The following is a 55637-nucleotide window of genomic DNA, read 5'->3' on the forward strand; positions in this document are numbered from 1 at the left end:
GCTGGTCTACGACACCGAGCCGGCCTGTCGGGCGCTGGTCGTGGCACGCCACCTCGCGCCGCGGCGGGTGGCGCGCCTCGCGCGGCTGATCCAGCGGGCCTTCTATGTGGAGGGCCGCGACGTCACCCGTGCGCGCGTTCTGCTGGAGCTGGCCGAGGCCGCTGGATTCACCCGCTGCTGCTTCGCCGAAGCCTTCGACAGTGCCGAGCAGCAGGCCGCCACCCGTGCCGATTTCGCCTGGGCCGAGCGGCTCGGCATCGCCGGCTTTCCGACCCTGCTGGCCGAGCGCAACGGCATGCTCGCCCTGCTGACCAATGGCCACCAGCCGCTGGAGCGCCTGGCGCCCCTGCTGGAGCGTTGGCTGGAGCGCGTCGCCCATGCCTGAGCCCGTCGACCGCCTGAGCTGGGCGGAGATCCGCCGGCTCGCCCTGCGCCACCGCAAGGCCCTGCTGCTGGCCAACGGTGTCGCCGTGCTGGCGGCCCTGGCCAGCGTGCCGATTCCGCTGCTGCTGCCGCTGCTGGTCGACGAGGTGCTGCTCAAGCAGGGCGATGCGGCGCTGCGACTGATGGACCGCCTGCTGCCCGGCGCCTGGCAGAACGCGGTCGGCTACATCGGCCTGATGCTGCTGGTGAGTCTGCTGCTGCGCGGCGCCGCGCTGCTGTTCAACGTGGTGCAGGCGAAGCTGTTCGCCGGATTGTCGAAGGACGTCGTCTACCGCCTGCGCGTGCGCCTGATCGAACGGCTCAAGCGCATTTCCCTCGGCGAATACGAAAGCCTCGGCAGCGGCACCGTGACCGCCCATCTGGTCACCGACCTGGACACCCTGGACACCTTCATCGGCGACACCCTGAGCCGCTTTCTGGTCGCGATCCTGACCCTGGCCGGCACCTCGGCGATCCTGATCTGGATGCACTGGCAGCTGGCCCTGCTGATCCTGCTGTTCAACCCGTTGGTGATCTACGCCACGGTGCTGCTCGGCAAGCGCGTCAAGCACCTGAAGAAGCTCGAGAACGACAGCACCGCGCGCTTCACCCAGGCGCTCGGCGAAACCCTCGAGGCGATCCAGGAAGTGCGCGCCGGCAACCGCCAGGGCTTCTTCCTCGCCCGCCTCGGCCAGCGCGCCCGGGAGGTGCGCGACCGCGCCGTCGCCTCGCAGTGGAAGACCGATGCCTCGAGCCGCGCCAGCGGCCTGCTGTTCCAGTTCGGCATCGACGTGTTCCGCGCCGCGGCGATGCTCACCGTGCTGTTCTCCGACCTGTCGATCGGCCAGATGCTCGCGGTGTTCAGCTACCTGTGGTTCATGATCGCCCCGGTGGAGCAACTGCTCGGCCTGCAGTACGCCTTCTACGCCGCCGGTGGCGCCCTGACGCGGATCAACGAGCTGCTCGCCCGCGCCGACGAGCCGCAGTACCCCGGCAGCGTCGATCCGTTCAAGGGGCGCACCACGGTCGGCATCGAGGTGCATGATCTGCACTTCGCCTACCGCGACGAGCCGGTGCTGGACGGTCTCGACCTGTCCATCGCGCCGGGCGAGAAGGTCGCCGTGGTCGGCGCCTCGGGCGGCGGCAAGAGCACCCTGGTGCAGCTGCTGCTCGGCCTCTACAGCCCGCAGTCGGGGAGCATCCGCTTCGGCGGCTCGACCCTCCAGGAGATCGGCCTGGAGCGGGTGCGCGAACACGTCGCGGTGGTCCTCCAGCAGCCGGCGCTGTTCAACGACTCGGTGCGCGCCAACCTGACCCTGGGCCGCGAGCGCAGCGACCAGGACTGCTGGCAGGCGCTGGAGATCGCCCAGCTGGCGGCGACCGTGCGCGCCCTGCCGCAGGGGCTGGACAGCGTGGTCGGCCGCTCCGGGGTGCGCCTCTCCGGCGGTCAGCGGCAGCGCCTGGCGATCGCCCGCATGGTGCTCGCCGACCCGCAGGTGGTGATCCTCGACGAGGCCACCTCGGCCCTCGACGCGGCCACCGAATACGCCCTGCACCAGGCACTGGCGCGTTTCCTCCAGGGCCGCACCACCCTGATCATCGCCCACCGCCTGTCGGCGGTGAAGCAGGCCGACCGGGTGCTGGTGTTCGACGGCGGGCGCATCGCCGAGGAGGGCGACCACCACCAGCTGATCGCCGAGGGCGGCCTGTACGCCAGGCTCTACGGGCATCTGCAGCACTGAGCCGGCAACCGGGGAAAGTGCCCGGCGAAGGTCGGGCAAGGTGAAAATGCAGCGCGGCATCAGCGAGTCCGGGCCTTTGCCTACCAGTTGCAGGCCTCCGGCGGACGGGCGAACCATTTCCCCGGCGCGCCTTCGTGGAGCGTCACCGGCTCCCACCACTGGCCGGCGTGGCCGAGGTCCTCGCGGTCGCCGCTGGAAAGGACCCGGCTGCGCAGCCAGCCGCCGGGCACCGCCCGTCCGCCGAACAGGTGCGCGCTGGGCGAGGCGGTGACGACCGCGCAGGTCGCCGCGGGGACGTCCGGGTCCTCCACCAGCACCGTGCGGATCGCCTCGCTGCGCTTGCCGCGCCGGTTGGTGGTGGTGTAGAGGCAGCGATAGCGGCCGGCACGGCGGTTGTCGACCGTGCAGTCGACACCGACCGCCAACTCGCCGTCCCCGGCATCGCTGGCGCGGGCGCCGGGGTCGACGAACGGCTCGCCGAGTGCCAGGCGCAGCGGATTGGGGCCCTCGATGGCTACCCGCGGGTGGTCGTCCGCGGTTGTGCCGTTGCGCGGATGGCGGGCGAAGAAGTTCCAGAGGATGTCCGGATGGCTGGGGCCCTGGCGCAGCGCGTAGGGGCCGTCGCGACCGTGCTCGCCGCCGATCCAGTAGTGGCCGCGGTCGGTGTCGTCCGCGGCCGGGGTTTCCAGCGGTCCCCGGTAGAACAGGGTCTCCACCAGCGAGCGGCTGGCGCTGTTGCCGTCGGCGCTGAAGATCTCGTGGCGGCAGGCGTAATCGTCGCCGCCGAATACCGGGATGCAGCGCCGCTGCGCCGCCAGGGTGGTGGCCGGGCTGTCGAACGGCGCCATACCGAACACCTTGAGGTGGGCGTCGCGCAGGCGGCGTCCGGCGCTCTGCACCACGGTGCAGTCGTTGTCGTTCTGGATCACCAGCAGCGGAATGGGGTAGGGATCGTCGAGTTCGGCGCGCATGTCGTCGGCCACCTGCTCGACGCCGTGCAGGCTGGCGCCGCTCAGCGGGCAGGTGGCCGAGGACACCGCCCGCGCCTCCTCGCCGTAGGGCAGGCCGGCCACGCTGGCCGCCGCGGCCCAGTACTCGTTGTGGGCGATCGCCGCCACCACGCTCATCGCCCCGCCCGACGAGAGCCCGGCGATGTAGCGGCGCGCCGGATCGGTGCGGTGGCGGGCTTCCACCGCCTGGGCGATGCGCAGCAGGTCCTCCGCCTCGCCGCGGCCCTCGTGGCGCTGCCCGTCGATCCAGAAGCCCCAGCAGTTGGGGTTGCGCGGCTCGTCGTAGCCGGTGACGAAGGGCGCAACCAGGATAAAGCCGTGACGGTCGGCGGCGGCGGTGAGACCCCAGTCGCGCAGCACGTCGTCGTTATCCATGCGGCAGCCGTGCAGCACCATCACCAGGGGCGGCGCTTCGGGGCGCACGTCCGGCAGGTAGACCTTGTACTGACGCTCGCGCGAACCGGGATGGCCGGCGGCGGGCAGGCTGAGGGGTTCGAGGGTGCCGCCCCAGGCGAGGGCCGGCAGGAGCAGCAGGGGAAGGACAAACAGGCGGGGAGTCCATGTCCGGGGCATCGCGGCATTTCCTTGTCGAAGCAGAACGGCATCGCTTCGCTGCAGGGTAGATCGCCCCTGCAGCGCTGGCCAGTGCAGGCTGGATGGGCGCACTCGGAGGCGGGGCCGAATCCCGCCCGACGGACGGCCAGCGGCGGATTTCTGGTCGATACTTCCTCCATTGTCTGTGCTGAAGCGGTGAGCGCCATGAACCTCTCCCGGCCCCTTCGCGGCTGTACCTTCGGCATCGCCCTGCTGGCCGCCGGGAAGGGCCTGGCCGGGCCGGCTGCGCCCTTCCAGGCGCGGATGGACGCCGACGGCGTGCAGCGGGTGAGCCTGGTGGGCGGCAGCCATTTCTTTCGCCCCGAGCATATTCTCGCCCGCGCCGGCTTGCCGCTGGAGTTCACCCTGAGCCGGGAGCCGGGCATCGTCCCGCACCGTTTCGTGCTGGAGGCGCCGGATGGCTCTACGCTGGCCGATGTCGAACTCGACGAGACGCCACAGCGGCTGCGTCTGACCCTGACGGCCGGCGACTATGTTTTCTACTGCCCGAACCGACTGCTGTTCTTCAAGAGCCACCGCGAGCAGGGCATGTCCGGCCGGCTCGAAATCAGGGAATAGCGCATGCTATGGGCACTGTTCGTCTTCGCCCTGCTCGGTGAAACCATGAACGACCCACTGGCCGAGGCGGAAAGCCGCTTCCAGGCGCTGACCAGCTATCGGGTCACGGTGCGCCTGAGCGCCGAAGGCAGCGAGCAGCATGTGCTGCGCTACTTCTACCGCAAGCCGGGCTGGATACGCATTGAGTTCATCCGGCCGCATCCGGGACTGGTGTTGATCTACAACCCCGATACCCGCCGGGTACGGGTGTGGCCGTTCGGCCTGAATCACCTGCCGCGGCTCAATCTGGCCCCGGACAATCCACTGGTCCGCGGTCCGCACGGCATCCGGGTCGACCAGTCGGATGTCGGCGTGCTGCTGGAGAGCCTGCGCGAGCGGCAGGCGCGTGGCAGCCTGGCGCCGCTCGGCAGGGGGGAGATCGCCGCGCGGCCGGTCGCCGGCTTCGAGATCCGCGGCGGAACGGGAGGGAACCCGCCCGGCACCCACTACTATCGGGTATGGCTGGCGCAGGACAGCCGGTTCCCGCTGCGGGTCGAGCGCTTCGGAACCGGCGGGCGCCTGCTCGAGACCGTCGACATGGCCGACGTGGAGATCGATATGCCCTTTCCCGAGCGGTTTTTCACCCCCTGAACCGAGCCATGGGTACGGCCAATCGCTACCACCTGACCACCCTCTGGCAACTCGATGCGCCGCTCGGCGTGGTCTGGGACGCCATCGTCGAGCCCGAAGCCTGGCCCGGCTGGTGGCGGGGCGTCGAGCAGGTCGTCACCCTGGAGACGGGGCGCGAAGGCGGCGGTCTGGGAACCCGCCAGCGCTTCACCTGGAAGGGGGCCTTGCCCTACCGGCTGTCCTTCGTCGCCTGCGTGACCCGCTTGGAGCCGCAGCGCCTGCTCGAGGGGCGGGTCGAGGGAGAACTCGAGGGCGTCGGCCGCTGGCGCTTCGGCGCCGATGCCGGGCGGACCTGGGTGCGCTTCGACTGGCGGGTGCGTACCACCCCCGCCTGGATGAACCTGCTGACCCCGCTGGCGCGGCCGCTGTTCCGCTGGAATCACCGCGTGCTGATGCACGCCGGCGGCATCGGTCTGGCCCGGCGGCTCGGTACGCGCCTGGCCTTCCAGGCCACCTGGTCGTCCTGAGCGCATGCCATCGGGGCACGCAGGCCGTCAGTGACGATCCTCCATCCGCTGCTGCTGCGTGTCATGGGCCTGATAGTCGGCGCTTTCCTCGGCGCTGGAGGTCATGGGCGACAGCCGGACCGCCAGATCGGTGCCATCCACCCGGGCAACGCCGTGCACCGCGCGGGCCAGCTGCAGGGCCTGGTTGCGCTGTCGGTGGCTGTCGACCAGGCCGCTCAGGAACACCTCGCCGGCGTGGGTCTTGACGTGGATATCCTGGCCGCGGGTTTCCCTGGCCAGCGCCAGGGAGGATTTCACGTTGGCGGTGATCCAGACATCGTGAACGGTGGCGCCGAGGCGCTGGGACGTTTGGCCGGACAATGGGATTTTCATGGCGGCGAACCTCTCGAGGGGAACAGGCACGGGCTCGTTTGCTCAGCGGGCCTCGCATCGATCGTCTCCAGCCGGGAAACATCGGTGACGACCAGAAAGTATAGATTTCGCCGCCGTTGGCGGCCGCTCTCGGCTCCGCGCGGCATTTGTCACTTGCCCGGCGCCGGGTCTTCGCCTGTGCTGAAGGTATCCGTGCATGCTTCGATCGCGAGGAAGTCCCATGAATGCCATACCGGAAAGCACCATCCTCAACCCCATCGGCACCGACGGCTTCGAGTTCGTCGAGTTCACCGCGCCGAGCACCGAGGGCATCGCCCGGCTGCGCGAGCTGTTCATCGCCATGGGTTTCACCGAAACCGCCCGGCACCGCTCCAAGGAAGTCTTCCTGTTCCAGCAGAACGACATCAACTTCGTCCTCAACGGCAGTCCCAGCGGGCCGGTGCGGGCCTTCGCCGAGGAACACGGGCCGAGCGCGTGCGCCATGGCCTTCCGGGTCCGCAACGCCGTCCAGGCCGCCGATTACGTGCAGCGCCAGGGGGCGAGGCTGCTGGGTAGCCACGCCAATTTCGGCGAGCTGAACATCCCCTGTATCGAGGGCATCGGCGGCTCGCTGCTTTACCTGGTGGACCGCTACGGCGAGCACAGCATCTACGATGTCGACTTCGAGTCCATCGAGGGCCGCACGGCCCGGGACCACGCAGTCGGCCTGACCGCCATCGACCACCTGACCCACAACGTCGAGCGCGGGCAAATGGATGTCTGGGCCGGCTTCTACGAGCGCATCGCCGGTTTTCGCGAGACCCGCTACTTCGACATCGAGGGCAGGCATACGGGCCTGCTGTCCCGGGCCATGAGCGCGCCCTGCGGGAAGATCCGCATCCCGATCAACGAGCCGACCGACGACCACTCGCAGATCGCCGAATTCATCCGCGACTACCATGGCGAGGGCATCCAGCACATCGCCCTGGCCACCGACGACATCTACGCCACGGTGAGGGCCCTGCGCGCCAACGGCGTGGCGTTCATGCAGACCCCGGACACCTACTACGAGAAGGTCGACGCCCGCGTGCCCGGCCACGGCGAGCCGCTGGAGCTGCTGCGCGAGCTGAACATCCTGATCGACGGTGGCGTGGGTCGCGAGGGCCTGCTGTTGCAGATCTTCACCCGTCCGCTGATCGGCCCGATCTTCTTCGAGATCATCCAGCGCAAGGGCAATCAGGGCTTCGGCGAGGGCAACTTCCGCGCCCTGTTCGAATCCATCGAGGAGGACCAGATCCGCCGCGGGGTGCTGAAATAGGGTGGGAAACGGCCGCAGGCCTTTCCCACCATGACCATTGCAGCATCATGCAGCGGGATCAGTCCTCTCCGAGACGGGGAGGCGCGCCGGCCGTACCGCCGGCGGCCGGGGAGGGCAGCGTCGCCGGGCTCGCGGTGAGTGGGGCTTGCCAGTACTGCAGTTGACGGGCCCATTCCTCCAGGGGGATTCGCGCGTCCTGATGCCAGATGCGTTGCCACAGTAGCCCGAGATGCTCGAGCCGGCCGCGGTTCATCGGCAACTGCTGCGGTTCGGGCAGGAGCTGCCAGCGGCCGTCGCGCTCCGCGGCCAGGGCGAAGCGGAACGGATGGGTACCGGTCATGCCCAGACGCAGGTCGGTGACCACCAGCTTCCCATCGAGCTCGTCGTAGCGCAGCCAGTCGTCGGTGAACCAGCGCAGCCGCGCATGCTGCGGCGAATCCTGCAGCCGGGCGGCCAGAGCCGTGCCGCGGGGCAGGCGCACCAGCTCCGGCGGGAGTCGGTCGAACCAGCCGACCAGCGCCTCGTGATAGTCCTCGCCCTCGCGCACCAGCACCCGCCAGAGCAGGCTGTTGAACGGGGTCGGCGCGCTGAACAGCGCCTCGGCGCGGATGCCCTGGCGCTCCAGTTCCGCCGTCACGTGGCGCTCGGCCATCTGCTTGCCGGCCAGGGTCAGAGCCAGGTAGAGGCTCGACAGGCCCAGCGCCCAGTGCTGCCAGCGCAGACCCCGACCGCGCAGGCGGTACAGGATGCCGCCCAGCAGCGCACCGAGCAACGGCAGGGTGTACAGCGGGTCGATGATGAACACGCTCGACCAGGCCACCGGCGGCGTAGCCAGGGGCCAGAGCAACTGGGTGCCGTAGCTGGTCAGGCCATCCAGCAGCACATGGGTGGCCAGCACCAGCCAGACGGCGAGGAACAGGCGGCCGCCGCCATACCCGGGATGCGGCCTGAAGCGCCGCAGCAGCCAGGTCAGCAGCAGCGAAAAGCCGGTGAGGACGAACAGGGAATGGCTGAAGCCCCGGTGGTGGGTCATGTTGGCGACCGCATCGCCATAGTCGATCAACACGTCGAGATCGGGCAGGGTGCCGAGCAGGGCGCCATAGAGCAGCGCCTTGCGCCCCTGCCAGCGACCGAGCACCGCACCCTGCACGCTGGCGCCGAGCACGGCCTGGGTGAGCGAATCCATCGGTGAGTCCTGCGAGACGGAGGAAATGGAGAGCAAAGGTAGCCGAGCCGGCGTGGCGAATGGAACTCTGGTTGTGGAGCCGAGCGGGCCATTTTCCGCGTGTGTCCGGCATTCAACCGAAAGTTCGGCTTTCCTTGTAGCGGGCTTGTTGGAGAGAGTCTGGAGTGCGATCTGGGCTCTCTCGAAGAGCGCTGGTCGATAAGTGATGCAAATGTTTATTAACGCGGCAATCAAATTCACGATATAAAGAGGCATGAAAAAGATCGATGCCCGAAAGCTCTCTCGAGAAACTCAGGACCAGATGCGGCGCCTGGCCATGAATCTGCGTGAGCAGCGCGAACTGACTTGGCAAGAGGTTGCCGACGCATTGGGCGTACATCTGAGTACCGTACTAGCCTGGTCCAAACGCTACAGCGAGCAAGGCAGCGAAGGTCTGAAATCCAGGACACGAGGTCGGCGCCAGGCAAGCGGACGGACCTTGACGCTCGCACAGGAGTGGCAGTTGCGCTCGATTCTGGTGGGCCAGACCCCGAACCAGTTGCAACTCGACTTTGCCCTGTGGAACCGCCGGGCCGTCATGCAGTTGATCAAGCACTTGTATGGCATCGAGATGCCGATCCGGACGGTGGGTCAGTACCTTCAGCGCTGGGGATATACCCCACAGCGGCCGACCCGGCAGGCGCTGGAACAGAACCCGGAGGCGGTCGAGCACTGGCTTGAAGAGACCTATCCGGCCATCGTGGCACGCGCCAAGGCCGAAAACGCGACGATCTACTGGGGCGATGAAACGGCCGTAGCTGAAGATGGGCATTGGATTCGAGGCTATGCGCCGGCAGGCGTCACGCCGGTGCTGGTGGCGCCGACTCGGCGTCATGGCCTGAGCATGGTCTCAGCGATCAGCAACCAGGGACTGGTACGGTTCGAGTTCCTGGAGGGGGCCATGAATACTGAGCGGATGATCGGTTTCATGTCGAGGCTGGTGGCGGACAGTGACAGGAAGATCTTTCTGATCCTGGACAACCTGCGTGTCCATCATGCGCGTCTGGTCAGGGAATGGCTCGAAGGGCACCAGGAAGAAATCGAAGCGTTCTACCTGCCACCCTATTCGCCTGAGGAAATCCTGAAAAAGACTTCCCGATTCTGGTGAAATACACCCGCTCCCTTGTCCGAGTTTCCCGATGAAGCAACTGTCCTTCGCCGATGCCGAGTATGCCGGCAAGCGCAAGCAGACCCGCCGCGAGCGCTTCCTGCTCGAGATGGACCAGGTGGTGCCGTGGCAGGGGCTGATCGCCCTGATCGAGCCCTACTATCCCAAGGGCGAAGGCGGTCGGCCCGCCTACCCGCTGGCAGCCATGCTGCGCGTGCACCTGATGCAGAACTGGTTCGGCTACAGCGATCCGGCGATGGAGGAAGCGCTGTACGAAACCACTCTCCTGCGCCAGTTCGCCGGCCTGAGCCTGGAGCGCATCCCGGACGAAACGACCCTCCTCAACTTCCGTCGCCTGCTGGAGAAGCACGAACTGGCCGGGGGAATACTGGAGGTGATCAACGGCTATCTGGGCGAGCGCGGACTGTCGCTGCGCCAGGGCACCATTGTCGACGCCACCCTGATCCATGCGCCGAGCTCGACGAAGAACAAGGACGGCAAGCGCGACCCGGAAATGCACTCGACGAAGAAGGGCAACCAGTACTACTTCGGCGCAAAAGCTCACATTGGTGCCGACGCTGAGTCGGGTCTGGTGCACAGCGTGGTGGTCACGGCAGCCAACGTGGCAGATGTCACCCAAGTCGACCAACTGCTGCATGGCGAGGAAAACGTAGTGAGTGCCGATGCGGGCTATACCGGCGTAGAGAAGCGCCCCGAGCATGAAGGTCGGCAGGTCATCTGGCAGGTCGCGGCCCGGCGCAGTACCTACAAGAAGCATGGCAAGCGTAGCGCCTTATACAAAGCGATCCGCAAGATCGAGAAGGCCAAGGCCCAGGTACGAGCCAAGGTCGAACATCCGTTCCGCGTGATCAAGCGCCAGTTTGGCTACACCAAGGTGCGCTTCCGGGGATTGGCCAAAAACACGTCACAGTTGGTGACGCTGTTCGCCTTGTCGAATCTGTGGATGGCGCGCCGATATTTACTGGCGAATGCAGGAGAGGTGCGCCTGTAATGCGGGAAACGGTTGCTGCGACGTGCTCGCGGCAGCTAAAAAACGCAGAAACGAGCGGGTGATCTGATCGTTTTTGATCGATTCTCCGCTTTCAAAGTCGGCGGGGGGCTGAAGTCAGCCAGAAATACATGACTACTTCAGACCATCCCTGAGTGTAATCCGGACGAGTATTTGAACCGCGACCTCAAGACACGCTTGCGCACCAGTGACCGGGCGCGAAACAAGTCGGAATTGCTGGAGAAGGCCGAGGCATTCATGAGCTGGTTGGCCAAAACCCCGGAGCGGGTAGTTGCCTATTTCCAGCATGCGTCGGTGCGTTATGCCACTTAGATTGGGTATTTGATTGCCGGGTTAATATATAAATGCGTTTGCGGTCGATATTATGGTCAGTCACCATCTTATCGATCATATGCTTGATCGACAGGGCCTCGCCTCGATCTCTCTGGATGTCGCCAAGCTCGAACCAGTTGAAACACTTGGCTGGGTTGTTAGGTAGCTCCTGCTGTGGCAACAGCAAAGCAAATTTCCCCATATCGGCATATTTGACCCAGCCGGTTTCGTCATCATAGCCAGAGGCGGATTGAAAGCAGCCATGCAGAGCGACGACCAAGGGCGAGTTGGGGGGTAGCTCTTGGGGAATATGTTTGAATGCGCGGAGTTGACCGGGATTCGTTCCGAAGTTGGTCATCTCTGTTAGAGGTTGCGCCGCTGCATCGCTTGGCAGTGCTTGCCATAACATTGCTGCTCCGATTGCCGCAATAGTCGTCTTTCCGAGTTTCATGGTGCTATCTCCGCCTCTGTGTCTGTGTAGCAGGGAATGCTCTCCATGCGTTACTCATATTCCAAGTGAGGCTATTTAAATAACCTCTGTGATATTCAGTGGTTGTTGGTTTGTCAATGCGGTCTGTAGACGAAGCGTTTGGATAATCGGCACGCTACCGCAAGGCGCCGTTGCGGATTGAGATGACAGGTTGCAGGGTTGTGCATAATTTTGTTATGCGCAAGCCCTGCGATTCCGCTTTTTAAGCGAAATGGCTTTTGGTAAGTGGCTAAATCCCCTCCTGAAAGGGTGCCACATGTTTTTGCAAAAGACGTGAGATTGTCTTTTGTCAGGATGTTATTAACCCGGCAATCAAATACCCAATCTAAGTGGCATAACGCACCGACGCATGCTGGAAATAGGCAACTACCCGCTCCGGGGTTTTGGCCAACCAGCTCATGAATGCCTCGGCCTTCTCCAGCAATTCCGACTTGTTTCGCGCCCGGTCACTGGTGCGCAAGCGTGTCTTGAGGTCGCGGTTCAAATACTCGTCCGGATTACACTCAGGCGAATAGGGTGGCAGGTAGAACGCTTCGATTTCTTCCTGGTGCCCTTCGAGCCATTCCCTGACCAGACGCGCATGATGGACACGCAGGTTGTCCAGGATCAGAAAGATCTTCCTGTCACTGTCCGCCACCAGCCTCGACATGAAACCGATCATCCGCTCAGTATTCATGGCCCCCTCCAGGAACTCGAACCGTACCAGTCCCTGGTTGCTGATCGCTGAGACCATGCTCAGGCCATGACGCCGAGTCGGCGCCACCAGCACCGGCGTGACGCCTGCCGGCGCATAGCCTCGAATCCAATGCCCATCTTCAGCTACGGCCGTTTCATCGCCCCAGTAGATCGTCGCGTTTTCGGCCTTGGCGCGTGCCACGATGGCCGGATAGGTCTCTTCAAGCCAGTGCTCGACCGCCTCCGGGTTCTGTTCCAGCGCCTGCCGGGTCGGCCGCTGTGGGGTATATCCCCAGCGCTGAAGGTACTGACCCACCGTCCGGATCGGCATCTCGATGCCATACAAGTGCTTGATCAACTGCATGACGGCCCGGCGGTTCCACAGGGCAAAGTCGAGTTGCAACTGGTTCGGGGTCTGGCCCACCAGAATCGAGCGCAACTGCCACTCCTGTGCGAGCGTCAAGGTCCGTCCGCTTGCCTGGCGCCGACCTCGTGTCCTGGATTTCAGACCTTCGCTGCCTTGCTCGCTGTAGCGTTTGGACCAGGCTAGTACGGTACTCAGATGTACGCCCAATGCGTCGGCAACCTCTTGCCAAGTCAGTTCGCGCTGCTCACGCAGATTCATGGCCAGGCGCCGCATCTGGTCCTGAGTTTCTCGAGAGAGCTTTCGGGCATCGATCTTTTTCATGCCTCTTTATATCGTGAATTTGATTGCCGCGTTAATAGTTTGGATGTTTGAGCGTGCAATTCCTGTGTCGCTTCTTCAGATCTGTTTCCGACCAGTGGTCGAGTATTGGCGGAGTAGCAAGAGGATAAGTGTGGTTTCGCTTAATTAACTAAACGGCGTTGCTGTATGTTTGCCAGTGGTGCCTTTCTGCTGCGAATCGTTTGGTTGGCCTGCTGCAAGCTTTAATATTAGCTATTGGTCTGGGCTGGGATCTAAGCTGGGGCAATGAATAAAGTATGGGTGGATGGGGCGTCTGAAAGATATCCTGCATGGCGTACCTGTGCTTCCTTCGTGCTGATAATTTGCTGGGGTATTTTTAGTTCTGAGTTCTGGCATATTTATAATGAAGCCAGCTTTGGAGGGTTTAATCGGTGTAGTGCCGGAAGCAGAGCCGCATGGATGCTTTTTATAATATGGAAATGACTGTTTTTCATATGTGGCTCGCTGGTCTCGCCGTGTCGAGCATGGCTTTGCAAGCGTTCGAGCAAGCAGAGCGAATATGCAGGCGCAAATGATCAAGGCAATTCGAGAATATCCGCCGTGACTGCGCTTTTCCCCGACTTGCGATCGTCCGCGGCCGTGTCGTACACGATCAGCAGAGAGTTCTGCGGGCCTCCATCCGGGGAGAAGAGGGCCATGCCTTCGGCATGATCCACGCCCTCGCCATGGGGCACTTCCAGGATGTGCTGCAAGGCATCGGCCGGAACCACCGCCTCGTCGGCGGGGGCGCAGCCGTCCGGCCAGCGGAAGACACTGACCGGGCCATCGAGGTCCATGGTCGGGCCGGCGAGGATCAGCAGGTCGGCGCGCTGCACGCACAGGTCGCGGATTCCCAGGCCGCCGAGCTGGAGGAAATGCTTGCGGTAGAGGCAGCCCTGCGGCCCGATGGGCTGCAGCCTCAGGATACAGGCCGTGGCGTCGGCGACGACCGCCACTTCCAGGATGACCGCCCAGCCGTGCAGCACCGGGCCGCGCAGGCCGAGGAAGATCCGCTCGCCGGCCACGGCCAGGCCTTCGATGTCGAAGCCGTTGTCCTTTCCGGGGATGCCGAGGAAGGGGCCCAGATGCATGTCGTTCTGCAGGGCTTCGGTCAGTTCGTCGCCCTTGTCGTCGCCCTTCAGGCGGGCGGCGAACAGTTCCTGTCCGTTCTGTCGGGTGCGTTTCGCCAGCTCGCAGGTGCCGTCACCCTCCACCAGCGGAACGCGGGCCAGCAGGTAGCGGTTGCCGTCGCTGCGGACCTTGACCAACTGCCTGCGGGCCTTGTCGGCGCCGTCCTTGAGCTTCGGGTTCTTGCGTTTCAGGCTGTGCGAGCCCACCAGCCAGAGGTAGCCGTCGGCGCAGGCAAGGCCTTCGATATCCGCTTCTTGCAGATCGGCCGGGTCGTCGCCAGGGGGAACCGGCAGGGCGAGGTAGTCGTTCAGCGGGAACTGCCGGTGCCGGCCGTAGCGGCAGGCGCCCTGGTCGTCATCCGGCAGGCGGGTGAGCCGTTCCAGAGTGAGCGTCTCGTCGTTCGCCACCCAGAGCGTGTCGCCGATCTGCACCGCGACCGACAGCCCGTCGCGCAGCGCCTTGCCCTTGCCCAGGGCATGGCGTGCCGGATCGAACTCCAGCGTTGCCAGCCGGCTTGTGCCCATGGGGAGAGTCCTCTGTCGGTCCTGCTGGCTTCTTCAACCGTAGCGGGGCGCCGTGCCAGGACGTGCCCGTGCGCCGGCGAGCGGCGGCCCGGGCTGGCGAGCGACCCGGGCACGCCCGTTGCCGGCCGGCTCGCTCAGGCGTTGCTGTCCCTTCCCGGTGCCGGCTCAGGTGCCGGTTCCGAGGGCGCTGCCGACGCGGCGGGGGCCGGAGGCACTGCCGGCAACGAAGGCTCAGGGGCGACTATCGGCAGCGATGCGGAGGTCTCGGATTCCATTGCCGTTCTGGTGCCCAGGTTTTCCAGGGTCCTTTGCAGCCAGGCGTTGTAGGCCGACTGGATCTCGCTGAGCGTCGAGGCCTGTTCGCTGACGTCGGCCTGGTATTGCCTGATGATGTTGAGGCTGGCTTCCAGGTAGGAGGCCAGGACCTGCTGCGGAGTGGTAGCTCCCTGCATGGCCTCGGCCACCTGCTTGCCGGCTCCCAGGGTGGTCGTCAGGAAGCGGATGTAGCAGTCGCTCTCCCTTTCCTGGGCGGCCAGCTGGATCTCGGTCAGTTCCTGGTAGGCGGAGAACAGGGCAGAGGGCTTCATCCAGGGCATGCCGATGGGCATCCAGTTGGTGTGCTGCATGGACTCCATGACCTGCCGGGCGATCTGCAGGCTGTCCTTGACCGGTGTCATGGCCTCGAAAAGGACCCGTGCGTTCTGGCCGCTTTCGTTGGCGTAATTGTTCCAGTGTTTGATCGCCTCGAACAGCTTCGGATCGATCGTGGCATTCGCGTTGACGGCATCCATGGTGGTTCTCCCTTGTGCAGTGGGCTTGGCTCAGGATCGGGGCTCGGCAAGGCGGGTGATCATCTTGTGGATGGCACGCAACTGGGGAGCGTTGCGGGTGAAGTAGTCCGGGTTCGGGTTGCCCGGCGAGGAATAGCCCCAGAAATCCCAGCAGCCGTCGGGATTCAGCGGCGAGGCGTTGGATGGCTGCACCTGAGGGTAGAGCACGATGAGATCGTTGGCCTCGGCCATCTGGTTGTAGCCGGTATGGGCGTAGTACTTGTCGCCGATGACTTGTGCACCCTGCTTGCAGCCGTGGAACACCACATGAACGGGGCAGCTCTTGTCGGTCTGACAGGCCGCCGGAACATAGGCATAGGCCGTGTCGCTCATGCTGGTGTAGGGCGAGTCGATGAACTCCTTCTGGTCGAAGACGATCAGGTTGTCGCCCAGGTGCTGGGCGGGCGGCTTCAGGGCCGGGTAGATCCGGTCGAGTATGACGTTGGCCTGTGCGAAGTCGCAGTCGTTGATATAGGGCGGCCGGGTCAGGGCGCAGGCGGTATCGGTACTGTTGTCGGTCACGAAGGCATGGCCGGCAGCGATGCTCTTGTCGTATTGGATGGAGGCTTCCGGGACGCCGATGGACTTGAAGAACTCCTGGGTCTGGTTCACGACCGTGGTCGTGACGGTTTCGTCCTTCGTTCCACTAAAGATATAGATACGATCATCCGCGAGATTCTTCAGCGGAGCTATATAGCCATATTCGGCCAGCAGGGTTGCATATCTGACCAGGACCGGCGTATTGGGGCCGGTGCTGGCCGTCAGGGGATTCATGCAGGTGGTGGTGGCATTTTCCACCAGGGTATTGCCCACCCAGGACTTCGCGCACAGATAGGGACCGCCGGCGACAATGCCGGCGCCCACCATGATGTCGGAAAACACCATGTAAAGTTGGGAAGTCATGAAGGCGCCGGACGACAATCCCGATACCGAGGTCTTGTACAAGTCCGCGCCGTAGGCTGGCAATTTAAGGGTCTGGGCATCGGCCGTGGCGACGAGCAGCATCGCCATGGCAAGTCCTGTGCTGATACGAGTTCCTGGTATCCGATTCATCGTTCCTTGCGAGAGACTCCCGCCGTTCCGGGGCGGGGGGGGATGGCCTGGCCGCCTGGGCGCCCCTGTACTCGCTGCCTCCTTTCTGGGTAGGTGCTGTCTGGCCTCAACGTGGTTTCGCCCTAGTTCGGCGAAAGCCATTCGAGTATGGACAAAAGGTTCGACAGCGCAAGGCTGCCCGGGAGAGCCGATCGGAGCGTGCAACTGCTCTCGATGATGCCCTCTCCGTATCCATCATCCGCTGGACAAGCTGTTGCCATGCCGTGTTCTTTCCGCCGATGCCCGACATTTCCTGTTCATGCGAAGACTGGTTGGCCAAGTGTGCGCGGCAGGACGGAAGACGCTGGTTTATCGCAGGAAAATACGGAGTAATTCCGGGTGTCGTTGCCGTTCGAAGCGGAAAGTTGCGAAAGTCGCCGGTTCGAATTGCCTGCGGGTAGGCCCCGAGGCGATCCGCGTTTCAGGACGGAACAATTTCAGCAAACCCGCTCCGCTGTCGAAGCAGGCCGGTTGTCAGGCAGTCGAATGTAAGGGCGAGTATCCGGGTTTTATCGGCAACAGGATGGGCCTGGCTGAAAGCCCTTGTCGCGGGGCCGACCGGCTGCTTTCCGACCGGCGGTACAGCTGCCGCGGCATGGCACCGGCACATTGCGGCTCGTCTCGATACGTGCAGGGCGATGCTGCAATGGCCGGTCGCCGGGACTGGCGGTTATCCTGCCGGCCACTTTCCCGATCGAGCGCGCCATGCTGGAAATCTCCAATGCCGTCCACCTGCCCGACGACGAGATCGAGCTGAGCGCGATCCGCGCCCAGGGGGCCGGCGGGCAGAACGTCAACAAGGTGTCCAGCGCGGTGCATCTGCGCTTCGACATCCGCACCTCGTCCCTGCCGGACTTTTACAAGGAGCGCTTGCTGGCCCTGCGCGATCAGCGCATCAGCGGCGAAGGCGTCATCGTGATCAAGGCGCAGCAGTACCGCACCCAGGAGCAGAATCGTGCCGATGCCCTGGAGCGCCTGGCCGCGCTGATCCGCAGCGTGGCCAAGGTGGAGAAGAAGCGCCGGCCGACCCAGCCGACCTACGGCTCGAAGCAGCGCCGGCTGGAGGGAAAGGCCAAACGCGGGGCGGTCAAGGCCGGACGGGGGCGGGTGGATTACTGATAGCTGTCATGCCGACCCGGATAGCGAGGCGGCCCCTTCATCGCCGATAAATCCGCTCCTGCGGAGCAGGCGCGGATTTGTCGGCACTGTCAGGCGATGGCGCGGATGTCCGTCCGGGGTTCATCCAGCGCGCCGAGGAAGTCGTCGCCCCAGCGGCGGATGTCGTTGAACGCGACGATGTCGAACAGCTCGCGCAGCCGCGCCCGCGCCTCGTTTTTGGGCATGTTCAGCGCCAGGTAGCACTGGTGTGCCAGGTCGGCATTGTCATGGGGATTGGTCAGCAGGGCGCCCTTGAGTTCGGCGGCGGCGCCGGCGAACTCGGAGAGCACCAGCACGCCGCTGCCGTCCTGCAGGCCCTGGGTGGCGACGAATTCCTTGGCCACCAGGTTGAGGCCGTCGCGCAGCGGGGTGATCCACATGACGTCGGCCATGGCGTACCAAGCCACCACCTCCTCGAACGGCAGGCTGCGGAAGAAGAACTGCACCGGCGTCCAGCCGACCCGGGCGAAGCGGCCGTTGATCCGTCCCACGGCTTGTTCGATCTGTCCCTGCAGCTCGTCGTAGATGGTCATCTCCCGCGCCGCCGGGACGCAGATGCTGGCCAGGGTGATTCTGCCCTGCAGCTCGGGGTTGTCCGCCAGCAGCCGTTCGAAGGCCCTGAGCTTTTCCAGCACGCCCTTGGTGTAGTCCAGGCGCTCGACGGCGAGGATCAGGCGCACGCCGTTCAACTCCCGGCGCAATTGCTCCATCTGTTTCTGCACGGATTCGCGTGCCAGGGCGTTGCGCACCCGGTCGAGGTCGAGCCCGACCGGGTGGGCGCCAAGGCGGACCTGGCGCATGCCGGTGTCGATCGCGGTGGTCACGCGCTCCAGGCCGACCGCGCAGCCGTAGGTGACGAAGCGCGGCGCGCAGTTCTGCCGGCCGAGGACCTTCAGGGGAGCCACGCCGCGGGCGACGTCGACGAAGTTCTCCACCTGGCGCGGGATGTGGAAGCCGATGTAGTCGCACTGCAGCAGGCTGCCGACGATCTGCCGGCGCCAGGGCACCACGTTGAAGACGTCCGCCGAAGGAAAGTGGGTGTGGTGGAAGAAGGCCAGCTTGAGGTCCGGGCGCAGTTCGCGCAGGTAGGCCGGAACCATCCACAGGTTGTAGTCGTGCAGCCAGACGGTGGCGCCCTCGGCGGCCTCCAGCGCGGTGCGCTCGGCGAAGGCGCGGTTGACCCGTAGGAACACCTGCCAGTCGTCCTCGTTGAACACGGCGCGCTCCCAGAAGGTGTGCAGGGTCGGCCAGAAGGCTTCCTTGGAGAAGCGCTTGTAGAAGGTGTCGATGTCCTGCTTGTTCAGCGGCACGCGGGCGGCAGTCAGGCGCGGATAGCGCTCGGCGTCCACCGTGGTGTGGCTCTCGAAGGCGCCCTGGCCTTCCTCGTGCTCGGCCCAGGCGACCCAGGAGCCCTTGCGGCCGTCGGCGAAGAAGCTGAGCAGGGTGGGGATGATGCCGTTGGGCGAGCTCGGCCGGCGGCGCTGCACCTGGCCGTGCTCGCGGTATTCCTCGTAGGGCAGGCGGTGATAGACGATCACCAGCTCGGCCTGCCCCGGTTCGCTGGCCTTGCGCGTCTCGGCGGCGAAGCCGTGCACGCCGAGGAAGCCGAAGTGGGAGAAGGCCTGGATGATGCCGCCGCAGCCCGGGCTGTCGGCGTGCAGGACGCGGGTGCAGTTGAGGGTGTGGGCGAGCAGGCTTTCTTCCGACTGCCCGACGCAGACGCCCTTGAGGCCGCAGGTGAGCATGCTGAGGTCGTTCAGGGTGTCGCCGGCGACCAGTACCTGTTCGGGATCGAGGCCGAGGTGCTCGACCAGCTTGAGCAGGCTGCTGCCCTTGTTCACCCCGCGCGGCAGGAAGTCCAGGTAGCGCCCCGCCGAGTACAGCAGGTCGCAGCCGAGGCGTTCGGCGATGGCCTTGAGGGCCGGGTCGGCGGCGCGCTCCGGCGTGCAGAAGTAGGAGCAGCGGCGCGCCTGGGGTACGTCCTGGCGCTGCAGGTCGGGAAGGTCGGCGAGGGCGCCGGCGATCTGGCTCTCGCCGGGCCAGCGGGCGTCGATGGCGTGCTGCAGCGGCTGGATCGGCTGCAGGGTTTCGCCGTGATAGAGGCTGGCGCCGACGTCGGCGATGATGTAGTCCGGCTGCGGCAGGGTGGGATCGGCCAGCAGCGGCAGCACGGCCTCCAGGCTGCGGCCGGTGACGTAGGCCAGCTGGATGCCGGGGTGGGCGGTGATGGTCTGATAGAGACTCAGGCGATCCTGCGGATCGCCGGCGAGAAAGGTTCCATCGAGATCGGTGGCAAGTAGCATGCGCTGTCTTCTCTCCAGATGTGGGGCAAGTTGACGCGCCGACCTGGGCCGACGAGCAGTGGTGTCCGGGGCCTCCATGGCACCGGATTCAGGTACAGGTTTCCTCCTGGGTGGTGTTCGACTCCGCGGCGGCGGAGTCGGCAGTGGCATCGGCCGCGCTTTCCGGGGCTTCGGGCATCAGTTCGAGCACGGTATGGCTGGTGCGCAGCATGGGGGTGAACCGGGCGTGCGGCTCGCTGAGCAGATCGCTCACCCGGCGCAGGCGATGGAGGGTGTAGAGCGCCAGCAGGCCGAGCACCGCCGCACAGTAGAGCGGCAGCCCGCGCGGGCCGAGCAGGTGCATGGCCAGCCCGGCGAGCAGCGGGCCGCAGGCCGAGCCCAGGCCGTTGACCAGCAGGAGGCCGCTGGACCCGGAAAGGATCTCGTCGGGGTGCAGTTGGTCGACCATCCGCGCCACGGCGATGGAATAGATGGAGAAGGCCAGTCCGCCCCAGAAGAAGAAGGCGCCGAGCATCAGCTTGCCGGTGGGCAGCAGGCTGATCGCCAGCGCCACGAGCGCGGCCAGCACCACCACGCCGAGCATCACCTTCGAGCGGTCGTGGCTATCCGAATAGCGCCCGATGGGCCACTGCAGCACGGCGCCGCCGAGGATGGTCACACCCATCAGCAGGCCCACCCCGGCGGCGTCGAAGCCACTCTGGCTGGCGTACACCGGCGCCAGCCCCCAGAAGGCGCCGAGGGCGAGGCCGGACAGCCCCGAGGCGGTCACCGACAGCGGGGCGATGCGCGCCAGCTGGCGCAATTGGGTGTGCGGGGTGTCGGGCAGGGTCGGCTGGGCCTGGCGGGTCAGGGTGACGGGCAGCAGCGCGGCGCAGATGAGGATGCCGGCGAGGGCGAAGAGCAGGAATTCCAGCGGGCTGGCGAGGTTCAGCAATTGCTGGGCGAGGGCCAGGGCGCCGAGGTTGACCGCCATGTAGACGGCGAACACCCGGCCGCGGCTGTCGCCGCTGATCCGGGCGTTGAGCCAGCTCTCGATGACCATGTACAGGGTGACCAGGACAATGCCGTAGGCCACCCGCAGCGCCATCCACACCCAGGGGTTGACCAGGATCAGATGGAGCAGCGCGACGATGGCGCCCGAGGCGGCACAACAGGCAAAGGCACGGATATGCCCGATGCGGCGGATCAGCGGTACCGTCAGCCAGGTGCCGAGCAGGTAGCCGACGAAATAGCCGGACATCAGCAGGCCGAGCAGACCGGTGGAGTAGCCTTCGGCAACGCCACGCAGGGTCAGCAGGGTGTTGAGCAGTCCGTTGCCGAGCAGGAGCAGTGCGACCCCGCCGAGCAGCGAACCGATGGGAGCAATCTGGGACAACATGCGTCCCACCCTAGGGAAGTTGCCGACGAATGGCAACCCAAAAGCTCCCTGGGTGGATCGAATGTTGCTTTCAAGTTGTTGTTTTAAAAGGGGATATATTTACCGACGAGCGGTCTTGGCTGTTTCGCGCTGGCGCCGGGGGTCAGCCGCGGCCTTCCGGGCTCTTCGCCAGCTCGTCGGTGCGTGCCGCCATGATGAAGTCGTTGCGGTGCAGGCCGCGGATCTTGTGGCTCCACCAGGTCACGGTGACCCTGCCCCATTCGGTGAGCAGCGCCGGATGGTGCCCTTCGGCTTCGGCGAGCGCGCCGACCGCGTTGGTGAAGGCCAGGGCCTGGGCGAAGTTGCGAAACAGGAAGACCTTTTCCAGCTGCAGGATGCCGTCACGGTTTTCCACGTTCCAGTCGGGGATCTGCCGGATCAGTTCGGCGAGCTCTTCTTCCGAGACTTTCGGCGCATCGGCGCGACAGGCTTCGCAGTGGGCTTGGGAGAGGGCGGTCATGGGTGGGCTCCGGTGCAAGGTCGAGGTTGGGTTCGAGGGTGGAAAACCGCTGCGCGGGTTTTCCACCCTACGTCTGGTCTGCTGTCGGCGTTCAGGCCGCCTTCGGCGGAAACTTCGGCGGGTGCAGACCGAGGCGCATGGCCTCGTGCACCAGCGCCATGATGTCCTCGCGGGCCAGCTCGAACAGCCGGCGCAAATCCGGCAGCACGAAGTAGAGCGGCTGCAGGATGTCGATGCGGTACGGCGTGCGCATTGCTTCGAGCGGATCGAAAGGCAAGTGTTCCGGTGCCGCGGACAGGCAGTAGAGGGTTTCCTTGGGCGAAGAAAGGATGCCGCCGCCGTAGATGCGCCGGCCCGCCGGGGTGTCGACCAGGCCGAACTCCACGGTCATCCAGTATAGCCGTGCCAGGTAGACGCGCTCCTCCCTGCTGGCCGCCAGGCCCAGCCGGCCGTAGGTGTGGGTGAAGGCGGCGAACCAGGGGTTGGTCAGCATCGGGCAGTGGCCGAACAGCTCGTGGAAGATGTCCGGCTCCTGCAGGTAGTCCAGTTCCTCCGGCCGGCGGATGAAGGTGGCCACCGGAAACTGCCGGTCGGCGAGCAGTTCGAAGAAGGTCTGGAAGGGGATCAGCGCCGGCACCCGCGCTACCCGCCAGCCGGTGGCGGACTCGAGCACGCGGTTGATCTCGTCGAGTTGCGGAATGCGCTCCCGCGGCAGGCCGAGCCGCTGGATGCCGTCCAGGTACTCCGCGCAGGCGCGTCCTTCGAGGAGCGCCAGCTGGCGTTCGATCAGCGTCTGCCAGACGGCATGCTCGGCCTCGCTGTAGTGGATGAAGCCCCGCTCGTCCGGTTGCCGGGCCACATAGGGCGTCGCGGTCATTTCGGTGCCTCCTGCGCTGCTGCGCACGGTTTCCCTTTATCAGGCATAGCGCGAATGAGGCGGCTCTGCACGGGATGTGCAGCCTGCCCCGCACGGAGCGTGCCGGTCGTTCGGCCTGAAAGGGTTGTCCGCCTGTCGAAGCCGCGCTTGACGGCGGCCTTGTTTGGTGTGGCAATTTGCCACATATTGCTGACGGGAAGCGTGCTCGTCTGTCGCTCGCCGATCCAGCCCTTCAACAGTCGGGGGTCCGCCATGCGCATCGAGATTCTCTGCCAAAACCGGATCGGCCTGCTGCGCGACATTCTCGACCTGCTGCTCGAGTACGGGGTCGAGGTCGCCCGCAGCGAGGTCGGCGGCGAGCAGGGCAATACCATCTACCTGGCCTGCCCGACCCTGGTCGATCGGCAGCTGCAGGCGCTGACCCCGAGGCTGGAGGGGGTTTCCGGGGTGCTCGGCGTCTCGCGGGTCGAGCTGACGCCCGGCGAGCGTCGCCATCGGGAGTTCGCTGCGCTGCTCGGTGTGCTGGACTTCCCGCTGCTTTCGGTGGACGGCCGTGGCGTCATCGTCGCCGCCAACCAGGCCGCCGCCCGGCTGTTCGACGTGTCCGCCGACACGTTGCCGGGCCGGCCGCTGGCCCATTACCTGGATGGCATCGACCTGGCGTCGCTGCTCGGCACGGAGCCGGTGCGGCTCGATGGGCTGCGGGTGGGGAACGAGTGGTTCCGCGTCGACAGCATGCCGCTGCAGCCCGTCCGGGACGGCGACGGGGCGCAGGCCGGCGTGGTGCTCAGTCTGCGCCGGGAGGAGCCTGCCGCCGAGCGCGTCGGCCGGAGGCACCGGCTTGCGCCGGGGCATGCCGAAGGGCGTAGGCATGGCGGCAAGCAGGGGGCGTCCGCGCTCGGCGATCTTTCCCTCGAGGGCAGCCTCGGCGAGATCGTCGGCCGCTTCGAAAAGGCCGTACTGCAGCGGCTGCTCGGCGAATACCCGAGCAGTCGCCTGCTGGCCCGCCGCCTCGGCGTGTCGCACACCACCATCGCCAACAGGCTGCGCCTGCATGGACTGGTCAGGAAGTAGCGCGGGGAGGCAACACGCGGATCGGCTGCCGCCCGGAAGTCCTTCGGCCGCGAGCCGTGCGGTCTTTACTTCTGAGTACGCTACCGAGGTGAGCGCGCTATCGCCATGCCCGGCGTGCAACCCAGCGGCTCCGCAGGGAGTCATAAAAGCTCCGCCTGCCTGCGCCTTCGCCACGGCTTCGAACAGCCCTGTCCCGAAGGCTGCAGCCACCGGGATGGCGACTGCCTTCGTCTGCGTACAGGGGAGTCGAGCGGTTTTCTTCGCCCAAACCAACAGGAGAGTGGATATGTCCAGTGTCGGTTATCACGAGCCCATCGAAGAGCTTTCCGCCGAAACCCGCGACATGCACCGGGCCATCGTTTCGCTGATGGAGGAACTCGAAGCCATCGACTGGTACAACCAGCGGGTCGATGCCTGCCGGGACCCGGAGCTCAGGGCCATCCTCGCGCACAACCGCGACGAGGAGAAGGAGCACGCGGCCATGGTGCTGGAATGGATCCGCCGCAAGGATCCCAAGTTTTCCGGCGAGTTCAAGGAGTATCTCTTCAGCGAAGGGCCCATCAGCCATGGGGAGGATTGAGCGAGCGGCCCGGGGGCCGGTGCGCGTTCGGCCGGAGTGCGGGGGAAACCGGGCGGGGCGCTGGCCGTGCCCTGCTTCCCGTCGCTGAAGGAAGCTCCGTCCTTTCGGCGCTGCCGAGCGCACGGCGAAAGGACGGAGATGCTGTCTGCAGTATTTCTTCGCCTGCATGACGAGCCGGGGCAGGGCTTGCAACCTGTCGGTTGGAGGCTCGCCTGCTCAGTAGTAGTTGTTCTTCCAGTTGTTCTCGGCCTGTGCCGCCGCCTCTTCCAGATCCAGCAACCGCTGCTCGTAGGCCGCGCATTCGTTGGGAAGCTCTTCGGCGGTGTAGTCGAGGCGCATTTTCCGTACCTCTCTGTAGATCTCCGTGGCTATCTGCGGATCGCTCTGGGTGAGCATATGCACGTTGGCAGCCAGTTCCCGGGCCTTGACGTCGATTTCATCCGGGGTGCAGGCGAAGCTGGGCAGGGAGGCCAGCAGGGCGCTGGCTGCGGTGAATCCGAGCAGGGCTTTCATGGGCTTTCCTCCGTACGACGGGTTTTTCGGTGGATTGCAAAAGCCCCGGGAAAGTTCAGAAGTCGGTGCCGATCAGCGGCGAGACAGACTTCGTCGCTTCGCTCGAACTCGGCTGGAAAGGGCCTGTCACCTAATAGGAAGGACGCAAGTAAGAAGGCTGTTTTTCCGAAATTGCACCACCCCCACTCGGGATCCGGTGGCTTGCAGAGAAATCAAGGTGGATACGACCATGCCCAGACCTACTGAACGCACTCCACGATCCAATGGCCGAAAAGGTTTTCCGGCAGGCAATGTTTTCCAGGAGCCGCCGGAGGAAGCAGTCGATCAAGTGCCCGGTGAAGCCAGGCGGCAGGGCAGGAGCAAGGATCCGCTGGAAACCTACACCCAGACCGCTGCGGACGAACTGGAAAAGATAGCCGAGGGAGCCCGTGCGGCGGCTTGCGAGCTCGAGGACCAGGACGAGCAGAGGCTGTCCAATTATGTGCTGAACGCTGCTGATCGCCTGTTCAAGTTCGCCGATCAACTGCGCGGCAAGAGTGCCGAGCAGCTGTTTCATGACGCCGATCGCCTGGCCAGGGACAACCCCGGGCTGTTTCTTGCCGGCAGCATTGCCCTCGGTTTCGGCCTGACCCGTTTCGCCCGTGCCTCCGGGCGGCGTTCCCTGCAGTCCTCCCGGCAGACGGAGCCCGAGCTGACCCAGCCCGCTCCCGGTTATGCCATCGACCAGGAGGGTGCCGGCCTGGGGCCGACCACCGCGCCGAGCAGCCCGGACCTCACCGGAACCACGGTCACCGCCACGCCGGACGGCACCCTCAGCACCAGCAAGCCCATCGGCAGCGCGATGCCGCCCGGCAATCTCGGCCAGAGCAGTCTGGGGATGAGCGGCACCATCCAGGGCGGCGCCCGTGAGAGCACCACGGAGCCGGCCCGCCAAAGCGAAAAAGGCCCGAACGGAGGAATGAAGCGATGAGCGAATCGACAGGCAATCGGAATTATCCGCCGAACCAGAGCCACTCCGACACGACCCGGCCAGATGCGGCCCGGCCCGATCCGCTCCGGGCCGATGCGGCGCAAACCTCGACGGTACGGCCCGAAACGGTGCGGGCGGAGACCGGACGGCCCAGCGCGACCATCCACCCGCATACCGCCCGTACCGGAGCCGAGGAGGGCGGCTCCAGCATCGTCGGATTGCTCGGCCAACTGGCTCGGGAACTGCCCTCGCTGGTCACCAAGGAGCTGGCCCTGGCCAAGGTCGAGATCAGTGAGTCGATCAATGCCACCAAGACCGGGGTCATGTCCCTGGCCGGCGGCGGTGCGGTGCTGCTGGCCGGTCTCATCATTCTTCTGCAGGCGGCGGTCTACGCCCTGAGTCAGGTGATGGATGCCTGGCTGGCGGCGTTGATCGTCGGTGTGATCGTGGTTGCGATCGGCTATGTCATGGTCCAGGGCGGCAAGAAGAAATTCGTCCCGTCCGCATTCAAGCCGTCGCGCACGCTGCATTCCCTGCAGAAAGACAAAGACGCCATCCGGGAGACTGCCCCATGAGTACACAGAGCAGAATCGATCTCGAAGCGCAGAAGGATCCGGAAACCCTGGAACGGGAAATCGATCAGCAGCGCGCGGAAATCAGCAATATCGTCCATGCCCTGGAAAACAAGCTGTCCCCCGGGGAGTTGCTGGACAAGGCCCTGGGGTACACCAAGGGGCATAGCGGTGAGTTCATGTCCAACCTGACCAACACGGTGGCCGCCAATCCCTTGCCGACCGTGCTGACGTCGATCGGGCTGCTGTGGCTGATGACCAGCCAGAACCGTACCCCGGCCAGCCAGGCCTATGTCGGTGAGGCTTCGATAGCCTCGAGCGGGCCGTCCCTGACCGAGAAGGCCAGGCAGCGGGCTGCCGGCATCCGCGAGAAGGCCGAGCATCTGGGCGAGGGGGTGAGCGAAACCCTGGACTCGGCGCGGCAGCATGTGGGTGAGGGTCTGGGTTCGGCCAAGCAGCATCTGAGCGACTCCAGCCACCATGTTGCCGAATCCCTGCGCCACCGGGCCCATCAGGCGCGAGGCGGCTTCGACACCCTGATGCACGAGCAGCCGCTGGTGCTGGGGGCGCTCGGCATTGCGGTGGGGGCGTTGATCGCCGGCGTGCTGCCGACCACCCGGCAGGAGGACGAACTGCTCGGCGAGGCCAGCGACACCGTGACCGACAAGCTCAAGGTAAAGGCCGAGGAGGGGCGCGAGGCAGCCACCGAACTGGGCATGGAGATGGCCGACCGGCTGCGCGAGAGAATCGCCACGCCGCAGCCGGCCACTGGCAGACACCAGCCAGGTCTGGGCGGGGCTGTCTAGCAAGGGCATTTGCGCCGTGGCAGCGATCGCCTGTTAGACCTTGGTTCAATGCCGGGCCTGGCGAGCTGTCGGGTATAAGAGGGATGTCCTGGATCAGGAGATTCGATCCAAGTGTTTTGTTTGCATTCCTAGTGGAATGATGGGCGGGCGACCTCGGGGTCGCCCTCTTTTTTGCCCCTCTTTCTGCCACACCATCCCGTCTTTTCTTCTTCCCGCGCGTTTTTCGTCCTTGCCATGTCGCTCATATGCCAGCTCCAGGCTTGCGATGTGCAGGGGGACGCGCTTTGATCGTCCGATGCGATTCCGGGTTCGGGCATCGTGCCATTTCCCATAACGAGAAGAAGCGAGAGACATCCATGCAGCCAGCCCCCATCCGTTCTGCCCTGTTCGTTCCGGCAAGCCGTCCCGAGCGCATTCCGAAGGCCTTGGCCAGCGGTACCGATGCCGTCATCGTCGATCTCGAGGACGCGGTCGAGGAGAGCCTCAAGGCCGAGGCTCGCGCCGCTCTGGATGCCTTTCTGACCGACAATCCCCAGGCCCGGCTGCTGGTGCGCATCAATGGCCCGGTCCATCCCCAGCAGGCCGCGGATCTGGAGCTGTGTCGCCGTCAGCCGGGCGTTCTCGGCGTGGTGCTGCCCAAGGTGGAGAGCGCGGTGCAGGTCAGCCTGGTGGCGGCGGCCGGCAAGCCGGTGTGGCCGGCCGTCGAAAGCGCCGTGGGATTGCATGCCCTGCCGGCGATCGCCCGGGTTCCGGGGGTCGAGCGCCTGACCTACGGCGGCCTCGATCTGGGGCTGGATCTGGGGCTGGCTGTCGGCAGCGAAGGGGGCGAGCGGATCATGGACCAGGTTCGTTACGCACTGCTGCTGCAGTCGCGTACCGCCCGTCTCGCCGCGCCGCTGGAAACCATCTTCCCGGCCATCCAGGATCCGGCCGGGCTGGCGCGGCGTGCGCGGCAGGCCTGCGACATGGGCTTCGGCGGCCTGCTGTGCATCCATCCGGGCCAGGTTGCCGTGGTCCACGAGGCCTTCATGCCCGGCGCCGAGGAACTGGCCTGGGCCCGGAGGGTCATGACGGCCGCGGCTTCCGGCGAGGGGGTTTTCGTGGTCGATGGGCAGATGATCGACGCCCCGGTCGTGGGGCGGGCCCGACGCCTACTGGAACGGGCCGGACAGGCGCCGGCCTGAGCATCTGTTCTCCATCTCGCCATCCTCTCGCTCCTAAAGGGGGAGGGGATGGCTGATATTTCATTCCCTTCCGCCTGATCGATGGCACAAAAGGATCACGACAGCTGCTGGGGCATCAGGGGCGACGAAGACTGTTGTCTGTTATTCCGGAAGGGGAGAAGGCCATAAACAGGCTTCGCTCTGCCCGTTCACGGCAGTTCATCGCATGACCTGCGCGGGAAGGCCGAAAGCCCCGATTTTCGGGCGTTCGGAGTGGGACGCTATCCTGTTCCCGATAGCTTCTTTTGGCCAAATTGCGTTAATACCATTGTCGAATTTTGAAGCTACTGTCAAGAGGCTAGAACAGGAGCCTAGAGGCTCCAATCAATAAAAATAATTTTGTTTTTCGCGAGGAAAACCTACTTATGTGCACCGCTTCCCTGTATCCGGTACGTCCTGAAGTTGTTGCCCGATCCTTCACCGACGAGGCCACCTACAAGGCCATGTACCAGCAGTCGGTGATCAATCCCGATGGTTTCTGGCGCGAGCAGGCCAAGCGCTTGGACTGGATCAAGCCGTTCGCCAAGGTCAAGCAGACCTCCTTCGACGACCATCATGTCGATATCAAGTGGTTCGCCGATGGTACCCTCAACGCCTCCTACAACTGTCTGGACCGTCACCTGGAAGCGCGTGGCGATCAGGTGGCCATCATCTGGGAAGGCGACGATCCATCCGAACAGCGCCTGATCACCTACCGCGAACTGCACGAGGAAGTCTGCAAGTTCGCCAACGCTCTGCGCGGTCAGGACGTTCACCGCGGCGACGTGGTGACCATCTACATGCCGATGATCCCGGAGGCCGTGGTAGCCATGCTGGCCTGTGCCCGCATCGGCGCGATCCATTCGGTGGTATTCGGCGGCTTCTCCCCTGACGCATTGGCAGGACGCATCGCCGACTGCAAATCGAAAGTGGTGATCACCACCGATGAAGGTCTGCGTGGCGGCAAGAAGGTTCCCCTGAAGGCCAACGTCGATGAGGCGCTGACCAATCCCGATACGTACAGCGTCAACAAGGTGATCGTCTGCAAGCGCACCGGCGGCGACATCAAGTGGCACTCGCATCGCGACATCTGGTACGAGGACCTGATGAAGGTGGCCGGCAGCGTCTGCGCACCGAAGGAAATGGGCGCCGAGGAGCCGCTGTTCCTCCTCTATACCTCGGGCTCGACCGGCAAGCCGAAGGGCGTGGTGCACACCACCGGGGGATATCTGCTGTATGCCTCGCTGACCCATGAGCGGGTATTCGACTACCGCCCGGGTGAAGTCTACTGGTGCACCGCCGACGTGGGCTGGGTCACCGGCCACAGCTACATCGTCTACGGTCCGCTGGCCAATGGTGCTACCACGCTGCTGTTCGAGGGCATTCCCAGCTACCCGGACATGACCCGCATTTCCAAGGTCGTCGACAAGCACAAGGTGAACATCCTCTACACCGCGCCGACCGCCATCCGCGCCATGATGGCCCAGGGCCGGGCGCCGGTGGAGGGGGCCGACGGCTCCAGCCTGCGCCTGCTCGGTTCGGTAGGCGAGCCGATCAACCCGGAAGCCTGGCACTGGTATTACGAGAACATCGGCCAGGAGCGCTGCCCGATCGTCGATACCTGGTGGCAGACCGAAACCGGCGGCATCCTGATCAGCCCCCTGCCGGGCGCCACCGCGCTCAAGCCGGGTTCGGCGACCCGTCCGTTCTTCGGCGTGCAGCCGGCGCTGGTCGACAACCTGGGCAACCTGCTCGAAGGGCCGGGCGAAGGCAACCTGGTGATCATCGATTCGTGGCCGGGGCAGGCACGCAGCCTGTATGGCGACCATGATCGCTTCGTCGACACCTACTTCAAGACCTTCAAGGGCATGTACTTCACCGGTGACGGTGCCCGCCGCGACGAGGATGGCTATTACTGGATCACCGGCCGCGTCGACGATGTGCTGAACGTTTCCGGCCACCGCATGGGCACCGCCGAGATCGAGAGCGCCATGGTCGCCCACCCGCAGGTCGCCGAAGCCGCGGTGGTCGGCGTCCCGCACGATGTCAAGGGTCAGGGCATCTATGTCTACGTCACCCTGAACGACGGGGTACCGACCTCCGAGGCGCTGCGCCAGGAGCTGAAGGCCTGGATCCGCCGGGAGATCGGCCCGATCGCCACGCCGGACGTGATCCAATGGGCGCCCGGGCTGCCGAAGACCCGTTCGGGCAAGATCATGCGCCGCATCCTGCGCAAGATCTCCGTCGGCGAATACGACGGTCTGGGCGACATCTCCACCCTGGCCGATCCGTCAGTGGTGCAGAAGCTGATCGACATCCATCGCGAGATGCGGGCCGCCTGCGCTTGACCGGGCGCGCCCGGTAGCCGGCAACTGGCCGGCAATGTGCCCCACGAACGCCCCGTCCCGGCTCCCGCTGCGGCGGGGCGTTCGCTTGTCGGGAAGATGTGGGGGGCCGGGGCCACGCGGTCGTTCGTTCCGTCCTGCTAGAATGCCGCTCGTCTTTGCCGGAACCCGTGCTGCCGGCGAGGCTTGTTCAATGCCCGGCACCCGGAAGCTTCGTCGCCTGTCATGACTGTTCATCGAATCGGTTTTCTTCTCTGGCCTGGGACCAGGGCCCTGACCCCGGCCCTGGCCGAGGAGACCCTGCAGCTTGCCGCCCACCTGCAGTCGCAGGCGCGCTACGAGTGGAGTTTCCTGCAGGCCGAGGTGCCGCAGGAGGGAGGATGGTGTCTGCCAGGAGAGCCCTGGGAGGGACGGTTGGGGGGCTTCGACAAGCTGCTGCTGTTGGCCGATACGCCTACCGTGAGCGTGGCGCCGCCGCTGGCGGCTGCACTCAGGCAACTGGCGCGCGAGGGCTGTCAGCTCGGCGGACTGTCCGCCGGGGTCTATCCGCTGGCCCAGCTCGGGCTGCTCGACGGCTATCGGGCGGCAGTACACTGGCGCTGGCAGGAGGATTTCGCCGAGCGCTTTCCGCGGGTGATCGCCACCGGACACCTGTTCGACTGGGATCGCGACCGGCTCACGGCCTGCGGCGGTCTGGCGATACTCGACCTGCTGCTGGCTGTGCTGGCCCAGGACCACGGTTCCGAGCTGGCCTGCGCGGTCAGCGAGGAGCTGGTGGTCGAGCGCATCCGCGAGGGTGGCGAACGCCAGCGGGTGCCGCTGCAGAATCGCCTCGGCTCCAGTCATCCGAAGCTGACCCAGGCGGTGCTGCTGATGGAGGCCAATATCGAGGAGCCGCTGACCACCGACGAGATCGCCCAGCACGTCTGCGTTTCGCGCCGCCAGCTGGAGCGCATCTTCAAGCAGTACCTGAACCGGGTGCCGAGCCAGTACTACCTGGAGCTGCGTCTGAACAAGGCCCGCCAGCTGCTGCTGCAGACCGGCAAGTCGATCATCCAGATCGGCCTGTCCTGCGGCTTCTCCTCGGGGCCGCATTTTTCCAGCGCCTACCGCAGCTTTTTTGGCACCACTCCCCGTGAGGACCGCAACCAGCGTCGCGCCGGTGGTCAGTTCGAGCCGACTTCACCGGTCGAGCCGTGATCGGACGCATCATGGCCTCTGCCGGGGAATTTTTTGCCGCGCCGCTTTTCCCGCGCGATGCAGCGTTTAAACTGCGCCTTCCCGATGCTTCCCGCGCCGTCGCCGGAATGCGGGAGGAATCCTGCGGATGGACGCTGCGGCCCGGTGCCGCTTGTCGAGAATCGTCTCGCAGGGCCGATCCTAGATCCTTCTTCGCTAGCCTACCGTGGCAGGAGTTTCCCGATGTCCGTTGAGCATGCTCAGGTGCAACGCGCCGATTTCGACCAACTGATGGTCCCCAACTATGCCCCTGCCGCCTTCATTCCGGTGCGCGGCCAGGGTTCGCGAGTCTGGGATCAGAACGGTCGAGAGCTGATCGACTTTACCGGTGGGATCGCCGTGAACTCCCTTGGCCACTGCCATCCGCGGCTGGTGGCGGCGCTGACCGAGCAGGCCGGGAAGCTCTGGCACGTCTCGAACATCTTCACCAACGAGCCGACCCTGCGCCTGGCGAAGAAGCTGGAGGACGCCACCTTCGCCGACCGGGCGTTCTTCTGCAACTCCGGCGCCGAGGCCAACGAGGCGGCCTTCAAGCTGGCCCGGCGCGTCGCCCACGACCGCTTCGGGCCGCAGAAGTGCGAGATCATCTCCGCGCTGGACAGCTTCCATGGCCGTACCTTCTTCACCGTCAGCGTCACCGGGCAGCCCAAGTACTCCGATGGCTTCGGGCCGAAGCCCGAAGGCATCACCCATGTGCCCTACAACGACCTGGCGGCTCTGGAAGCGGCGATCTCCGAGCGGACCTGTGCGGTGGTGCTGGAGCCGATCCAGGGCGAGAGCGGCATCCTGCCGGCCCAGCAGGCCTACCTGGAAGGTGCGCGCCGGCTGTGCGACCAGTACAACGCACTGCTGATCTTCGACGAGGTGCAGACCGGCGTCGGCCGCACCGGCGAACTCTTCGCCTACATGCACTACGGCGTGGTTCCGGACATCCTGTCCACCGCCAAGGGGCTGGGGGGCGGCTTTCCGATCGGCGCGATACTCACCCGCACCGACCTGGCCAGGCACCTCTCGGCCGGTGTGCACGGCACGACCTTCGGCGGCAACCCGCTGGCCTGCGCGGTGGCAGAGGCGGTGATCGACGTGGTCAACACGCCGGAAGTGCTGCAGGGAGTGAAGGTCAAGCACCAGCGCTTCAAGACCCGCCTCGAGGCGATCGGCCAGCAGTACGGTATCTTCAGCCAGGTGCGCGGCATGGGCATGCTGATCGGCAGCGTGTTGAGCGAGCCCTGGAAGGGCAGGTCTCGCGACGTGCTGGTCGCTGCCGAGCAGGAGGCCCTGATGGTGCTCCAGGCTGGCGCAGACGTGGTGCGTTTCGCGCCGAGCCTGGTGATCGAGGATGCCGACATCGACGAGGGGCTGGAGCGTTTCGAGCGGGCCATCGTCCGGCTGGTGCGCGACTGATCGGCAAAAGGTACGGGCGGGCGTGCGGCCCGCCCCCAAGGAGTGACGCCCCATGCTGGTGATGCGCCCTGCGCAAATGGCCGATCTGGCCGAGGTTCAGCGTCTGGCCGCGGACAGCCCGGTTGGCGTCACTTCGCTGCCCGACGACCGCGAGCGGCTGGCCGAGAAGATCGCCGTCTCCGAGTCGTCGTTCGCCGCGGAAGTCAGCTTCAACGGCGAGGAGCGCTACTTCTTCGTTCTCGAGGAGCCGGCTAGCGGGCGTCTGCTCGGTTGTTCCGGGATCGTCGCCTCGGCCGGCTACTCCGAGGCTTTCTACAGTTTTCGCAACGAGACCTTCGTGCACGCCTCGCGCGAGCTGAAGATCCACAACAAGATCCATGTGCTGTCTATCTGCCATGATCTGACCGGCAACAGCCTGCTGAGTAGCTTCCACGTCGAGCCGACGCTGGTGCACACGCCCTGGGCGGAGCTGATCTCCCGTGGCCGTTTGCTGTTCATGGCCAGCCATCCGGAGCGCTTTGCCGACGCCGTGGTGGTGGAGATCGTCGGGCCGAGCGACGAGCAGGGCGACTCGCCATTCTGGGACGCGGTCGGCCGGCACTTCTTCGACATGAGCTATGCAGCGGCCGAGCGCCTGTCCAGCCTGCGTAGCCGTACTTTCCTGGCCGAGCTGATGCCGCACTATCCGATCTACGTGCCGCTGCTGCCGGATGCCGCCCAGGAAGCCATGGGCCAGGTCCACCCGCGGGCGCAGATCAGCTTCGATATCATGACCCGCGAAGGCTTCGAGACCGAGCACTACATCGACATCTTCGATGGCGGACCGATCCTGCATGCGCGTACCTCCGGCGTCCGTTCGATCGCTCGGAGCACCGTGGCGCCGGTGACCCTGGGTGCCGGCAATCGTTCCGGCCGCGTCTATCTGCTCAGCAACGGCGGTCTGCAGGATTTTCGCGCCAGCCTGGTCGAACTGGACTGGAAGCCCGGCCAGCCGCTGAGGTTGAGCGCCGAGACGGCTGCGCTCCTCGGCGTCGGCGAGGGTGACAGCTTGCGCCTGGTGGCCTTGTGAATGGGCGCGACAGGCCTTGCCCCGAGTCCGTGAGTCCTGCGGAGGAAACATGATCGTTCGTCCCGTGCGCACTGCCGATCTGCCGGCCCTGATCGACCTCGCCCGCAGCGCCGGTGCCGGTGCCGGCCTGACCTCGCTGCCGTCCAACGAGGAGCGCTTGGCGCAGCGTGTCGCCATGGCGGAGCGGAGCTTCCGCGGCGAGGCCGAGATGGCCGATGCCGACTACCTCTTCGTGCTGGAAACCGACCAGGGGCGGATCGTCGGCATTTCCGGACTGACCGGCGCCGTGGGACTGCGCGAGCCTTGGTACAACTACCGGGTCGGGCTGACCGTCACTGCCTCGCGGGAGCTGGATCTGTACCGGGAAGTTCCCACGCTGTTTCTTGCCAACGACCTGACCGGCAATTCCGAACTCTGCTCGCTGTTTCTCCAGGCCGAGCATCGCAGCGGCTTGAACGGCCGCCTGCTGGCCAGGTCGCGCCTGCTGTTTCTCGCCGAATTCCGCTCGCTATTCGCCGACAAGGTGATTGCCGAATTGCGCGGCATGTCCGATGCCAACGCCCGCTCGCCATTCTGGGAAAGCCTCGGCCGGCACTTCTTCCGCATGGAGTTCCGCCAGGCCGACTATCTCACCGGCGTCGGCAACCGTGCCTTCATCGCCCAACTGATGCCGAAGTTTCCGCTCTACAGCTGTTTCCTTTCCGGGGAGGCGCGTGCAGCGATCGGCCGCGTGCACCCGCACAGCGAGCCGGCACTGGCGATGCTGAGGGCGGAGGGATTCAGCTATCAGGGCTACGTCGATATCTTCGACGCCGGTCCGGTGGTCGAGTGCGAAACAACGAAGATCCGTGCCGTGCGCGACAGCCAGACCCTGGTGCTGGCGGTCGGCACGCCGGGGGAGGAGGCAGAGCCCTATCTGATTCACAACCGCCAGCGCCAGGATTGCCGCATCACTGCCACTCCGGCAAGGGTGGCGGCCGGTACCCTGGTGGTCGATCCGCTGACCGCCAGGCGCCTGCAGCTCTGTGCCGGTGCGCAGGTGCGGGCGGTGCCGCTCGCCGCCCAGCCGCGCGGGGGCGGGAGATGAACATGCGCGAGGCGAGCTTCGCCAGGCTGCCCGGCGTGATCCCGGCACCGCGTCGAGCGCCACGCGATCAGACTCGGCGCCAGCTATCGAGCGGTGCCGTCTATCCTTTTTATTTCGACCGAACCTGCCGCCTGTGGCGGTCTACCCCTGGAGTTGAGCAATGACCGACGCCCTGCAACTCGTTCTCGAAGACACCGATGGTACCCAGCTGGAAACCTCCTGCACCCGCTTTGCGGTGATCTGGCAGGGCCGTGAGCTCTGGGTCCAGCAGGCTAATGGCCAGCTGCTGATCGGCGTGGATGTGGAGGAGGGCGACACCGAGTACGCCAACCTGCTGCTGCGTCCGATGGCCACCAACCTGGTCAGCCTGCAGCTGGAAATGGAGCCGGCTGAGACCGGCGACGACGACCATGTACATGGCCCCGAATGCAATCATTGAGCGCCGTATCATTCCCGGGGCGTAGCTCCTGAGCGCCGGCGAAAAGCTGTCGGGACCTCGAACAGGCTGCTCCGGCTGACGGTGGCGCCTGTTCCATCCGGCCTGTGCGAGTGCGGGTCAGTGCCACTGCTGCCGGCCGGCGCCTTCGACGCGATTGTCTGAGGACTTGTCACAACGCCGCAGTTTTCCGAGGCGCACGTGCACTGATCCCGACGATCGGCATGCAAGCAGGGGCCCGGGTAGCTGCGGGCTCTGTTGGCCAGAGCGTCCGGCTGCCGCCCTTGCCTCCTTCGATTGCCAGGCCATATTGCATCCTGCGCGAACCGTGACAGGTTCATTCGGATCTTGTCCGCTGGGTGACGAATGGCTTCCTTTCCTATTCCGGCCAAGGCATGTCCGGCAGGGCTGGTTGGGCTGGCGCCTGCGACGGAAGAAAGCTCTACCGTGGTCGCACGGGGCCGATATAATGCGTCCCTTTGCCAATCTTGCCGTGGCCGCAGTTTTCTCTGGACCCATTCATTTATGAAAAGCGCAGAAATCCGTGAAGCCTTCCTCCGCTTCTTCGAAGAGAAGGGGCACACCCGTGTGGCCTCCAGTTCGCTGATCCCGGCGAACGACCCGACCTTGCTGTTCACCAACGCCGGCATGAACCAGTTTAAGGACTGCTTCCTTGGCCTGGAAAAGCGTGCCTATACCCGCGCCACCACCAGCCAGAAGTGCGTGCGCGCCGGCGGCAAGCACAACGATCTGGAAAACGTCGGCTACACCGCCCGCCATCACACCTTCTTCGAGATGCTGGGCAATTTCAGCTTCGGCGATTACTTCAAGCGCGATGCCATCACCTATGCCTGGGAGTTTCTGACTTCGCCCAAATGGCTGAACCTGCCCGCCGAGAAGCTCTGGGTCACGGTCTACGCCAGCGACGACGAAGCCTACGACATCTGGACCCGGGAGGTCGGCGTGCCACCCGAGCGCATGGTGCGCATCGGCGACAACAAGGGAGCTCCCTACGCTTCCGACAACTTCTGGGCGATGGGCGACACCGGTCCCTGCGGTCCGTGCACCGAGATCTTCTACGACCACGGCGAAGGCATCTGGGGCGGTCCGCCCGGTTCTCCGGAAGAAGACGGCGACCGCTACATCGAGATCTGGAACAACGTGTTCATGCAGTTCAACCGCACCGCGGACGGTGTGCTGCATCCGCTGCCGGCGCCTTCCGTGGATACCGGCATGGGCCTCGAGCGGATCAGCGCGGTGCTGCAGCATGTGCACTCGAACTACGAGATCGATCTGTTCCAGAACCTGCTGGCCGCTTCCGCACAGGCCATCGGCTGCGCCAACGACGGCGCGCCCTCGCTCAAGGTGGTGGCCGACCACATCCGCTCCTGCGGCTTCCTGATCGCCGATGGCGTGACCCCCTCCAACGAGGGCCGCGGTTACGTGCTGCGTCGCATCATTCGCCGCGCCTGCCGCCACGGCAACAAGCTGGGGGCCAGGGGCACCTTCTTCCACAGGATCGTCGGTGCTCTGGCTGCCGAGATGGGCGATGCCTATCCGGAACTGAGGCAGCAGCGGGCACAGATCGAGCGCGTACTGAAGAACGAGGAGGAGCAGTTCGCCAAGACCCTGGAGCAGGGCCTGAAGATTCTCGAACAGGATCTGGCTGGACTCGAAGGCAAGGTCATTTCCGGCGACGTGGTGTTCAAGCTCTACGACACCTATGGCTTCCCGGTCGACCTGACCGCTGATATCGCTCGCGAGCGCGAGCTGTCCATCGACGAGGAAGGCTTCGAGCGCGAGATGCAGGCCCAGCGCGAGCGTGCCCGCGCCGCCAGTGCCTTCGGTCTGGACTACAACAGTCTGGTCAAGGTCGACGCCGACACCCTGTTCACCGGCTATGAGGGCACCTTCGGTCAGGGGCGGGTGGTTGCCCTGTTCAAGGACGGTGCCACCGTCGAGCGGCTCGGCGAGGGCGAGGAGGGCGTGGTAGTGCTCGACCGCACTCCGTTCTATGCCGAGTCCGGCGGCCAGGTTGGCGACTGTGGCTACCTGAGCGACGCCAGCGGTGCGCGCTTCGATGTGCGTGATACCACCAAGGCCGGTGGTGCCCACCTGCATCATGGCATGGTCGCCGAAGGTGGCCTGCACGTCGGTCAGGCCCTGGAGGCCCAGGTCGATGGCTCGGTACGCGGCGCCACCGCGCTCAACCACTCGGCCACCCACCTCTTGCACGCTGCACTGCGCCAGGTGCTCGGCGAGCACGTGCAGCAGAAGGGCTCGCTGGTCAACAGTCAGCGTCTGCGCTTCGACTTCAGCCACTTCGAAGCGTTGACCCCGGAGCAGCTCAAGGCCCTGGAAACACTGGTCAATGCCGAGATCCGCCAGAATACGGCAGTGGAAACCGAAGTCACCGATATCGATTCGGCGAAGAAGAAGGGGGCCATGGCCCTGTTCGGCGAAAAGTACGGCGACAGCGTGCGCGTGCTGAGCATGGGCGATTTCTCCATCGAGTTGTGCGGTGGCATCCATGCCAAGCGCACGGGCGATATCGGCCTGTTCAAGATCGTCAGCGAAGGCGGTGTGGCCGCCGGTGTGCGGCGGATCGAGGCAGTGACCGGCGCCGGAGCACTGGATTATCTGAACACTGCCGAAGAGCAGCTCAAGGAGGCTGCGGGTCTTCTCAAGGGCAGCCGTGACAACCTGCTGGACAAGCTGGCCGGCCTGCTGGAGCGCAATCGCCAGCTGGAGAAGGAGCTGGAGCAGCTCAAGGCCAGGGCCGCCAGCGCTGCCGGCGACGATCTGGCCGGCTCCGCCATCGAGGTGGCGGGAGTCAAGGTACTGTCGGCTCGTCTCGATGGCCTGGACGGCAAGGCCTTGCTGGCGCTGGTCGATCAGTTGAAGAACAAACTGGGCAGTGCGGTGATCCTGTTGGGGGGCGAACTCGACGGCAAGGTAGTGCTGGTCGCCGGCGTCACCCAGGATCTGGTCGGCAAGCTCAAGGCCGGCGACCTGATGAAACAGGCGGCGGCGGCGGTCGGCGGCAAGGGCGGCGGTCGTCCGGACATGGCCCAGGGCGGAGGTATCGAGGCCGGCAGGCTGGATGAAGCGCTGGCGTTGATCGTGCCGTTCGTCGAGCAGGCTCTGTAGCGGCCTGCCTCCCGATCCCGGGCTGCGCCGGCCGGCCTTGGCAGTCGGCGCGCCTGAAATGTTTAATGGCGCCCTTCACGGGCTTAGGTGGCTTTTTAAATGGCGTTGATCGTACAGAAATTCGGGGGCACCTCTGTAGGCTCCATCGAGCGGATCGAGCAGGTAGCCGAGAAGGTCAAGAAGTTCCGCGAGAACGGTGATGACATCGTGGTTGTGGTTTCCGCCATGAGCGGCGAGACCAATCGCCTGATCGGCCTCGCCAAGCAGATCAGCGAACAGCCCGTGCCGCGCGAACTGGATGTGATGGTGTCGACCGGCGAGCAGGTGACCATTGCCCTGCTGGCCATGGCCCTGATCAAGCGCGGTGTGCCGGCGGTGTCCTACACCGGCAACCAGGTTCGTATTCTTACCGACAGCTCCTTTACCAAGGCACGAATCCTGCAGATTGATGATCAGAAGCTACGCACCGACCTCAAGGCCGGTCGTGTGGTAGTGGTCGCCGGTTTCCAGGGAGTCGACGAGCACGGCAATATCACCACGCTTGGGCGTGGCGGTTCCGATACCACCGGGGTGGCCTTGGCTGCGGCTCTGAAGGCCGACGAATGTCAAATTTATACCGATGTCGACGGTGTTTACACCACCGACCCGCGCGTGGTGCCCAAGGCCCGGCGTCTGGACAAGATTACCTTCGAGGAAATGCTGGAAATGGCCAGCCTGGGCTCCAAGGTGCTGCAGATTCGCTCAGTGGAGTTTGCCGGCAAATACAATGTCCCGCTGCGCGTGCTGCACAGCTTCCAGGAGGGGCCGGGCACCCTCATTACCATTGATGAAGAGGAATCCATGGAACAGCCGATCATTTCCGGCATCGCCTTCAATCGCGACGAAGCCAAGCTGACCATTCGCGGCGTGCCGGATAATCCCGGCGTGGCGTTCAAGATCCTCGGTCCGATCAGTGGAGCTAATATCGAGGTGGATATGATCGTGCAGAACATTGCGCACGACAACACCACCGATTTCACCTTCACCGTGCACCGCAACGATCATCTGAACGCCATGCGCGTGCTGGAAAACACTGCGCGCGAAATTAGTGCGCGTGAAGTCATCGGCGACACCGATATTGCCAAGGTTTCCATCGTCGGGGTCGGTATGCGCTCCCATGCCGGGGTTGCCAGCCGCATGTTCGAAGCGCTGGCCAAGGAAGGCATCAATATCCAGATGATTTCGACTTCGGAAATCAAGGTTTCCGTCGTCATCGAGGAGAAATACCTGGAACTGGCGGTTCGTGCTCTGCACACCGCCTTCGAGCTGGACGCTCCCGCCCGTCAGGGTGAGTGAGCAAGTGATTGATGAGGGCGTGGCTATTGCGCGCCTTCGTCGTTTTGCCCGGGTGAGGAGGGCTTTCCTTTCGCCAGCCCTGGTCAATACTTGGGTGTATATTCCTTGAAGTAGGCTGGGAATAGCACCATTTCTATTTTTGCAGACTGTTGTCCTGTTGACTTCCCATAAAAGGAGAAAGGAATGCTGATTCTGACTCGTCGGGTCGGAGAGACCCTAATGGTGGGTGATGATGTGACGGTCACCGTACTGGGCGTGAAAGGTAATCAGGTGCGTATTGGCGTCAATGCACCAAAAGAGGTCGCTGTGCATCGCGAAGAAATCTATCAGCGCATTCAGAAAGAAAAAGATCAAGAGCCAAGCCACTAATTTTTCTCAATTTTTGGCTTTGCAAACGGGGCAAAGGTAGGTATGATTCGCCCCGTGTTGCGGAGGGGTGGCCGAGAGGCCGAAGGCGCTCCCCTGCTAAGGGAGTACACCTCAAAAGGGTGTCGGGGGTTCGAATCCCCCCTCCTCCGCCATTCAAGCATTATAGAGGCAGTGCGTCTGCGGGGATCGGTTAGTCTTAGGATAAATCGAATTTCCGCTTGAATGTGAAGCTATTATCTCTATAATGCGCACGCTTAACGCACTCATAGCTCAGCTGGATAGAGTACCCGGCTACGAACCGGGCGGTCGGAGGTTCGAATCCTCCTGAGTGCGCCATTATACGAACCGTGCCGAGAGGTGGGTTCCAAGCCAGTGGTGGTCTGGTCAATAAAGCACCGCACGCACTCATAGCTCAGCTGGATAGAGTACCCGGCTACGAACCGGGCGGTCGGAGGTTCGAATCCTCCTGAGTGCGCCATACAAGAAGGGCCTGCAGCGATGCAGGCCCTTTTTCATTTTCGGCCCTTGATGCTGATGCAGCCGTGTTCATCGAAGTCGATCTGTCGGGTATTGCCCTCGTTGTCGCGATAGTGGTAGCTGGTTCGGCCGTTGCGGCTGGAGATCCTGTCTGGTTTTCCAAGGGCGCTTTCCACATCCGAACGAGGCATGCCTGAGCGCATCTGCTTTTTGAGCATCGCTTCGCGGCGTTCTCGTCCTGTGATGCGATTGCCGCAACCATCCTCTTGCTGGCCGACTATGGTCAGCTCTTGGGAGTTGTCCTGCTGCGCCGTGCGAAGCCTGTGGTTTGGGGGTGGGCTTGCCATGGGTATCGGGCTGCCATCGCCGGGAGTGGCGTTGAAGGCATTCTGCAATTGTTGCTGCTGTTCTGCAGTGCAGCCGTGGTGGGTAAAGGTAATGTGGCCACCTGGGGTTGTGCAGCGATATATGGGCGAGGCGACGAGTTGAAATGCAGAGCAAAGTAGAAGTGCAGTTGTCGACGCTTTTATCAGCGATCCGTTCACGGGCTGTCCTCCTTGACGTGAGGCAACAGGCTAGCGCCTGTCGGTATATGTGGGTGTGTCTCGGGTCTCGTCGCAGGTGCCGTGCGGTGAGATTGAGCGGAAGTTCGCATCGCAAGCACTTGTTCTGACCAGCATTCTGACGAGTGCAAAGCTGTCAGGCGGTGTTATCATGGCGCTCGTCAGCCCCGCCGGGGCTTGTGGAAACCCACCATGGACTTACCCAGTAGTTACTTCAAAACCGATTCGTGCAATCGCGTATTGACTGATTGATGCCCTTGGCGTGCTCCGCTGCTGGGGGTGGAGCCTGCCATGACTGAAGTTGAAGCCAAGAAACAGCAGGAAAGTCTGCAGGAGCGTCTCGCTCAAGTTGTGGACCTGCTGCACCGGCACAAGCTGGTTGAGCACCTGACTCATCGCCAGGAGGGAGCGCACCATGATCTGGTCGAGAACCTGGTGCACCGGCAAAACCTGGCGGAGCTGCAGCGCAAACTCGACGAGCTTCATCCTGCAGACATCGCCTATATCCTCGAAGCCCTTCCTCTTGGCGAGCGCCTGAGTGTCTGGCAGCTGGTCAAGGCCGAGCGTGACGGCGACATCCTTCTTGAAGTGTCCGATGCAGTCCGCGAATCGCTGATCGCTGACATGGATGATCACGAGCTGATCGCTGCTGCCAGGGAGCTGGGAGCCGATGAGCTTGCGGACCTGGCCCACGAGCTGCCGCGGGATGTGGTCTACGAGCTGATGGAGTCCCTCGATGCTCAGCAGCGTGAGAGGGTGCGCTCGGCGCTCTCCTATGAAGAGGATCAGGTTGGCGCGCTGATGGATTTCGAGATGGTTACCATCCGCGAAGACGTCAGCCTGGAAGTGGTATTGCGCTATCTGCGGCGCCTGAAGGAGCTGCCTGGACACACCGACAAGCTGTTTGTGGTGGATTATGACGGGATGCTGAAAGGCGTATTGCCGATCAAGCGTCTGCTGGTCAGCGACCCCGAGCGACAGGTCTCCGAAGTCATGGCGCTCGATCCTGTGTGCTTTCATCCCGAAGAGGATGCCTACGATGCCGCCCAGGCCTTCGAGCGTTATGATCTGGTCTCGGCGCCCGTGGTGGACAGGGATGGCAAGCTGATCGGTCGTCTGACCATTGATGCCATGGTCGATCTGATCCGTGAGGAAGGTGAGAGCGAAGTGCTGAACATGGCCGGCTTGCGTGAGGAGGAGGATATCTTCGCCTCGGTGTGGAAGTCGGTCGGCAACCGCTGGGCATGGCTTGCGGTGAATCTGGTCACCGCCTTCGTCGCTTCGCGCGTGATCGGTCTGTTCGAGAACTCCATCGAGAAGCTGGTGGCTTTGGCGGCGCTGATGCCGATCGTCGCGGGCATCGGTGGCAACTCCGGCAACCAGACGATCACCATGATCGTTCGTGCCATGGCTCTGGGGCAGATCAATACGGGAAATACGGCCCGTTTGTTGATCAAGGAGCTTGGGGTGGCGCTGATCAACGGGCTGGTCTGGGGCGGGGTGATCGGCATGGTGGCGGGCATTCTTTATGGAAGTTGGTCGCTGGCTGCGGTAATGACGGGCGCAATGACCCTGAATCTGCTGATGGCCGCCCTGATGGGGGTGTTGATTCCCATGACGTTGGCCAGACTCGGGCGCGATCCGGCCATGGGTGCCAGTGTGATGATCACGGCCATGACGGACAGTGGCGGTTTCTTCATCTTCCTGGGATTGGCCACCTTGTTCTTGCTTTGAGTCGGTGTCTTTGAGTCGGTGTAGGGCGAGGGAGTGTCCGTCAGAGCTGGCTGGGCTCGGGCGGCAGAGTGGCCTCAGAAGAGGGGCTGCGGCCGATTGCGGGCCGGGTGGCGAAAAGAGGTGGGTCAAGGCTGGTAATCGAGGCGCTGTATGGCAGGCGTGTTGAAAAACAGGCCTATGGGCATAGGCCTGTTTCCTGCGTCAGCTTCCGACGATTCAGCCAAAGCCTTCGGCTGAAGGCTGCACATATCGCTCATGCGGCTATTGCTCGGCGGTCATGCCTTCGGTCGCGAGTTCGCTGTCCTGCGCAATCAGGGCGACCAAGGCATTCTGCTGGCGTCGGGTCAACTGCCGGAAGCGCTGTAGCAGCTCCCGTTCGTGCAGGGAAAGCTCGGGGCTGTCCAGGCGCAGGCTCAGGTCGTCGCCCAAGGCGTCTTCCTGAAGCAGGCTTTGCTCCAGGCGGGCAATGATTTCCGAGTTCATGCTGCGATGATGGTTGCGTGCCACATCTGCGATACGCTCACGCATGCCATCGGGTAGACGAACGACGAATTTGTCAGCTGTGCGGCTGGAGTAGATTGCCTGTTTCATAGGTTGCATAGTTTCGACCGGTGAGTTGTTATAGAGTGCTGGCAATTAGCTTGCAAGGGTGTTTTCGGTATGACCTCGGCTCGTTGCAGTGGTTCACTCTTTTCAATGTTTGAATCAATTGATCGAGCGCAGCCGATTTGCATGTTCCATCGACATCGGATTCCCTGCGCGGCCGCTCTGCGCCAAGCCCAAGAGTCGACTGCGTGAATGGCCTGTTGTTCCGTGGCTGTCTTCGTTTTTACGCAGCATGCATGACAAAGGGCGTTTTCATGGCTAGAATGCCGCCTCATCGCTGTTGCTCGGTCACGTGATCGAAAGCCTGGCGAGAGTGCTTCTGAGTAGGCAGAAGTACGCAAGATTCGATGATTTCTCTGCACGTCCCCTTAGTTCAATGGATAGAACAAGCCCCTCCTAAGGGCTAGATGCTGGTTCGACTCCAGCAGGGGGCGCCACCTCTCGATTGCCGGCCATGGTTTCCTTGGCTCGGCAGGCGAGCCAGTTCCTGCTCCTGAATCCGATAGCCATGATAGCGAAATAATATCTTGAGCGGCTTGGATGACGATGAGTGGCAAGCTTCAAGCACTGTGGGTATGCAGTCGCCACCCGGGCGCAGGCTCCATGCTCGGACCTCTGCCGGGAGCAGCCATCCATTGAGGATGCACCGGTCATCGCCATCGAACGCCTGCGGCTTATGCACGGGGGCATCCCTTGGTTGGCAAGAAGACGGCTTGACTTTCGAGGAGGCTTGGACAGCTTGAACTCCTCACCGGCGGCTGCGTACTGTGTACGAAACGCCGTGGAAGGGGAGACCCGTCATGATCAAGCCTCAGCAGCCGCTTGCCGAGCGTCTGGTCGGCGTCGAAGAGGTCGAGTGCGTCACTCCCGATCTCAACGGGGTGCCGCGTGGCAAGGTGATGACCGCCAGGGGCTTTCTCGAAGGGCAGCGCCTGCAAATGGCCCGCGGGGTTCTGCTTCAGTGCATCATGGGTGGCTATCCGCCGACTCGCTTTTATGGCAGCGACGATGGCGACCTGCTCCTCATTCCCGACCCACGGCAGCTCCATCTTGTCCCCTGGTGCGAGCGGCCCCGGGCTCTGGCGATCTGCGATGCCGAAGAGCTGAAGGGAGGGGGGTCGCCCTTGTCGACCCGCACTCTGCTCAAGCGCGTTCTGGCCGCCTATGCTCGCCGGAGCTGGCAACCGGTGGTGGCCACCGAGCTGGAGTTCTTCGTCTTCGCTCCGCATGGCGATCCACAGTTGCCTTTCCAGCCGCCGATCGGACTCGATGGTCGGCGAGAAACCGGTTTCTCGGCCTTCAGCGTGTCCTCCAGCAACGGCTTGCGGCCCTTCTTCGAGGATGTCTATCGCTGCATGGCGGCGCTCGACCTGCCTCGGGACACTTTCATGCACGAAATGGGGGTCAGCCAGTTCGAGATCAACCTGCTGCATGGCGAGCCCTTGCTACTGGCCGACCAGACGTTCCTGTTCAAGCATCTGCTCCGGGAGGTGGCGCTCAGGCACGGGCTGATGGTGGTCTGCATGGCCAAGCCACTGGCTGGTGCTCCTGGAAGCTCCATGCATATCCATCAGAGCGTGGTGGAGCAGGGTAGCGGCAGGAACCTGTTCAGCGACGCACATGGCGAACCGACCCCGGCCTTCCGTTACTTCATTGGCGGGCAGCAACGAGCGCTTGCCGATCTCACCTTGCTGTTTGCCCCGCACGTCAATTCCTACCAGCGGCTATGCCATCCCTATGCTTCGCCGAACAACGCCTGCTGGTCCCATGACAACCGTACGGCAGGGCTGCGTATTCCAGCCAGCCCGGCGGCCGCGCGGCGGGTCGAGAACCGCCTGCCAGGCGCGGATGCCAATCCCTATCTGGCTATCGCCGCCAGCCTGGCTGCCGGTCTGCTCGGGCTGCAGCAGCAGGTAGAGCCGAGTGCGCCGTTGCAAGGCGAATTTCAGGTGCCGGAAAGTCTGGCCCTGCCGAGCAGCATGCCGGTTGCGCTGGATCGGCTTAAGCACAGCCAACTGGCCCGGGAGTTGTTCGGCGAAGAGTTCATCGAGGGCTACATCGCCAGCAAGCGCCTGGAGCTGATGGATTTTCTCGACGAGATCAGTCCTTGGGAGCGGCGCGTTCTGGCAAGCCAGGTCTGAGCTCCTGGCAGATCTCCTGCCTCCTGCCGCTCTCTTCGCTGCTCCTTTTGCAAAAGAGGGGTGCCGTCGATCAGCGCCGGTGAGCGCCACGCTGTGAAGAATGGGAAATCAGGGGTACTGTATGAAAAATGCAGCATTTGTGCTTGGCCTTGTGGCATGACGCGGCAGCCTGGTGATCAACCGGGCGCACGAGGGGGAACCTGGCATGAGCCTGTCGATTTCCTTGCATTTGCTGGCTCACGCTCTGGCGCCCGGCCAGGTGAAGCCTCGCCTGATCCCTGCTCTGGGCGAAGATGGCGCGTGCGATCTGCAGCGTCTGCTGGTGGAGCGCGCCTTGCACCTGCCGATGGATGGCTTTCAGGATCGGTTCCTCTGGCTCGACGAGGGCCCTGACGAGGCCTTGAGCTCCATGGCGGAAGCCTGCGGCTGGGCCGTCGTCGAACAGCCGGCGGGCGATCTGGGCGAGCGGATGCGCCGCATCGCCACTCTCGGTCTTTGTACCACGGATGCGGTAATTCTGATCGGCAACGACAGCCCTGCGCTGGACGGCGACTATCTGCATGCTGCCTGCGAGGCGCTGCACGAGCGGGATGTGGTGCTCGGGCCGGCCGAGCGCGGCGACTATGTCCTGCTGGGGCTGCGCCGGGTCGACCCCTTGCTGTTCGAAGCCATTCCCTGGGGGTGCGAGGAGGTCCTGCCTGTCACCTGCGAGCGCTTGCGCCAACTGGGCTGGAGGCACTGCCTGCTGCCTCGGCTGTGGGAGGTGGAGGGGCCCGAGGATCTGTTGCGTCTGGCCGAGCTGGGCATTCGCCTGAGTTGAGGTTGCGGGCCACCGCCTGTGGCCCACAGGCCATGCCATAGCTATCGAGCGAGGGGCATCCTTTGTAGAATGCGGATACTCGTTCAAGCGTATCCGGGCATGGGCTGGATTTTCCCACGGCTTGTCTCGAACGCAGGATCGCTCCTTGGCGGCTCGCTGTCCGCTCTGTCGGAGTTCCGCCGTCGCGTGCGCAGGATGCGCGCTCCTCGATTCGATGCCATGGCAATCTCGATAGCGGGCAGACTGGCACGCTGCGATCTGCGATGGTGCTCCCTGAAGCCTTTTCCAGTTCAGATATCCGACAACATGTGGCGTGACACTAAAATTCTTCTGATCGACGATGACCGCGACCGACGCAGGGACATGTCGGTCATCCTCGATTTCCTCGACGAGCAGTACCTGGCCTGCGCCAGTGCCGAGTGGAGGGAGCAGGTCGAGTCGCTGGTCTCCAGCCAGGCATTGCTGTGCGTGCTGCTGGGAGCGGTCGAGGCGCAAGGTGGAGAGCTCGAACTGATCAAGTCGCTTCGTGGCTGGGACGAGACGCTGCCCGTGCTGCTGCTCGGTCGGCATCCGCCGTCAGACTGGCCCAAGGAGGTGCGTCGCCAGGTGCTGGCCAGCCTGGAGACACCGCCTTCCTACAACAAGCTGCTCGACTCCCTGCACCGTGCCCAGGTCTATCGCGTGATGCCCGGCCAGGGACGAGGCCTGTCGCGCGAACCCAACCTGTTTCGCAGTCTGGTCGGTACCAGTCGAGCGATTCAGCAGGTGCGCCAGTTGTTGCAGCAGGTGGTCGATACCGATGCCTGCGTGCTGTTGCAGGGCGAGTCCGGAACCGGCAAGGAGGTGGTAGCGCGCAACCTGCACTATCATTCCAGGCGCCGCGATGCCCCCTTCGTGCCGCTCAATTGCAGCGCCATTGCAGCCGAACTGCTCGAGAGCGAGCTGTTCGGGCATGAGAGGGGAGCCTTCAGCGGTGCTCTCGGCAGCCATGCCGGGCGTCTCGAACTGGCCCAGGGCGGCGTCCTGTTCCTCGAGGAAATCGATGCCATGCCGCTGCCGATCCAGGCCCGACTGCTGCACGTGCTGAAGGGGGGCGCATTCGAACGCCTGGGCAGCACGCAGGCACAGAGCATCGATGTGCGGATCATTGCCGCAAGCCACAAGAATCTCGAGGCGATGGTCGGTGAGGGCAGCTTCCGCGAGGATCTTTACTACCGACTCAGTGTCTTTCCCATCGAGATGCCGCCCCTGCGCGAGCGTGTGGAGGATCTTCCGCTTTTGTTGAACGAACTGATCGCACGGCTGGAGCATGACAAGCTGGGGTCCATCCGCTTCAATTCGGCGGCGATCATGTCCCTGTGTCGGCATGATTGGCCGGGCAATCTGCGCGAGCTGGCCAATCTGGTGGAGCGGATGTCGATCATGCATCCCTATGGCGTCATCGGTGTGCAGGAACTGCCGAAGAAATACCGCCATATCGAGGGCGAGGACGAGCAGGGCGACGAGGGCGGGGTATTCGAGATCGGCATGCCGGACCCGAGCAGCCTTGCCCTGCTGCCGCCGGAGGGGCTGGACCTGAAGGATTATCTGGCTGCCCTCGAGCAGACGCTCATCCAGCAGGCGCTGGACGATTCTGCCGGCGTGGTGGCGCGTGCCGCCGAACGCCTGCGCATCCGCCGTACCACACTGGTGGAGAAGATGCGCAAGTACGGCATGAGCCGGCGCGAGGAGGGCGACGATCAAACGGTTCCGGAGAATGCCGCAGGCTCCGGTCATTGCCCGGCGGTTGCTCCGCCGGGAACCGAGTGTTAAACCTCGCTGCAGCGACGACACCTACCTGAGGAGCACCGTATGGCTATCACTTCGCAGCCTTCGGCAGATGGACAAGAGTTGACCATTTTCATCCAGGGGCGCTTCGACTTCGGCGCCCACCAGGAATTCCGGGACGCCTACGAGCGGGTGAACATCACTCCGAAGCGCTATGTCGTCGACCTGCAGGGCGCGACCTACCTGGACAGCTCGGCGCTCGGCATGCTCCTGCTGCTGCGTGATCATGCCGGCGGCGAGCGGGCGCAGATCCGCCTGATCCACTGCAGTCCGGATGTGCGCAAGATCCTCTCGATCTCCAATTTCGAACAGCTCTTTCACATCGCCTAGGCCTTCCTGTGCAGTCGACCCTATGCATCCTGATCGCCGAGGACAGCCCCGCGGACCGGATGCTGCTGGCGACCATCGTCGGCCGTCAGGGCTATCGCGTGCTGACTGCCGGAAACGGCCTCGAGGCGATCATGATATTTGCCCGCGAGCGTCCGCACATGGTGCTGATGGACGCCCTGATGCCGGTGATGGACGGCTTCGAGGCTGCCCGGCGCATCAAGCAGATGGCCGGCGAGGAGCTGGTGCCGATCATCTTCCTCACCTCGCTGACCGAGAGCGAGGCGCTGGTTCAGTGCCTGGAGGTCGGGGGCGACGACTTTATCGCCAAGCCCTACAACAGCGTCATTCTGGATGCCAAGATCAAGGCCATGGACCGCCTGCGCCGGCTGCAGGCCACGGTGCTGGAGCAGCGCGACCTGATCGCCCGGCACAACGAACATCTGCTCAACGAACAGCGGGTAGCCAAGGCGGTGTTCGACAAGGTGGCGCATTCCGGCTGCCTCAATGCGCCGAACATCCGCTACCTGCAGTCGCCCTACGCCCTGTTCAACGGCGACCTGTTGCTGGCAGCCTTCAAGCCCTCCGGCGGCATGCACGTGCTGCTCGGCGACTTCACCGGACACGGTCTGCCGGCGGCGATCGGCGCGATGCCCCTGGCCGAGGTCTTCTACAGCATGACCGCCAAGGGTTATTCGCTGGCGGAAATCCTTCGCGAGATGAACGCCAAGCTCAAGCGCATCCTGCCGGTGGGAGTGTTCTGCTGCGCCGTGATGCTCAATCTGAGTTTCCAGCGGCGGGTGGTGGAGGTCTGGAACGGCGGCCTTCCCGATGGCTATCTCCGGCGTGGCAGCAGTGGCGAGCGGATTCCCCTGCGGTCCCGTCACCTGCCGCTGGGCATCCTCGATGCATCGTGCTTCGACGATCGATACGAGATCTACCCCATGGAGGCGGGCGACCGGATCTTTCTGCTTTCCGATGGAGTACTGGAAGCGTGCAACCTGGGGGGGGAATCTTTCGGCGAGGAGCGGCTGCTCAAGGTATTCGATCTCAACCGTCAGCCGGATCTGCTGTTCGGTGAGATCCAGCAGGCGCTCAGCGATTTTCGCGGCGAGGCTCAGGACGACGTCAGCCTGATCGAGGTCAGCCTCATGGAGGAGGGACAGCTGCCGCATTCGCCGTTGATCTTCTCCGACACTGGGCAAAACTCTCCGCTGGATTGGTCGATCAGCTTCGAATTTCGTGCCGAAACCCTCAAGCGCTTCAATCCGCTGCCCTATCTGCTGCAACTGCTGCTCGAAGTGCAGGAGCTGCGCGTGCAGGGCAGCGTGCTCTACACGGTGCTCGCCGAACTCTACTCCAATGCCCTGGAGCATGGCGTGATGGGCCTGGACTCGTCGCTCAAGCGCGATGCCCAGGGTTTCGCCGAGTACTACCGGGAGCGCCGCACGCGACTGGCCAACCTGTCCGACGGCTATGTGCGGTTCCATCTCGACCTGCGTCCGGAGGGCGAAGGTGGGCGCCTGAGCATCCGCGTCGAGGACAGCGGTCCGGGCTTCGATGTACAGCGCATGCTGGAGCGGCACGCGTCGGCCGAGCACTTGAGCGGGCGTGGCCTGAGGCTGGTGCGCCAGCTGGCCGACTGCTGCAGTTGGGCGCCGGACGGTCGCAGCGTGTGCGTGGAGTTTTCCTGGCCTGCTCGGCATAATCCCACGGACCGCCCCTTGGTTCAGGAGTGACTTGGCGTGTCCGAGCATCTCGATCCTACCGTTCAGGCGCTTCTGCAGGAGGTCATGGAGGACGAGTATCCGCTCCTGCTGGATACCTTCCTGAGCGACTCCGAAGCCCGCCTGCATGCCCTGCGCCAGGCTCATGATGCCCGGGATGCCGAGGCCCTGCGTCGAGCCGCGCACAGCTTCAAGGGCAGCTGCGGCAACATGGGGGCGCCCCGGCTGGCCGAGCTGTGCCGACTGCTCGAGGACCAGGCCCGCACCGGCGAGCTGACGCCGGTGTCCGCCCTGCTGGCGCAGGCGGAACAGGAATTCGCCATCATTCGCACCCTGATCGAGTCCGAACGACAGCGTCATCCGTGACGCCCCAGCTGGAGAGAAGAACATGACCATGACGATGGATGCGGTGCTGCAGCGTGCGCGCCCCGTGCTCCCGGTACTGGTGATCGAAGACGCCGCGCTGGCGGTGGACCTGGCGCGGGCGCTGCACGCAGGTGGCATCCAGGTATTGGAGGTGACGCTGCGTACCCCCCGTGCCCTGGATGCGCTGGCGGCGATCCGTCAGGCGTTGCCGGACCTGTTGGTCGGTGCCGGCACCCTGATCCACAGCGAGCAATTCCTCGAAGCTCGTGATGCCGGCGCGCAGTTCGTCGTCAGTCCCGGCTGCACCCAACGTCTGGCGGCAGCCGCAGACGATTGCCGGCTGCCCTACCTGCCGGGCGTGATGACGCCCTCGGAGGTTCTGCATGCCCTGGAGTTCGGCTATCGCTCGCTGAAGCTGTTCCCAGCCAACGGCACCACCAGCGTGAAGATGCTGAAGAGCTTCAAGGAGCCTTTCAGCGGCATCCGCTTCTGTCCCACCGGCGGGGTGACGCCGGACAATCTGCTGAGTTTCCTCGGCCTGCCCAACGTCGCCTGCGTGGGGGGGACCTGGGTCGCACCCGCCAGCCTGATCCGCGCCCGCGCCTGGGACCAGATCACCCAGCTCGCCCGCGAGGCCTGCGAGCAGGCAGCCAGTCTGGAGCACCATTCTTGAGCTGGCGGTGGCCTGCGCCCTTCGTCATCGACATCGAGGTGCTGCCGGCGCACATCGACGGCCTTGGCCACGTCAACAACGTGGTCTACGTCGGCTGGCTGGAGGACTGCGCCTGGCGCCATTCGCAGAGTCTGGGCCTGGGGCTGGACGAGTATCGGCGCCTGGATCGGGCGATGGCGGTCCTGCGTCACGAGATCGACTATCTGGCGAGCGCACGTCTGGGCGAGCGTCTGCAGATGGGAACCTGGGTCGTCGAGTCGCATCGAGGGCTGAAGATGACCCGTCGCTTTCAACTGCTGCGCCCGGCCGACGGTGTCACCCTGTTGAGTGCGCAGACCACCTTCGCCTGCATCGAACTCTCCAGTGGCAGGCCCCGGCGGATGCCGGAGGCCTTCATGGAGCGTTACGGTAGAGCGCTGATCGACGTCTAACTGTTTCTCCCTGCCTTCTGTCCGATCCTTGCCGGAAACCTCTCCCATGCAAATCGCCCTGGCTCCCATGGAGGGATTGGTCGACGAACTGCTTCGTGACCTGCTGACCCGCGTTGGCGGCATCGACTGGTGCGTGACCGAGTTCGTCCGGGTCTGCGATCGTCTGTTGCCGGTCGCCCAGTTCGAGAAACTGGCTCCGGAGATGCGGCATGGCTGGCGGACCCGGGCCGGCACACCGATGCATCTGCAATTGCTCGGCTCCGATCCCGTGTGCCTGGCCGAGAATGCGGCGCTGGCTGCCGAACTGGGTGCGCCGGTGATCGATCTCAATTTCGGCTGTCCGGCGAAGACAGTGAACCGCTCGCGGGGCGGCGCGGTGTTGCTCGACGAGCCGGGACTGCTGCATGCCATCGTCCGCGAGGTGCGCCGTGCCGTGCCGGCCCATGTGCCGGTGACCGCCAAGATGCGCCTGGGCTATACCCGGCCCGAGGGCGCCCTGGAGTGCGCCCGCGCACTGGTCGAGGGCGGCGCCGCGCAGCTGGTAGTGCATGCGCGGACCAAGGTCGAGGGCTACCGGCCACCAGCCCACTGGGAGTGGGTAGCGCGGGTGCAGGAGGTGGTTGCCGTGCCGGTGTATGCCAATGGCGAGATCTGGACACTGGAGGACTGGCAGCGCTGTCGGCAGATCAGCGGGGTGGAGGATGTCATGCTCGGCCGCGGGCTGGTTTCACGCCCCGATCTGGCCCGGCAGATCGCCGCAATCCGCGCCGGGCGCGCGCCCGAGCCGCTGGGCTGGGGCGAGGTGCAGCCGCTGGTGAGCGAGTTCTGGCTGCGTGCCCGGCGGCGGGTCGCGCCGCGCTATGCGCCGGGCCGGCTCAAGCAGTGGCTGGGCATGCTGGCGCGCAGCTATCCGGAGGCGGCCTCACTGTTCGCCGAACTGCGCCGGGAGAACGACTGCGCGCGGCTGGATGTCCGGCTGGGCGTGGAGCTGCACGGCGCTTCTCCAACGGTGCCGGAGCCCTGCGCAGCGTTCTGAAAGGGCGACGGCCTCCCGAGGCCGGGCGGGTGGCTGATCGTCAGGGCCCTGCTAGGTTGTCATGCCCGCGGCCCGCATGAGCAGACGCAGTCCATAGGCAATCCCGCCCAGACAGAGCACGCTGGCGCCCCAGATCACCACGAGCCAGAGGATCCGGCGCGGCCATCTCGCGTCTTGACGGTGGCTTCGGAATTTCATGGCGGATCACTCCTGCCTTCGGATCTTCTTCCCGAAATACGCAGTATGGTCAGGTCACGCTTGGAAGAGGGCCGGCGCTTGTCGTCCGGTCGATGGTACCTTTCCATGTCTGGCCGGCTTCCCCCTGCAGAGCAGGCGCCGAAAAAACCGCTTTCGTCTCTTGAAATTCTCCAGACGGGCTCCATCTCGTGGCGTGTGGGATGCCGAAGTCGGGTCCCGCGACACAACACTCGCTGATTGCTCGGGAGACTGACGATGACTGCTCTTTCCATGGCCCCTCTGTTCCGCCAATCCATTGGTTTCGACCGCTTCAACGACCTGTTCGAGTCCGCCCTGCGCAACGAGGCCGGCAGCTCCTATCCGCCCTACAACATCGAGAAGCACGGCGATGACCAGTACCGCATCGTGATTGCGGCCGCCGGTTTCCAGGAGTCCGATCTGGAGCTGCAGGTCGAGCGCGGGGTGCTGACCGTCAGCGGCGGCAAGCGCGAGAACACATCCCGGGATGTCACCTACCTGCACCAGGGCATCGCCCAGCGCGCCTTCAAGCTGTCGTTCCGTCTGGTCGACCATATCGAAGTCAAGGGGGCCGAGCTGCGCAACGGCCTGCTGAGCATCGCGCTGGTGCGCATCGTCCCGGAGGAGGCCAAGCCCAAGCGCATTCCGATCAGCACCGAGCGACCGGCACTGGAAAACTGAGCGGTACCGCTATTGGAAAAGGGGGCGCCATCGGCGCCCCCTTTTCGTTGTTCAGGAAGAGGGCGCCTCGCGCGCGCCGTCGAGCAGCGCCATGAAGGCCCGCGCCGCATTGGACAGGGTCCGCTCGGTATGCAGGATGTAGCCGAGCTGGCGCGACAGGCGGATACCGGGCAGCGTCAGCGATTTCACCTGATTGTCCAGCATGGTACGCGGCAGCACGCTCCAGGCGATGCCGATGGAGACCATCATCTTGATCGTCTCCAGGTAGTTGGTGCTCATGGCAATGCTGGGCGTCAACCCCTCGCGCTCGAACAGGCGCCGGACGATATGGTGGGTGAAGGTGTTGCCGCCGGGGAAAACCGCCGGGTGGCAGGCAACGTCGGCCAGGCTCACCTCGGCGTTGCGCGCCAGCGGGTGCTCCGGGGCGGCGACGAAATCCAGCGGATCGTCCCAGACCTTCACTGCCCGCACCGGCGCCGCCGTTTCCGGCGCCAGGGTGATCACCGCCAGTTCGGCGCGGCCGTGAAGAATCTCCTCGTAGGCCACTTCCGAATCGAGGAAGCGGATGTCCAGCGCCACCTGCGGATGGGCGCGGGTGAAGGTGCGCAGCAGCGGTGGCAGGCGGTGCAGGCCGATGTGATGACTGGTCGCCAGGGTCAGCCGACCGCTGACGTCGCCGTTGAGGTTGTTCAGCGCCCGCCGGGTGTCCTCCAGCACGCTGAGGATCCGGTAAGCTCGCGGCAGCAGTGCCCGGCCCGCCTCGGTCAGCCTCACCTCGCGGCCGAGGCGGTCGAACAGGCGCACCTGAAGCTGCTGTTCCAGTGCGGCGATGCGCTTGCTCACCGCAGGCTGGGTCAGGTGCAGGCGTTCGCCGGCTTCGGAGAAGCTGCCGGTTTCGGCGACGGCGATAAAGGCATTGAGGCTGGCGAGATCCATCCGGAGGACTCCTGAGCAGGCGAAGGCGGACTGATGGGGCGTCTTTGCATTCCTTTCGGGAATGCCGTGGATAAAAAATATGAATTTGAGTTATTCCCTGCAAGTCCCTAGCATCCCCCTCCACGCATGGGGGCGGTTGCCCCTGCAGAGAAACTGATGAGGAAAGTCCGATGGCCGGCAAAACGCTCTACGACAAGCTCTGGGACATGCATGAAGTGAAGCGGCGCGACGATGGTTCGTCGCTGATCTACATCGATCGCCAGATTCTCCACGAGGTGACCTCGCCGCAGGCCTTCGAGGGGCTGCGTCTGGCAGGGCGCAAGCCGTGGCGCGTGGATGCCAACATCGCCACGCCGGACCACAACGTGCCGACCACCCAGGATCGCCAGTCGGGGGTTGCCGCCATCGCCGACGAAACCTCGCGCATCCAGGTG

52 protein-coding genes, 4 tRNA genes and 2 pseudogenes (2 of these 58 only partly in view) are annotated in these 55637 nt (G+C 64.4%); 41 read left to right on the top strand and 17 right to left on the bottom strand.

Annotated features, from left to right (window positions below; all coding sequences use genetic code 11):
- Positions 1–385, top strand: partial view of a DsbA family protein gene (locus tag GCU53_RS20030; protein WP_167520091.1) — the 3' portion only. It extends 248 nt beyond the left edge of the window; only the last 385 of its 633 coding nucleotides appear in the window; its start codon lies off the left edge, out of view; it ends in the stop codon at positions 383–385.
- The gene (locus GCU53_RS20035) at positions 378–2165 is read left to right on the top strand and encodes an ABC transporter ATP-binding protein (protein ID WP_152389162.1); all 1788 of its coding nucleotides are present in this window, start codon (positions 378–380) and stop codon (positions 2163–2165) included. The genes GCU53_RS20030 and GCU53_RS20035 overlap by 8 nt, the downstream gene beginning before the upstream one ends.
- An 80-nt stretch (positions 2166–2245) precedes the next feature.
- Here GCU53_RS20035 and GCU53_RS20040 read toward each other — a convergent pair whose 3' ends face one another.
- On the bottom strand, positions 2246–3748 hold the full coding sequence (locus GCU53_RS20040; RefSeq protein ID WP_152389163.1) for an extracellular catalytic domain type 1 short-chain-length polyhydroxyalkanoate depolymerase: 1503 nt from the start codon (positions 3746–3748) through the stop codon (positions 2246–2248).
- Positions 3749–3934: 186 nt separating this feature from the next.
- Here GCU53_RS20040 and GCU53_RS20045 point away from each other — a divergent pair, with 186 nt between their 5' ends.
- Genes GCU53_RS20045 through GCU53_RS20055 form a run of 3 tightly spaced genes read left to right on the top strand, consistent with a single transcriptional unit; the run spans position 3935 to position 5484 of the window.
- Positions 3935–4348: a cupredoxin domain-containing protein gene (locus GCU53_RS20045; protein ID WP_152389164.1), complete on the top strand. Its 414-nt coding sequence runs from the start codon at positions 3935–3937 to the stop codon at positions 4346–4348.
- A 3-nt stretch (positions 4349–4351) separates the two neighbouring features.
- Positions 4352–4978, top strand: coding sequence for a hypothetical protein (locus tag GCU53_RS20050; protein ID WP_244306879.1), 627 nt, complete (start codon positions 4352–4354; stop codon positions 4976–4978).
- Positions 4979–4986: 8 nt separating this feature from the next.
- Positions 4987–5484 (top strand): SRPBCC family protein, encoded by a 498-nt coding sequence (locus GCU53_RS20055; RefSeq protein ID WP_152389165.1) that lies wholly within the window; start codon positions 4987–4989, stop codon positions 5482–5484.
- Positions 5485–5511: 27 nt separating this feature from the next.
- On the opposite strand, the gene GCU53_RS20060 is transcribed toward GCU53_RS20055, so the two are convergent.
- Entirely contained in the window at positions 5512–5856 is a 345-nt protein-coding gene (locus GCU53_RS20060; RefSeq protein ID WP_152389166.1) for a BON domain-containing protein, read from the bottom strand.
- Between the two features lie 220 nt (positions 5857–6076).
- Between GCU53_RS20060 and hppD the strand changes: the two genes are divergently transcribed.
- Positions 6077–7153: a 4-hydroxyphenylpyruvate dioxygenase gene (gene hppD, locus GCU53_RS20065; protein WP_152389167.1), complete on the top strand. Its 1077-nt coding sequence runs from the start codon at positions 6077–6079 to the stop codon at positions 7151–7153.
- 58 nt (positions 7154–7211) lie between these two features.
- On the opposite strand, the gene GCU53_RS20070 is transcribed toward hppD, so the two are convergent.
- Positions 7212–8339, bottom strand: a complete 1128-nt coding sequence (locus GCU53_RS20070) for a metal-dependent hydrolase (protein ID WP_152389168.1) — start codon at positions 8337–8339, stop codon at positions 7212–7214.
- A 253-nt stretch (positions 8340–8592) separates the two neighbouring features.
- Here GCU53_RS20070 and GCU53_RS20075 point away from each other — a divergent pair, with 253 nt between their 5' ends.
- Together GCU53_RS20075 and GCU53_RS20080 are read left to right on the top strand one after the other, a co-directional pair.
- The gene (locus tag GCU53_RS20075) at positions 8593–9486 is read left to right on the top strand and encodes an IS630 family transposase (protein ID WP_208845338.1); all 894 of its coding nucleotides are present in this window, start codon (positions 8593–8595) and stop codon (positions 9484–9486) included.
- Positions 9487–9517: 31 nt separating this feature from the next.
- Positions 9518–10498: an IS5 family transposase gene (locus GCU53_RS20080; protein WP_152385958.1), complete on the top strand. Its 981-nt coding sequence runs from the start codon at positions 9518–9520 to the stop codon at positions 10496–10498.
- 253 nt (positions 10499–10751) lie between these two features.
- Here the strand turns inward: GCU53_RS20080 and GCU53_RS20090 are convergent, their stop codons facing one another.
- The 5 genes from GCU53_RS20090 to GCU53_RS20110 form a co-directional block, all read right to left on the bottom strand.
- The gene (locus GCU53_RS20090; protein WP_152389169.1) at positions 10752–11279 is read right to left on the bottom strand and encodes a CE1 family esterase; all 528 of its coding nucleotides are present in this window, start codon (positions 11277–11279) and stop codon (positions 10752–10754) included.
- A 364-nt stretch (positions 11280–11643) separates the two neighbouring features.
- Positions 11644–12681: an IS630 family transposase gene (locus tag GCU53_RS20095; protein ID WP_152386602.1), complete on the bottom strand. Its 1038-nt coding sequence runs from the start codon at positions 12679–12681 to the stop codon at positions 11644–11646.
- Positions 12682–13235: 554 nt separating this feature from the next.
- Entirely contained in the window at positions 13236–14354 is a 1119-nt protein-coding gene (locus GCU53_RS20100; protein ID WP_152389170.1) for a DUF3616 domain-containing protein, read from the bottom strand.
- 134 nt (positions 14355–14488) lie between these two features.
- On the bottom strand, positions 14489–15145 hold the full coding sequence (locus tag GCU53_RS20105; RefSeq protein WP_244306881.1) for a hypothetical protein: 657 nt from the start codon (positions 15143–15145) through the stop codon (positions 14489–14491).
- 30 nt (positions 15146–15175) lie between these two features.
- Entirely contained in the window at positions 15176–16195 is a 1020-nt protein-coding gene (locus tag GCU53_RS20110; protein ID WP_244306882.1) for an extracellular catalytic domain type 2 short-chain-length polyhydroxyalkanoate depolymerase, read from the bottom strand.
- Between the two features lie 786 nt (positions 16196–16981).
- Here GCU53_RS20110 and arfB point away from each other — a divergent pair.
- Entirely contained in the window at positions 16982–17395 is a 414-nt protein-coding gene (arfB, locus tag GCU53_RS20115) for an alternative ribosome rescue aminoacyl-tRNA hydrolase ArfB (protein ID WP_152389171.1), read from the top strand.
- Positions 17396–17484: 89 nt separating this feature from the next.
- Here arfB and ggpS read toward each other — a convergent pair whose 3' ends face one another.
- The 4 genes from ggpS to phhA form a co-directional block, all read right to left on the bottom strand.
- Positions 17485–19737, bottom strand: a complete 2253-nt coding sequence (gene ggpS / locus GCU53_RS20120) for a glucosylglycerol-phosphate synthase (protein ID WP_152389172.1) — start codon at positions 19735–19737, stop codon at positions 17485–17487.
- A gap of 88 nt (positions 19738–19825) precedes the next feature.
- A complete protein-coding gene (locus GCU53_RS20125) occupies positions 19826–21115 on the bottom strand; it encodes an MFS transporter (protein WP_152389173.1) in 1290 nt (429 codons plus the stop codon).
- A 142-nt stretch (positions 21116–21257) separates the two neighbouring features.
- Positions 21258–21614: a 4a-hydroxytetrahydrobiopterin dehydratase gene (locus tag GCU53_RS20130; protein WP_152389174.1), complete on the bottom strand. Its 357-nt coding sequence runs from the start codon at positions 21612–21614 to the stop codon at positions 21258–21260.
- A gap of 91 nt (positions 21615–21705) precedes the next feature.
- Positions 21706–22491 (bottom strand): phenylalanine 4-monooxygenase, encoded by a 786-nt coding sequence (phhA, locus tag GCU53_RS20135; protein ID WP_152389175.1) that lies wholly within the window; start codon positions 22489–22491, stop codon positions 21706–21708.
- A 252-nt stretch (positions 22492–22743) separates the two neighbouring features.
- Here phhA and GCU53_RS26850 point away from each other — a divergent pair.
- The 3 genes and pseudogenes from GCU53_RS26850 to GCU53_RS20145 all read left to right on the top strand — a co-directional run.
- Positions 22744–23145: pseudogene (locus GCU53_RS26850) on the top strand (ACT domain-containing protein); the annotation flags it as partial.
- A gap of 243 nt (positions 23146–23388) precedes the next feature.
- Positions 23389–23565: pseudogene (locus GCU53_RS26855) on the top strand (TyrR/PhhR family helix-turn-helix DNA-binding protein); the annotation flags it as partial.
- Between the two features lie 286 nt (positions 23566–23851).
- A complete protein-coding gene (locus GCU53_RS20145) occupies positions 23852–24145 on the top strand; it encodes an encapsulin-associated ferritin-like protein (protein WP_152389177.1) in 294 nt (97 codons plus the stop codon).
- Between the two features lie 216 nt (positions 24146–24361).
- Here GCU53_RS20145 and GCU53_RS20150 read toward each other — a convergent pair whose 3' ends face one another.
- Positions 24362–24658, bottom strand: a complete 297-nt coding sequence (locus GCU53_RS20150; protein WP_152389178.1) for a hypothetical protein — start codon at positions 24656–24658, stop codon at positions 24362–24364.
- A 328-nt stretch (positions 24659–24986) separates the two neighbouring features.
- On the opposite strand from GCU53_RS20150, the gene GCU53_RS20155 reads away from it, so the two are divergent.
- From GCU53_RS20155 to GCU53_RS20235, 16 genes are all read left to right on the top strand, one after another.
- A complete protein-coding gene (locus tag GCU53_RS20155; protein WP_244306885.1) occupies positions 24987–25628 on the top strand; it encodes a hypothetical protein in 642 nt (213 codons plus the stop codon).
- 161 nt (positions 25629–25789) lie between these two features.
- Positions 25790–26203, top strand: a complete 414-nt coding sequence (locus GCU53_RS20160; protein WP_152389985.1) for a phage holin family protein — start codon at positions 25790–25792, stop codon at positions 26201–26203.
- Complete coding sequence (locus tag GCU53_RS20165) at positions 26200–27006, top strand: DUF3618 domain-containing protein (protein ID WP_152389179.1); 807 nt, start codon at positions 26200–26202, stop codon at positions 27004–27006. Before GCU53_RS20160 ends, GCU53_RS20165 begins: the two co-directional genes overlap by 4 nt.
- Before the next feature lie 356 nt (positions 27007–27362).
- On the top strand, positions 27363–28190 hold the full coding sequence (locus GCU53_RS20170; RefSeq protein ID WP_152389180.1) for an HpcH/HpaI aldolase/citrate lyase family protein: 828 nt from the start codon (positions 27363–27365) through the stop codon (positions 28188–28190).
- A gap of 404 nt (positions 28191–28594) precedes the next feature.
- The gene (acs, locus tag GCU53_RS20175; RefSeq protein ID WP_152389181.1) at positions 28595–30556 is read left to right on the top strand and encodes an acetate--CoA ligase; all 1962 of its coding nucleotides are present in this window, start codon (positions 28595–28597) and stop codon (positions 30554–30556) included.
- Positions 30557–30778: 222 nt separating this feature from the next.
- On the top strand, positions 30779–31753 hold the full coding sequence (locus tag GCU53_RS20185) for a GlxA family transcriptional regulator (protein ID WP_152389183.1): 975 nt from the start codon (positions 30779–30781) through the stop codon (positions 31751–31753).
- A 222-nt stretch (positions 31754–31975) separates the two neighbouring features.
- The gene (locus tag GCU53_RS20190; RefSeq protein ID WP_152389184.1) at positions 31976–33196 is read left to right on the top strand and encodes an aspartate aminotransferase family protein; all 1221 of its coding nucleotides are present in this window, start codon (positions 31976–31978) and stop codon (positions 33194–33196) included.
- A 52-nt stretch (positions 33197–33248) separates the two neighbouring features.
- Complete coding sequence (gene aruF / locus GCU53_RS20195) at positions 33249–34265, top strand: arginine/ornithine succinyltransferase subunit alpha (RefSeq protein ID WP_152389185.1); 1017 nt, start codon at positions 33249–33251, stop codon at positions 34263–34265.
- A gap of 49 nt (positions 34266–34314) precedes the next feature.
- On the top strand, positions 34315–35352 hold the full coding sequence (gene astA, locus GCU53_RS20200) for an arginine N-succinyltransferase (protein ID WP_152389186.1): 1038 nt from the start codon (positions 34315–34317) through the stop codon (positions 35350–35352).
- A 160-nt stretch (positions 35353–35512) separates the two neighbouring features.
- The gene (locus GCU53_RS20205) at positions 35513–35791 is read left to right on the top strand and encodes a topoisomerase II (protein ID WP_152389187.1); all 279 of its coding nucleotides are present in this window, start codon (positions 35513–35515) and stop codon (positions 35789–35791) included.
- 522 nt (positions 35792–36313) lie between these two features.
- A complete protein-coding gene (gene alaS / locus GCU53_RS20210; RefSeq protein ID WP_152389188.1) occupies positions 36314–38938 on the top strand; it encodes an alanine--tRNA ligase in 2625 nt (874 codons plus the stop codon).
- 99 nt (positions 38939–39037) lie between these two features.
- The gene (locus tag GCU53_RS20215; RefSeq protein WP_152389189.1) at positions 39038–40273 is read left to right on the top strand and encodes an aspartate kinase; all 1236 of its coding nucleotides are present in this window, start codon (positions 39038–39040) and stop codon (positions 40271–40273) included.
- Between the two features lie 183 nt (positions 40274–40456).
- Positions 40457–40642, top strand: a complete 186-nt coding sequence (gene csrA, locus GCU53_RS20220; RefSeq protein ID WP_003283978.1) for a carbon storage regulator CsrA — start codon at positions 40457–40459, stop codon at positions 40640–40642.
- A 61-nt stretch (positions 40643–40703) separates the two neighbouring features.
- A tRNA-Ser gene (locus GCU53_RS20225) sits at positions 40704–40794 on the top strand.
- A 107-nt stretch (positions 40795–40901) separates the two neighbouring features.
- Positions 40902–40978: transfer RNA gene (locus GCU53_RS20230), tRNA-Arg, on the top strand.
- A 65-nt stretch (positions 40979–41043) separates the two neighbouring features.
- Positions 41044–41120, top strand: a tRNA-Arg gene (locus GCU53_RS20235).
- A 34-nt stretch (positions 41121–41154) separates the two neighbouring features.
- Here GCU53_RS20235 and GCU53_RS20240 read toward each other — a convergent pair.
- Positions 41155–41664 (bottom strand): DUF4124 domain-containing protein, encoded by a 510-nt coding sequence (locus tag GCU53_RS20240; protein ID WP_208845340.1) that lies wholly within the window; start codon positions 41662–41664, stop codon positions 41155–41157.
- Between the two features lie 309 nt (positions 41665–41973).
- On the opposite strand from GCU53_RS20240, the gene mgtE reads away from it, so the two are divergent.
- Positions 41974–43416, top strand: coding sequence for a magnesium transporter (gene mgtE, locus GCU53_RS20245; protein WP_152389190.1), 1443 nt, complete (start codon positions 41974–41976; stop codon positions 43414–43416).
- Positions 43417–43677: 261 nt separating this feature from the next.
- On the opposite strand, the gene GCU53_RS20250 is transcribed toward mgtE, so the two are convergent.
- Complete coding sequence (locus tag GCU53_RS20250; protein ID WP_152389987.1) at positions 43678–44016, bottom strand: Arc family DNA-binding protein; 339 nt, start codon at positions 44014–44016, stop codon at positions 43678–43680.
- A 368-nt stretch (positions 44017–44384) separates the two neighbouring features.
- Between GCU53_RS20250 and GCU53_RS20255 the strand changes: the two genes are divergently transcribed.
- The 10 genes from GCU53_RS20255 (at position 44385) to GCU53_RS20300 (ending at position 53370) form a co-directional block, all read left to right on the top strand.
- Positions 44385–44459 (top strand) — tRNA-Arg (locus GCU53_RS20255).
- A gap of 363 nt (positions 44460–44822) precedes the next feature.
- Positions 44823–46163, top strand: a complete 1341-nt coding sequence (locus tag GCU53_RS20260) for a glutamine synthetase family protein (protein WP_152389191.1) — start codon at positions 44823–44825, stop codon at positions 46161–46163.
- A gap of 205 nt (positions 46164–46368) precedes the next feature.
- On the top strand, positions 46369–46983 hold the full coding sequence (locus tag GCU53_RS20265) for a TIGR04282 family arsenosugar biosynthesis glycosyltransferase (RefSeq protein ID WP_152389192.1): 615 nt from the start codon (positions 46369–46371) through the stop codon (positions 46981–46983).
- Positions 46984–47289: 306 nt separating this feature from the next.
- Positions 47290–48795 carry a sigma-54 dependent transcriptional regulator gene (locus GCU53_RS20270; RefSeq protein ID WP_152389193.1) on the top strand — a complete coding sequence of 502 codons (1506 nt, stop codon included), beginning with the start codon at positions 47290–47292 and terminating at the stop codon, positions 48793–48795.
- Positions 48796–48834: 39 nt separating this feature from the next.
- A complete protein-coding gene (locus tag GCU53_RS20275) occupies positions 48835–49140 on the top strand; it encodes an STAS domain-containing protein (protein ID WP_152389194.1) in 306 nt (101 codons plus the stop codon).
- 8 nt (positions 49141–49148) lie between these two features.
- A complete protein-coding gene (locus tag GCU53_RS20280; RefSeq protein WP_152389195.1) occupies positions 49149–50876 on the top strand; it encodes an ATP-binding SpoIIE family protein phosphatase in 1728 nt (575 codons plus the stop codon).
- 54 nt (positions 50877–50930) lie between these two features.
- Positions 50931–51230, top strand: a complete 300-nt coding sequence (locus tag GCU53_RS20285; protein ID WP_208845530.1) for an Hpt domain-containing protein — start codon at positions 50931–50933, stop codon at positions 51228–51230.
- Positions 51231–51252: 22 nt separating this feature from the next.
- Positions 51253–51903, top strand: a complete 651-nt coding sequence (locus GCU53_RS20290; protein ID WP_152389197.1) for a bifunctional 4-hydroxy-2-oxoglutarate aldolase/2-dehydro-3-deoxy-phosphogluconate aldolase — start codon at positions 51253–51255, stop codon at positions 51901–51903.
- Positions 51900–52334, top strand: a complete 435-nt coding sequence (locus GCU53_RS20295; RefSeq protein ID WP_208845342.1) for an acyl-CoA thioesterase — start codon at positions 51900–51902, stop codon at positions 52332–52334. The genes GCU53_RS20290 and GCU53_RS20295 overlap by 4 nt, the downstream gene beginning before the upstream one ends.
- Positions 52335–52380: 46 nt before the next feature.
- Positions 52381–53370, top strand: coding sequence for a tRNA dihydrouridine synthase (locus tag GCU53_RS20300; protein ID WP_152389198.1), 990 nt, complete (start codon positions 52381–52383; stop codon positions 53368–53370).
- 51 nt (positions 53371–53421) lie between these two features.
- On the opposite strand, the gene GCU53_RS20305 is transcribed toward GCU53_RS20300, so the two are convergent.
- Positions 53422–53568, bottom strand: coding sequence for a DUF2474 domain-containing protein (locus tag GCU53_RS20305; RefSeq protein ID WP_152389199.1), 147 nt, complete (start codon positions 53566–53568; stop codon positions 53422–53424).
- A 255-nt stretch (positions 53569–53823) separates the two neighbouring features.
- Here GCU53_RS20305 and GCU53_RS20310 point away from each other — a divergent pair, with 255 nt between their 5' ends.
- Positions 53824–54267, top strand: a complete 444-nt coding sequence (locus tag GCU53_RS20310; protein WP_152389200.1) for an Hsp20 family protein — start codon at positions 53824–53826, stop codon at positions 54265–54267.
- 51 nt (positions 54268–54318) lie between these two features.
- On the opposite strand, the gene GCU53_RS20315 is transcribed toward GCU53_RS20310, so the two are convergent.
- Positions 54319–55203: a LysR family transcriptional regulator gene (locus tag GCU53_RS20315; RefSeq protein ID WP_152389201.1), complete on the bottom strand. Its 885-nt coding sequence runs from the start codon at positions 55201–55203 to the stop codon at positions 54319–54321.
- Between the two features lie 170 nt (positions 55204–55373).
- Here GCU53_RS20315 and leuC point away from each other — a divergent pair, with 170 nt between their 5' ends.
- On the top strand, positions 55374–55637 hold the 5' end (the start) of the coding sequence (gene leuC / locus GCU53_RS20320; protein ID WP_152389202.1) for a 3-isopropylmalate dehydratase large subunit. Its footprint extends 1161 nt past the window's final position; the window shows 264 of its 1425 coding nt (coding positions 1–264); its start codon is at positions 55374–55376; its stop codon lies beyond the right edge, outside the window.

The sequence above is a fragment of the Azotobacter salinestris genome (genome assembly GCF_009363155.1).
GTDB classification, from domain to species: Bacteria; Pseudomonadota; Gammaproteobacteria; order Pseudomonadales; family Pseudomonadaceae; genus Azotobacter; species Azotobacter salinestris.

Excerpts from the sequence above, each read along its gene's own strand:
- alaS (WP_152389188.1), top strand. The coding sequence starts at position 36,314 with ATGAAAAGCGCAGAAATCCGTGAAGCCTTCCTCCGCTTCTTCGAAGAG.
- GCU53_RS20070 (WP_152389168.1), bottom strand. The coding sequence starts at position 8,339 with ATGGATTCGCTCACCCAGGCCGTGCTCGGCGCCAGCGTGCAGGGTGCG.
- GCU53_RS20305 (WP_152389199.1), bottom strand. The coding sequence starts at position 53,568 with ATGAAATTCCGAAGCCACCGTCAAGACGCGAGATGGCCGCGCCGGATC.
- GCU53_RS20185 (WP_152389183.1), top strand. The coding sequence starts at position 30,779 with ATGACTGTTCATCGAATCGGTTTTCTTCTCTGGCCTGGGACCAGGGCC.
- GCU53_RS20190 (WP_152389184.1), top strand. The coding sequence starts at position 31,976 with ATGTCCGTTGAGCATGCTCAGGTGCAACGCGCCGATTTCGACCAACTG.
- GCU53_RS20265 (WP_152389192.1), top strand. The coding sequence starts at position 46,369 with ATGAGCCTGTCGATTTCCTTGCATTTGCTGGCTCACGCTCTGGCGCCC.
- GCU53_RS20105 (WP_244306881.1), bottom strand. The coding sequence starts at position 15,145 with ATGGATGCCGTCAACGCGAATGCCACGATCGATCCGAAGCTGTTCGAG.
- GCU53_RS20310 (WP_152389200.1), top strand. The coding sequence starts at position 53,824 with ATGACTGCTCTTTCCATGGCCCCTCTGTTCCGCCAATCCATTGGTTTC.
- GCU53_RS20205 (WP_152389187.1), top strand. The coding sequence starts at position 35,513 with ATGACCGACGCCCTGCAACTCGTTCTCGAAGACACCGATGGTACCCAG.
- arfB (WP_152389171.1), top strand. The coding sequence starts at position 16,982 with ATGCTGGAAATCTCCAATGCCGTCCACCTGCCCGACGACGAGATCGAG.
- GCU53_RS20150 (WP_152389178.1), bottom strand. The coding sequence starts at position 24,658 with ATGAAAGCCCTGCTCGGATTCACCGCAGCCAGCGCCCTGCTGGCCTCC.
- GCU53_RS20260 (WP_152389191.1), top strand. The coding sequence starts at position 44,823 with ATGATCAAGCCTCAGCAGCCGCTTGCCGAGCGTCTGGTCGGCGTCGAA.
- GCU53_RS20275 (WP_152389194.1), top strand. The coding sequence starts at position 48,835 with ATGGCTATCACTTCGCAGCCTTCGGCAGATGGACAAGAGTTGACCATT.
- GCU53_RS20100 (WP_152389170.1), bottom strand. The coding sequence starts at position 14,354 with ATGGGCACAAGCCGGCTGGCAACGCTGGAGTTCGATCCGGCACGCCAT.
- GCU53_RS20050 (WP_244306879.1), top strand. The coding sequence starts at position 4,352 with ATGCTATGGGCACTGTTCGTCTTCGCCCTGCTCGGTGAAACCATGAAC.
- GCU53_RS20170 (WP_152389180.1), top strand. The coding sequence starts at position 27,363 with ATGCAGCCAGCCCCCATCCGTTCTGCCCTGTTCGTTCCGGCAAGCCGT.
- GCU53_RS20125 (WP_152389173.1), bottom strand. The coding sequence starts at position 21,115 with ATGTTGTCCCAGATTGCTCCCATCGGTTCGCTGCTCGGCGGGGTCGCA.
- GCU53_RS20090 (WP_152389169.1), bottom strand. The coding sequence starts at position 11,279 with ATGAAACTCGGAAAGACGACTATTGCGGCAATCGGAGCAGCAATGTTA.
- GCU53_RS20315 (WP_152389201.1), bottom strand. The coding sequence starts at position 55,203 with ATGGATCTCGCCAGCCTCAATGCCTTTATCGCCGTCGCCGAAACCGGC.
- GCU53_RS20250 (WP_152389987.1), bottom strand. The coding sequence starts at position 44,016 with ATGCAACCTATGAAACAGGCAATCTACTCCAGCCGCACAGCTGACAAA.
- GCU53_RS20270 (WP_152389193.1), top strand. The coding sequence starts at position 47,290 with ATGTGGCGTGACACTAAAATTCTTCTGATCGACGATGACCGCGACCGA.
- GCU53_RS20080 (WP_152385958.1), top strand. The coding sequence starts at position 9,518 with ATGAAGCAACTGTCCTTCGCCGATGCCGAGTATGCCGGCAAGCGCAAG.
- GCU53_RS20095 (WP_152386602.1), bottom strand. The coding sequence starts at position 12,681 with ATGAAAAAGATCGATGCCCGAAAGCTCTCTCGAGAAACTCAGGACCAG.
- aruF (WP_152389185.1), top strand. The coding sequence starts at position 33,249 with ATGCTGGTGATGCGCCCTGCGCAAATGGCCGATCTGGCCGAGGTTCAG.
- csrA (WP_003283978.1), top strand. The coding sequence starts at position 40,457 with ATGCTGATTCTGACTCGTCGGGTCGGAGAGACCCTAATGGTGGGTGAT.
- hppD (WP_152389167.1), top strand. The coding sequence starts at position 6,077 with ATGAATGCCATACCGGAAAGCACCATCCTCAACCCCATCGGCACCGAC.
- GCU53_RS20290 (WP_152389197.1), top strand. The coding sequence starts at position 51,253 with ATGACCATGACGATGGATGCGGTGCTGCAGCGTGCGCGCCCCGTGCTC.
- GCU53_RS20060 (WP_152389166.1), bottom strand. The coding sequence starts at position 5,856 with ATGAAAATCCCATTGTCCGGCCAAACGTCCCAGCGCCTCGGCGCCACC.
- GCU53_RS20035 (WP_152389162.1), top strand. The coding sequence starts at position 378 with ATGCCTGAGCCCGTCGACCGCCTGAGCTGGGCGGAGATCCGCCGGCTC.
- GCU53_RS20145 (WP_152389177.1), top strand. The coding sequence starts at position 23,852 with ATGTCCAGTGTCGGTTATCACGAGCCCATCGAAGAGCTTTCCGCCGAA.
- acs (WP_152389181.1), top strand. The coding sequence starts at position 28,595 with ATGTGCACCGCTTCCCTGTATCCGGTACGTCCTGAAGTTGTTGCCCGA.
- GCU53_RS20075 (WP_208845338.1), top strand. The coding sequence starts at position 8,593 with ATGAAAAAGATCGATGCCCGAAAGCTCTCTCGAGAAACTCAGGACCAG.
- GCU53_RS20055 (WP_152389165.1), top strand. The coding sequence starts at position 4,987 with ATGGGTACGGCCAATCGCTACCACCTGACCACCCTCTGGCAACTCGAT.
- GCU53_RS20215 (WP_152389189.1), top strand. The coding sequence starts at position 39,038 with ATGGCGTTGATCGTACAGAAATTCGGGGGCACCTCTGTAGGCTCCATC.
- GCU53_RS20300 (WP_152389198.1), top strand. The coding sequence starts at position 52,381 with ATGCAAATCGCCCTGGCTCCCATGGAGGGATTGGTCGACGAACTGCTT.
- GCU53_RS20285 (WP_208845530.1), top strand. The coding sequence starts at position 50,931 with ATGGAGGACGAGTATCCGCTCCTGCTGGATACCTTCCTGAGCGACTCC.
- GCU53_RS20130 (WP_152389174.1), bottom strand. The coding sequence starts at position 21,614 with ATGACCGCCCTCTCCCAAGCCCACTGCGAAGCCTGTCGCGCCGATGCG.
- GCU53_RS20045 (WP_152389164.1), top strand. The coding sequence starts at position 3,935 with ATGAACCTCTCCCGGCCCCTTCGCGGCTGTACCTTCGGCATCGCCCTG.
- GCU53_RS20110 (WP_244306882.1), bottom strand. The coding sequence starts at position 16,195 with ATGGCGATGCTGCTCGTCGCCACGGCCGATGCCCAGACCCTTAAATTG.
- astA (WP_152389186.1), top strand. The coding sequence starts at position 34,315 with ATGATCGTTCGTCCCGTGCGCACTGCCGATCTGCCGGCCCTGATCGAC.
- ggpS (WP_152389172.1), bottom strand. The coding sequence starts at position 19,737 with ATGCTACTTGCCACCGATCTCGATGGAACCTTTCTCGCCGGCGATCCG.
- GCU53_RS20040 (WP_152389163.1), bottom strand. The coding sequence starts at position 3,748 with ATGCCCCGGACATGGACTCCCCGCCTGTTTGTCCTTCCCCTGCTGCTC.
- mgtE (WP_152389190.1), top strand. The coding sequence starts at position 41,974 with ATGACTGAAGTTGAAGCCAAGAAACAGCAGGAAAGTCTGCAGGAGCGT.
- GCU53_RS20165 (WP_152389179.1), top strand. The coding sequence starts at position 26,200 with ATGAGTACACAGAGCAGAATCGATCTCGAAGCGCAGAAGGATCCGGAA.
- phhA (WP_152389175.1), bottom strand. The coding sequence starts at position 22,491 with ATGACCGCGACGCCCTATGTGGCCCGGCAACCGGACGAGCGGGGCTTC.